Origin of the sequence: Streptomyces jumonjinensis, from assembly GCF_009600885.1 — a bacterium.
Lineage (GTDB): Bacteria > Actinomycetota > Actinomycetes > Streptomycetales > Streptomycetaceae > Streptomyces > Streptomyces jumonjinensis.
In genome coordinates, this window is sequence record NZ_VCLA01000192.1 from 136,451 (window position 1) to 188,898 (window position 52,448).

The window sequence follows — 52,448 nt, forward strand, 5'->3', positions numbered from 1 at the left end:
AACCGGCTCGGCGACCTTGCGGGTCCGAGTACGGCGCGGCTTGACCTCGGCTTCGGCCTCGGGGGCCTCGGCCACAGCAACCTCGACCGGCTCGGCGACCTTGCGGGCGCGGGTCCGACGCGGCTTGGCCTCGACCTCGGCCTCGACGACCGTGGCCACAGCGGCCTCAACCGTCTCGACAGCCGCCACCGGCTCGGCGGCCTTGCGCGTGCGGGTCCGACGCGGCTTGGTCTCCGGCGCGGGCTCCGGCTTGGCCTCCGGCTCCGGCGCGGGCTCCCGCACCGGCGTCACCACGGTCTCGGCGATCTCCACCGCCGGGGCTCCCACCCGCGTACGGCGGCGACGCCTCGGCGTGCGGGTCGCCACGGTCTCGGCGGTCTCCGACGACTCCGGAGCCACGGCCTCCGCCGACGCGCCCGCCCTGGTGCGGCGGCGCTGGCGCGGCGGCCTCGCCGCACGCGCCGGACGCTCCTCCGCGGGGGCGGGAGCCGAGGGCTTGCGGCCACGGCCGCCCGTCTCGCCCAGATCCTCCAGCTCCTCGGCCGCCAGCCCGGCACGGGTGCGCTCGGCACGCGGCAGCACACCCTTGGTGCCTGCCGGGATGCTGAGCTCCTCGAACAGATGCGGCGAGGTCGAATACGTCTCGACCGGGTCCGGGAACTTCAGGTCCAGCGCCTTGTTGATCAGCTGCCAGCGCGGGATGTCGTCCCAGTCCACCAGCGTGACCGCGGTACCCGACGCCCCCGCACGGCCGGTGCGGCCGATCCGGTGGAGATAGGTCTTCTCGTCCTCGGGCGACTGGTAATTGATGACATGGGTCACGCCCTCGACATCGATGCCGCGCGCGGCGACGTCGGTGCAGACGAGGACGTCCACCTTGCCGTTGCGGAACGCGCGCAGCGCCTGCTCGCGCGCGCCCTGCCCGAGGTCGCCGTGGACCGCCCCGGAGGCGAACCCGCGGCGCGCGAGCTGGTCGGCGATGTCCGCCGCCGTGCGCTTGGTACGGCAGAAGATCATCGCGAGTCCGCGGCCGTCCGCCTGGAGGATCCGCGAGACCATCTCCGGCTTGTCCATCGAGTGCGCGCGGTAGACGCGCTGCGTGATGTTGGCGACGGTCGCGCCCTCGTCGTCCGGCGCGGTCGCGCGGATGTGCGTGGGCTGGGACATATAGCGGCGGGCCAGTCCGATGACCGCGCCCGGCATGGTCGCCGAGAAGAGCATCGTCTGCCGCTTGGGAGGCAGCAGCTGGATGATCTTCTCGACATCCGGGAGGAAGCCCAGGTCGAGCATCTCGTCGGCCTCGTCGAGGACCAGCGCCCGCACCTTGGACAGGTCGAGCTTCTTCTGGCCCGCGAGGTCGAGCAGCCGGCCCGGGGTGCCGACGATCACGTCGACGCCCTTCCTGAGGGCCTCGACCTGCGGTTCGTACGCCCGGCCGCCGTAGATCGCCAGCACGCGCACATTACGCACCTTGCCGGCGGTCAGCAGGTCATTGGTGACCTGGGTGCAGAGCTCACGGGTGGGGACGACCACCAGCGCCTGCGGAGCGTCGGTGAGCTGGTCGGGACGGGCCCGGCCCGCCTCGACGTCCGCCGGCACCGTGACACGCTCCAGCAGCGGCAGACCGAAACCGAGCGTCTTGCCGGTGCCTGTCTTCGCCTGGCCGATCACATCGGTGCCGGAGAGCGCGACGGGGAGCGTCATCTCCTGAATGGGGAACGGGGACAGAATGCCGACGGCTTCGAGTGCCTCGGCGGTCTCATCCAGGATCCCGAGATCCCGGAAAGTGGTTTGCTGCGTAGTCAGGGTGTTGCCTCTTCTGTGAGACGCGGCGCGAGGCGAACGATGGGGGTCGTACCGCACCCGGGTAGCGGGCCGGCCGTGGATGGGCCGGATGGCGCGGGACCACTGCCTTCGCTTCGAGCGCTCTCGCCGCTGAGGGGGCCCCTCATCTGCGGTCGTACTGGTGTGTACGGTCCGCGCGGAGGGCGGTCGGTTCGGAGCCGATCGTGCAACCGACCGGGCATCCTCAAGGGGTCAGAAGGACTGAATCCCTCAGTCAAACACTGCGATCGCCTACCGAGAAACAGAAAAAGCTCCGTAGGCGCATTACCACTGTACCCCGGATTCGCGCATGTGTGTTGGGCGATTTCGTAGGAACCGTGGTGCCGAAGGGGTCCGGGCACGCCCCCGGCACGGCTGACCAGCCCCTTACGACCCGGTGCCGGCGGGCTATTGTGCGCTTCATGGAGACGCCTGACAACGCCGCTGAACCCACCGGACCCACCGGACCCGCTGAAAGCACCGAAAGCACCGAAAGCACGGAGAACGCTGGGCACACCGGGATCGCCGCCCAGGACTGGGCCACCGCCTCCGCCGAGCCCCAGTACCGGGCGGCCGTCGTGGATCTTCTGGGCGCGCTCGCCTATGGAGAGCTCGCCGCCTTCGAGCGGCTCGCCGAGGACGCCAAGCTGGCCCCGACCCTCGGTGACAAGGCCGAGCTGGCGAAGATGGCCTCCGCCGAGTTCCACCACTTCGAGCGGCTGCGCGACCGGCTCTCCGCCATCGACGCCGAGCCGACCGGCGCCATGGAGCCCTTCGCTCAGGCACTGGACGACTTCCACCGCCAGACCGCGCCGTCCGACTGGCTGGAGGGCCTGGTCAAGGCGTATGTCGGCGACTCGATCGCCAGCGATTTCTACCGTGAGGTCGCCGCCCGTCTCGACTCCGACACCCGCGCCCTGGTGCTCGCGGTGCTCGACGACACGGGGCACGGGAACTTCGCCGTCGAGAAGGTGCGCGCCGCCATCGAGGCCGACCCCCGGGTGGGCGGACGGCTCGCCCTGTGGGCGCGGCGGCTGATGGGCGAGGCGCTCTCCCAGGCCCAGCGGGTCGTGGCGGAGCGTGACGCGCTCTCCACCATGCTGGTGGGCGGGGTGGCGGACGGCTTCGACCTGGCGGCGGTCGGCGAGATGTTCACCCGGATCACCAAGGCCCACACCCAGCGCATGGCGGCACTCGGTCTCGCCGCCTGAGAGGGGTCGGTGTGAGCGGCCAGGGTGTGAGCGGGTCCTGAGACGGCCGCCCCACACCCAGCGGCAGGGGCAGCGCGCCGGAGACGGCGGCATGCCCGGCGGCGCGGAGGGCCGCTCAGAAGGGCAGCGCTCTCCGCAGCCGGTGTGCCCGCGGCCTCAGCAGCAGCGACAGCAGTACGGCTCCGATCAGCGCGGCGCCCGCCAGCGTCCCCAGCAGATGGCCGGGACCGAGCGCGGCATGGGTCACCCCCGCGCCGAAGAGCGCCCCGAGCGGTCCGGTGAGAAAGACCACGCGCCGCGCCGGGAGACGCCCGGAGAGACGGCGGTCGGCGGCCCAGGCGAAGGCGAATCCGAGCAGAACCGAGCCGAGCGCTTCCAGCAGCACCGCTGATCACCTCACGGACACGGGCAGGGGCAAGTGGGTCAAGCCCGTACTACCCGCTGACCATGGAGAACAACCCTTCGCCGCGGGTGAACCAGCGCGGGTGAACCAGGCGGAGGAGAAGCCTCCGGAGAACGGCCCAGGGCCCGTACGGAACATCTCCCGTACGGGCCCTGGGCCGTATCCGCTGCTACAGGGCTCCGAAGCCCACCCGGCGGACCGCGGGCTCACCGATCTCGACGTACGCGATCCGGTCCGACGGGACCAGAACCTTGCGGCCCTTGTCGTCCGAGAGGCTGAGCAGCTGCGTCTTGCCGGCCAGCGCATCGCCCACCGCGCGCTCGACCTCCTCGGCGGACTCCCCGCTCTCCAGAACGATCTCCCGCGGCGAATGCTGCACGCCGATCTTGACCTCCACGGCTATGTCCCTCCGAACGGTCAGTGCGTTGCGCGGTCAGCCGCGCCGTACCCAGCACACATTAGCCGGGCCGGAGCAGTGGACAGCAGCCCCGGGGCACGCCAGGAGCGAACACGCTCCCGTGTGTCAGTGCTGTTCGATGGGGAGATCGGCGCCGTGCAGCGGGAAGCCGGCGATGCCCCGCCAGGCCAGCGAGGTGAGCAGCTGCACCGCCGTGTCCCGGGGGATGCGCGACCCGCTGGCGAGCCAGTACCTGGCCACCACCTGCGAGACCCCGCCCAGACCCACGGCCAGCAGCATGGACTCCTCTTTGGAGAGCCCGGTGTCCCCGGCGATCACATCGGAGATGGCCTCCGCGCACTGGAGCGACACCCGCTCGACCCGCTCGCGCACCGCGGGCTCATTGGTCAGATCCGACTCGAAGACCAGCCGGAACGCTCCGCCCTCGTCCTCGATATAGGCGAAGTAGGCGTCCATGGTCGCCGCCACCCGCAGCTTGTTGTCGGTGGTCGACGCGAGGGCGGTCCGCACCCCTTGCAGCAGCGCCTCGCAGTGCTGGTCGAGCAGGGCGAGATACAGCTCCAGCTTGCCCGGGAAGTGCTGATAGAGCACGGGCTTGCTGACGCCGGCCCGCTCGGCGATGTCGTCCATCGCGGCCGAGTGGTAACCCTGGGCCACGAAGACCTCCTGGGCGGCGCCCAGAAGCTGGTTCCTACGGGCTCGGCGTGGCAGGCGCGTGCCCCGCGGGCGCGCCGCCTGTGTCTGCTCGATGGCTGTCACGCCGCCTCCCAAATTTCGTTCCGTGCGCGCTGTGCGCCGCGCCGCCATCGTACTTTTGGGTAACCCGGACGTGCGCGTCGCGGACGCAGAATTTCACGGACCGGACAGTCGCGGTAGCTCCCTATTCGGGGGCAAAGAGGTCACGTCACCGTCACGTCACCACACCACGTCACCACGTCACCACGTCACCGGTAGTCGTCCTCGTCGAGACCGACGACCCGCGCCTGTTCCATGGCGTCCGCCTCGTCGGCGGTGTCCGCGTCGATATGGGTCAGGGGTTCGTCGTGCTGTGGGTTCACCTCCGTGTGCTGTTCCGCGGCGTCGGCCTCGGGGACCTCGGCTTCCAGCGCCGGCTCCCCGCGCTTCGCCGCTTCAGCGTTCGGGCCGTTCTCGTCGAAGGTTTCCGGGTCGGTGGGATCGACAGCCATACGGCACCGCTTTCCCTGAAGCGTGAAGGGCATCCCTGTGCGAAGGCCGCTTCCCGATGGAGCTCCCGGAGTCGGGCGGGCCCCGGGGACCGGTGAATCCTGTGAGCCGTCTCTGAATACGGCCTCACCTTCGAGCGTAGAAGCTGATGAGGCCCCGCGCTATGCGATGTGTGACGCCGAACACACGATTCGCGGTGTGATCGTCTCGTAACATTGCCGCATGTCTTCGACCGAGCTGCCCGGCATCCGTGCCGCCACCGCCGCGACGGCCCCGAGGGTCTCCGCCGTGCGGGTCGCCGAAGGAGAGGACCTGCGCTCCGTCGCACTGCCCGGACTCACGCTCACCGTGCGCTCGCGTCCGGCGTCGCGCGCCGGACTGCCGCCCGCGCTGTACGTTCACGGGCTCGGCGGATCCTCGCAGAACTGGTCGGCGCTGATGCCGCTGCTCGCGGACGCGGTGGACGGCGAAGCGGTCGATCTGCCCGGTTTCGGGGACTCGCCGCCGCCGGACGACGGCAATTACTCGATCACCGGACACGCTCGGGCGGTCATCCGCTATCTCGACGCGGCCGGCCGCGGCCCCGTACACCTCTTCGGGAACTCCCTGGGCGGCTCGGTCGCCACCCGGGTCGCCGCCGTCCGCCCCGATCTGGTGCGTACGCTCACCCTGGTCTCGCCCGCGCTGCCCGAGATCCGGGTCCAGCGCACCGCGGTCCCCACCGGACTGCTCGCCCTGCCCGGTGTGGCCCGGCTCTTCAGCCGGGTGTCCCGGGACTGGACGGCCGAGCAGCGCACCCGGGGGGTGATGGCGCTCTGTTACGGAGATGCCTCGCGGGTGTCCGACGAAGCGGTGCGCCATGCGGTCGAGGAGATGGAGCGGCGGACCCAACTCCCTTATTTCTGGGACGCGATGGCCCGCTCGGCGCGCGGTATCGTCGACGCGTACACCCTGGGCGGCCAGCACGGACTGTGGCGGCAGGCGGAGCGGGTGCTCGCGCCGACGCTGCTGGTGTACGGCGGACGGGACCGGCTCGTCTCGTACCGCATGGCGAACAGGGCCGCGGCGGCCTTCCGCGGCTCACGGCTGCTGACCCTGCCGGAGGCGGGGCATGTGGCGATGATGGAGTACCCGGAGGCGGTCGCGCGGGCCGTCCGGGAGCTGCTCGACGACACCGGTAGGAGCTGATCGGGGCCCGTGGGACGACACAGCCGTAAAGGCCCCGCGCCCAAGGGCGCGGATGCGGACCCGGCGGCCGGCACACCGGACGAGCGCCGCGCCGCCGACACCGGGCAGCACCGCGTCCCGGGGGGCGTGAGCCGTGAGCAGCGCCTCGGGCAGGCGGCGCCCGGAGGGCACGGCGGCGGCGCGTACGGAAGCACCGCGCACGGCACGCACCAGGAAAGCGCGCAGGGTCGGACCGCGTACGACGGCGGCTCCTACGACGGGAACGCGCGGGAGCAGGCCGTGTACGACGGCAGCGCGTACGGCGGAACCGTGCAGGGGCGGGCCGCGTACGACGGCGGCTCCTGCGGCGGTGACGGCGAGTGGAGCGGATACCCCGCGCCGGCTCCGGCCGCCGGGCATCCCGTCCCGGCTCATGTACCCGGCGGCGAGCATCTCGCCACCGGAAGCGGACAGGCGCACACCCGCGGCGGCCACCCCGAGCAGCATGAGGCGGGCGGCGGCTGGGGCGATCCGGCCGCCCCGCAGGCGGCCGGCGCGGGTCAGCGGCGCGGCGCCGCGCCCCGGATACCGGGTCCGCGCGCCGAGTTCGTCGACGCGTTCGACGAACCGCGCGCGGCGGCCCCCGCGGACCCCCGCGCGCCCGGCGCCGCACCGGCCGATGATCCGTCCGGCACCGGCACGGGCACCGGCACCGGCACGGGCGACGGACGGGACGGCGCCCCGGGTGGCGGTCTCCCGGGCGGCGTTCTCCCCGGCCAGCGGGCCAGGGGCGGCTGGGGGCGTACCGCCACCGGGATCGCGGCAGCCGCCGTGACCACCGTGCTCGCCGTGGTCGTGGCCGGACAGGTCGCCGAGGACGGCGGCGCCAAGCCCGGTGCGAGCACCACCGGCCAGGACCGCCCGGACGACGACGAGTCCGCTTCCCGCTCGGACACCAGAAGCGCCCCGAAGCCCGCCGGGCAGAAGGCGCAGCAGCCGCCGACCTACGCGGAGCTGATGGCGGCCCGGTTCCCCATCGACCCCAAGATGGCCGCGGACGGCACCTTCGAGGCGGTCCCCGGCCTCGACCGGGCACCGGGGACCGGCGAAAAGATTCGCTACCGCGTCGATGTCGAGAAAGGGCTGGGACTGGACGGTGTGCTCTTCGCGCAGGCCGTGCAGCGCACCCTGAACGACGACCGCAGCTGGGCCCATGACGGGGCCATGACCTTCGAGCGCATCTCATCCGGCAAGCCGGAATTCGTCGTGACGCTCGCCAGTCCCGAAACGACGCATGACTGGTGTGATCGATCCACCCTGGACACCTCCGTCGAAAATGTCAGCTGTGACGCCGCCCTCAGCGAGCGGGTGATGATCAACGGCTTCCGCTGGGCGCAGGGCTCGGAGACCTACGGCCCCGAGAAGATGCACGCCTACCGGCAGATGCTCATCAACCACGAGGTGGGCCACCGCCTCGGTCACACGCATGTGAAGTGTGCGAAGGAGGGCGCCCTCGCCCCGGTGATGCAGCAGCAGACGAAATCCCTGAACATCGGCGGGATCGAATGCCGCCCCAACTCCTGGGCGTACCCCGGGAATTGAGCTGTTCCGCCGTCCCGTCCGGACGGTGTCCGACGCACCCGGCGCTGTCCGATAGGTGAGACGGCTGTCTCACATTCGGCCCCCGGGGCTTTGACATCACCGGCGCGGTCATACATATTGCTCGACATGCCGCACCGTCACGCCACCGTCGAACGCGCCGCCATAGAGCTGGCGCTCATCGGCGTGACCGGGCACAGCGTGTCCGACGTCCACTGTCGCTGACGCCTGCCCGAGCGCGCGCCCGGCCCCTTACCGGACCGGGAACCTTCAGACGGTGTTCACGGTATTCCCCGTAGCTCTCCTCTGATGGCCGCGCCAGGGCGTTCTGTACGTCCGCGGGCGCGGCACCCCTTTTTCTCTCCCCGTATGCGCTCGGCGCTCCCCTGCGCCGAGGAGCCGATGAGCCGCATGCGCTCTCACCGTCGCCCGTATGGACATTTCCTTCTTTCTCCGTACGACGAGAGGTGTGTCTCTGATGCGTCAACTGTCTCCCCTGTCCCCCCTGTCCCGCCGGGTGGCAGCGGCAGCCGTCAGCCTCGCCGTGGTCTCGTCCGCCGCCGCCTGCGCCGGGCCGAAGGACGGCGGCGCCGAGGGCGGCGCGGGCGGGGACGAGCCGCGCCGGGGCGGCACGCTCACCGTGCTGAACGCCGAGCCGCAGACCGACTTCGACCCGGCACGCCTCTACACCTCCGGCGGCGGCAACGTCCCCTCGCTGGTCTTCCGCACCCTGACCACCCGAAACCGCGAGGACGGCGCCGCCGGAACCGAGGTCGTCCCCGACCTCGCCACCGACACCGGCCGCCCCAACAAGGACGCCACCGTCTGGACGTACACCCTCAAAGAGGGACTGAAGTACGAGGACGGCACCCCGATCACCTCCGCCGACGTCAAGTACGGCATCGAGCGCTCCTTCGCCGCCGAGCTCTCCGGCGGCGCGCCCTATCTGCGGGACTGGCTCATCGGCGGCGACACCTACCAGGGCCCGTTCAAGGCGGGGGCCGACGGCGAGAAGGGCAAGGGGCTGGCGTCGATCGTCGTCCCCGACGACCGGACGATCGTCTTCAAGCTGCGTAAGCCGGAAGGCGAGTTCCCCTATCTCGCCACCCAGACCCAGTTCACCCCGGTGCCCAAGGACAGGGACACCGGAACCCGGTACGAGGAACGGCCGCTGTCCTCCGGCCCGTACCGCGTGGTCGAGAACGAGAACGACGGCGAGCGCCTGGTGCTGAAGCGCAATCCGCACTGGGACGAGAAGACCGACCCGGAGCGCAAGGCTTACCCCGACACCATCGACGTCCGCTCCGGCCTGGACCCCGCCGTCATCAACCAGCGGCTCTCCACCGGATCCGGAGCGGACGCCTCCGCCGTCACCACCGACACCAACCTCGGACCCGCCGAGCTCGCCCGGATCGGCGATGACAAGGAGCTCGCGGGCCGGGTCGGCACCGGGCGCTTCGGCTATGTCAACTACCTCGCCTTCAACCCGAAGGTGAAGCCCTTCGACGACATCGCGGTGCGCAAGGCGATCTCGTACGCCGTCAATCGCACCAGCGTGATCAACGCGGCGGGCGGCTCGGCGCTCGCCGAGCCCGCGACCACCTTCCTGCCCGAGCAGAAGGCGTTCGGCCACACCGCGTACGACCACTTCCCGGCCGGGAAGACCGGTGACCCGGACAAGGCCCGGCAGCTGCTGAAGAAGGCCGGGCACCAGAACCTCACCATCACCCTGACCCATTCCACCGAGCAGAACCGGCAGACCAGCCCCGAAGTCGCCACCGCCGTCCAGGAAGCGCTGAAGAAGGCCGGGATCACCGTCGAACTCCAGGGCCTGGAGAGCAATGCGTTCAACGAAAGGCGCTGGAGCGCGAAGAAGGCCCCCGGCTTCTTCCTCTCCCGCTGGGGCGCGGACTGGCCCTCCGGAGCCCCCTTCCTCGCGCCGATCTTCGACGGCCGGCAGATCGTCGAGGACGGCTCCAACTACAACCACGCGCAGCTCGACGACCCCGCCGTCAACAACGAGATAGACGAGATCAACAAGCTGACCGACCTGGACGCCGCCGCCGAGCGCTGGGGCGCGCTCGACAGGAGGATCGGCGAGCGGGCCCTGGACGTTCCGCTGTTCCACCCCGTCTACAAGCGGCTCTACGGCAAGAACGTCAAGAACGTCGTGATCAGCGACTGGACCGGCGTACTCGACATCTCGCAGGTCTCGGTCAAGTGAGCGGTCTCGGTCGAGTGAGCGGTCCCGGTCGGGTGAGCGGTCTCGGCCGGGTGAGCGGCACGCTCACCCGGCCGGCCGCGGGCGCGGCGCAGACCCCGCCCGCGGCCGGGCCACCGGTTCCTTCCTCCCCCGCCGGAGTCCTGCGCCGACTCCGGTCCCGGCCGTCGGCCGTGCTCTCGGCAGGCGTGCTCGCCGTACTGGTGCTGCTCGCCCTGGCCGCGCCCCTGCTGACGGCCCTCGCAGGTCAGGACCCCTACGCCTACCACGACGAGCTCGTGGACTCCGCGCGCGGCGGAGTGCCGATCGGCTCCTTCGGCGGGGTGAGCGCCGACCACTGGCTGGGCGTCGAGCCCGGCACCGGACGGGATCTGTTCGCCCGGCTGCTGTACGGCGCGCGGATCTCCCTGCTCGTCGCGGTCGGCGCGACCCTGGTGCAGCTCGCGATAGGCGTCGCCGTGGGCCTCGCGGCCGGACTCGGCAACCGCTTCACCGACCATCTCCTCAGCCGGGTCACCGATGTGATGACAGCGCTGCCGATGCTGGTCCTCGGCATCGCGCTCACCGCCGTCGTACCCGCCGACTTCCCGCGCCCGCTGCTGCTGATCCTGGTCATCGGCGTACTGGGCTGGGGCGGCGCCTCCCGGATCGTCCGGGCCCAGACCCTGACCCTGAAGCGGCTGGACTTCGTCGCCGCGGCGCGGCTCGGCGGGAACGGCCCCTGGCGGGTGGCCCGGCGCGAGCTGCTGCCGTCGCTGGCCGCGCCCGTGATCACCTACGCGGCGATCCTGCTGCCCGCCAACATCGTCGTCGAGGCGTCGCTCTCGTTCCTCGGCGTCGGGGTGAAGCCGCCGACGCCGTCCTGGGGCCAGATGCTGTCGAACGCGCAGACCTGGTTCCGGGCCGACCCGCTGTATGTGCTGCTCCCCGCGGGGCTGCTCCTGGTGACGGTCCTGGCGTTCACCGTCCTCGGCGACGCCGTGCGCACCGCGCTGGACCCCCGGGAGGCGAGCCGGCTCCGGGTCGGCACCCGGAAGGAAGACTCATGATCCGCTTTACGCTCCAACGGCTCGGCGGCGCGGTGCTCGTGCTGCTGGCCCTGTCCGTGCTGGTCTTCGGGCTGATCTGGCTCGCCCCCGGCGACCCGGCGAAACTGGCGTGCGGCGACCGCTGCTCCCCGGCGCAGATCGCCCAGGTGCGCGAGCGGCTGGGCCTCAACGACGCGGTGCTCACCCGGTACGCCGACTTCGTCCGGGGCATCGTCGCCGGCCGCGACTACAGCACCGGTACGGGGGTGCTTCGCTGCGACGCCCCCTGCCTCGGGCTCTCGTACCGCAGCGACCGGCAGGTCACCGAGGTGATCCTGGAGCGGCTGCCCGCCACCGCCTCGCTCGCGCTGGGCGCGATGGTGATCTGGCTGGCCGTGGGCGTGGGCGCCGGGCTGCTCTCCGCACTGCGGCGCGGCGGGGTCACCGAGCGGGCGGTGACCGTGCTGACCCTGGCCGCGACCGGGGTGCCGGTGTTCATCCTCGGGCTCCTGCTGCTCATGATCGTGTGCGCGTATCTGCGGTGGCTGCCGTTCCCGTCCTATGTGCCGCTGAGCCAGGACCCCGAGCAGTGGGCGTGGAACATGCTGCTGCCCTGGCTGACCCTCGGCCTCTTCGAGTCGGCCAAATACGCCCGGCTGACCCGTGCTTCCACCCTGGAGACGCTGGCCGAGGACCACATCCGCACCTTCCGGGCCTATGGCGTCGGCGAGCGGGCGATCGTGGGGCGGCATGCCCTGCGGGGAGCCGTGCCGCCCGTGATCGCGCTCAGCGCGCTCGACGTCGGCACGATGTTCGGCGGGGCGGTGCTCACGGAGTCCCTCTTCGGCATCCCCGGGCTCGGCAAGACGCTGATCGACGGGGTGCGGGTGATCGATCTGCCGGTGGTGACGGGCGTGGTGCTGGTGATGGGCGCCGCTGTGGTGCTGGCGAACGTGGTCGCGGATCTGCTGTACGCCGCCGCCGACCGAAGGGTGGTTCTGTCATGACGGCCGATCTGGTGGAAGTCGACGGGCTGGCGGTGGAGTTCCCCGGCGCGGGCGGTGTGCGCGCGGTGGACGGGCTGTCCTTCACCCTCGCCCCGGGCGGGGCGCTCGCCCTGGTCGGCGAGTCGGGCAGCGGGAAGAGCACGGTCGCGGGCGCGCTGCTGGGGCTGCACCGGGGGACCGGCGCGCTGACCTCGGGGACGGTGCGCGTCGGCGGTACGGATGTGGGCTCGGCGAGCGCCCGGGAGCTGCGGGCGCTGCGCGGCGCGGTGGCGGCGATGGTCTTCCAGGACCCGCTGTCGTCGCTGGATCCGTACTACGCGATCGGCGACCAGATCGCCGAGGTGTACCGGGTGCACACCCGGGCCTCGCGCCGGGCGGCCGGGGCGCGGGCCGTCGAGGTCCTGGACCGGGTCGGCATCCCGGGCGCGGCGCGGCGGGCCCGCTCCCGTCCGCATGAGTTCAGCGGGGGGATGCGGCAGCGGGCCCTGATCGCGATGGCGCTGGCGTGCGAGCCACGGCTGCTGATCGCGGACGAGCCGACGACCGCGCTGGATGTGACCGTGCAGGCGCAGATCCTGGATCTGCTGCACGAGCTGCGCGAGGAGGCGGGGATGGGGCTGCTGCTGGTCACCCACGATGTGGGGGTGGCGGCGGAGAGCGTGGACGAGGTGCTGGTGATGAAGGAGGGGAGACAGGTCGAACGGGGGCCGGTGGGGGAGGTGCTGAGGTCTCCGGCCCATCCGTATACGAAGGCGCTGCTGGCGGCGGTTCCCCGGGTGGAGGCGGGTTCCGGGGTTCCTCGGGGTTCCGGTTCCGGCGGTTCTGGGGCCGTACCGGCCCCGGCCCCGGCCCCGTCTCCGCCCCCGGCTCCGTCTTCTGGGGCGGTCCAGGGCGGTGCGCTGCTCGAAGTCTCCGGACTGCGGCGCGAGTTCGGCCGGGGCCGGGACCGGGTCGTCGCCGTCGACGGCGTCGACCTCGCCGTCCGCCCCGGGGACACCCTCGGCATCGTCGGCGAGAGCGGCAGCGGCAAGACCACCCTCGGCCGTCTTCTCGTACGCCTTCTCGACCCGACCTCGGGCCGTGTCCACTACGACGGCAGGGAGATCGGCGGCCTCTCCGAACGGGCCCTGCGCCCGTACCGGCGCGAACTCCAGATGGTGTTCCAGGACCCCGTCGCCTCCCTCAACCCCCGGCGCTCCATCGGCGAGTCGATCGCCGACCCGCTGCGCGCCGCCGGGACACTCGACGAGGCGGGCGTCCGGCGGCGGGTGCGGGAGGCGCTGGAACGGGTCGGCCTCGATCCCGACCGGTACGACGGCCACCCCCATGAGTTCAGCGGCGGCCAGCGCCAGCGCGTCGGCATCGCCCGCGCCCTGGTCGCCGAACCGAGAGTGATCGTCTGCGACGAGCCCGTCTCCGCGCTCGATGTGACCACCCAGGCCCAGATCGTGGAGCTGCTGCGCGGAGTGCAGCGCGATCTCGGACTCGCGCTCGTCTTCATCGCCCACGATCTCGCCGTCGTACGGCAGATCAGCGACCGCGTCGCCGTCATGCGGCAGGGCCGGATCGTGGAACAAGGGCCGGTCGACCAGGTGTACGGAGCACCGCGTGACCCGTATACGCGGCGACTGCTGGCCGCCGTCCCCACGCTCGATCCCGACCTCGCCCGCGCCCGGCGCACGGCGCGTAAAGAGCCGGTCCCGCTCTGACCCTCCGTGAGGGAAAGCTCCCCTAGCGCGACAGAACGCTGTTCGGGGGCGAAAGTTACGTGCATTCACCCCTTCCGGTGGCGCGACGGACAACCGTCCATCGCGCCACCGTTGCACCGGCTTACGGTCTTTGCGCTGTGAGTCGCCGTGTCAGCGGTGGCCGTCCACGGAGGAGATCGGGGGTGCACTCGGTGCGGATCGGGCTACTCACGGACAGTGGTTGTCCATATGCGATGAGTAGGACCACGCGGTGGTGCGACCGGCGCGTGCGCGGGCTTACGCGGCACGAGTTCGAAACCGTCTGCCGCGCCCCCGGCGCACGCCCTGGGGCGCATGGCCCGGCCGTCTCCGGCCCTCCCGGACTCTCAGCGGAACCGGAGAAGGCGCTCCGCCTCCGGTTCATGCCCTTGCTCTCCGTGCTCCGGCGTGGGGGCGACCCTTTCCGTCTCCGCCTCCGTGTGCCGTGCCCGGCTCCGAGCCCTGCCCCGCGCCCTGCCGTGTCCGGCGGGACGGAACCGCTGCCCGGCCCGCTGGCCAAACGCTTCTTCCGGGTTCCGCCGCCGGTCACCGGAGACATGGGAGGCGACGCCCCGGCTCCGGCCCGGGCCTCGGCCCACACCGGCTAGCCCCCGCACGACCCACCCCGGAGTGGACGTACTCCGGCAACAGCAGCCGCACTGCCCCCTCAAGCCCCCTGGGCCGCTGAGTTCCCTGAGAACCCCTGAGGAGAAGACGACATGACCCGCCAATCCCCCCTCCTGGCCCGTCGGTACAGAGGGGGCGCGCGATGAGGGTGCTGCTGCTCGGAGCCAATGGTTTCCTCGGCCGGTTCGTCGCCGACCGGCTGCTCGCCGACCCCGCCGTCCATCTCACCGCCCTCGGCCGCGGCGATGACGCCGACGTCCGCTTCGACCTCGCCGGAGGCAGCCCGGGAGCGCTCACCCGCTTTCTGAGCGCCGTCCACCCCGGCGTCGTCATCAACTGCGCCGGAGCCACCCGGGGCGGCGCCCGCGATCTCACCCGGCACAACACCGTCGCCGTGGCCACCGTCTGCGAGGCGCTGCGCCGCAGCGGCTGCGGCGCCCGGCTCGTGCAGCTCGGCTGCGCCTCCGAGTACGGGCCGTCCCAGCAGGGCTCCTCCACCGCGGAAGACGCGATTCCGAGGCCCGGCGGCCCCTACGGCGTCAGCAAGCTCGCCGCCACCGAGCTGGTGCTCGGCTCCGGTCTGGACGCCGTCGTGCTGCGGGTCTTCTCGCCGGTCGGACCCGGCACCCCCGCCGGATCCCCGCTCGGCCGGCTCGCTGAGGCGATGCGCCGCGCCATGCAGTCCGGCGACGGCGAGCTGAAGCTGAGCGGGCTGGGCGTGCAGCGTGACTTCGTCGATGTCCGCGATGTCGCACGGGCGGTGCACGCGGCGTCGCTCTCCGCCGCACAGGGCGTCGTCAACATCGGCACCGGCCGCGCCGTACGGCTCCGGGACGCCGCCGCCGTACTGGCGAGGGTCGCCGGTTACGCGGGAGCGCTCCATGAACTGGACACCCCGCCCGGCAGATCCGGCGGCCCCGGAATCGGAGCACCACGTTCCGAATCGGTGCTGGAACATCTGGCCGCGACCCCGGTCCCCTACCCCGACGGCTGCGGCAACTGGCAGCAGGCCGATGTCCGCACCGCGCGCGACCGGCTCGGCTGGCGGCCCCGGATCAACCTGGAGGAGTCCCTCGCCGATATCTGGATGGAGGCGGCGTGTCGCATCTGACCACCGCCGGCGCCCCGCGCTCCGCCCCCGAGGGCGTCTCCCCGGGCGGGGGCGGGGGCGGGGGCTGGGGAAGGCTCGGCCTCGGCGTCCCCGGCTATGCGCATCCGCTGCTCGCGCCCGCCGAATGGGCGGGGCTGACCCGGCCGGGCGCCCCGCTCCACTGGGTGGTGCTCAATGTCGCAGGCGGCCCCGGCGACCGCCCCGACCCGCACTGTCTCGCGGCGGCCGGACGGCTGAACAACGCGGGTGTACGGGTGCTCGGCCATCTCGACCTCGCCCATGGCGAGCGTCCCTTCGGCGAGGTGATCACGGACGCCCAGCGCTATCTGGAGTGGTACCGCGTCGGCGGGTTTCTGCTGGACCGGGCCCCGGTCGAGCGCGCCGCCCTGGCGGCGGTACGGCGTACGACGGCGACCCTGGAAGCGGTGCTCGAAGGCGGGTTCCTGGTCCTCGGGCACGGTTCGCACCCCTACCCCGGCTATGCGGAGGCCGCCGATCAGCTGGTGACCTTCTCCGGGCCCTGGACGGAGTACCGCTGGTCACAGGCGGCTCCGTGGACGGCGGACCATCCGCCGGAGCGATTCGCGCACTTCGTCCACGGGGTGCCGCGCACCCGCCTGGAACGAGCCATCCGCATCGCCCGCTGGCAGGGCGCCGGCACGGTCTTCTTCACGGACCGCACCGACCGGACGGACCGGCTCGGCGGAGGGACGGGCCGGATCGGCGGACGGGCCGACCGCGTCGGCGGGCCCGGCCGCCCCCTCGGCGGGCCGGACCGTCCGGAGAGTCAGAAGGTACGGATCGGTCCTTATGAGACGCTGCCCGGCTACTGGGACGAAATCGTCTCGCGGATCGGACCGGGTGTCTCGGAATGAGGAGACGCGTGGCAGTGTTACCAGGGAACAACCGTACTGACTTATCGACGCAACGGAGTCCCCGTGTCGCTGCCACCCCTGGTCGAGCCAGCTGATGAGCTCACCGTTGACGAGGTTCGCAGGTACTCCCGCCACCTGATCATCCCGGATGTCGGGATGGACGGGCAGAAGCGGCTGAAGAACGCCAAGGTGCTCTGTGTGGGCGCCGGAGGGCTGGGGTCGCCGGCCCTGATGTATCTCGCCGCGGCCGGTGTCGGCACCCTCGGCATCGTGGAGTTCGACGAGGTGGACGAGTCCAACCTCCAGCGCCAGATCATCCACAGTCAGTCCGACATCGGCCGCTCCAAGGCCGAGTCCGCCAAGGACTCGGTCCTCGGCATCAACCCGTATGTCAATGTCGTCCTGCACGAAGAGCGGCTCGAAGCCGAGAACGTGATGGACATCTTCGGTCAGTACGACCTGATCGTCGACGGGACGGACAACTTCGCCACCCGGTACCTGGTCAATGACGCGTGCGTGCTGCTGAACAAGCCGTACGTCTGGGGCTCCATCTACCGCTTCGACGGTCAGGCCTCCGTCTTCTGGTCCGAGCACGGCCCCTGCTACCGCTGCCTCTACCCGGAGCCCCCGCCGCCGGGCATGGTCCCGAGCTGCGCCGAAGGCGGCGTCCTCGGTGTGCTCTGCGCCTCCATCGGCTCCATCCAGGTCACCGAGGCGATCAAGGTGCTGGCCGGTGTCGGCGAGCCGCTGGTCGGCCGGCTGATGATCTACGACGCCCTGGAGATGCAGTACCGCCAGGTCAAGGTGCGCAAGGACCCGAACTGCGCGATCTGCGGCGAGAACCCCACCGTCACCGAGCTGATCGACTACGAGGCGTTCTGCGGCGTCGTGTCGGAGGAGGCCCAGGAGGCGGCGGCCGGTTCCACGATCACTCCCAAGCAGCTCAAGGAGTGGATCGACGACGGCGAGAACATCGAGATCATCGATGTCCGCGAGGTCAACGAGTACGAGATCGTCTCGATCCCGGGCGCGAAGCTGATCCCCAAGAACGAGTTCCTGATGGGCACGGCTCTGGAGAGCCTGCCGCAGGACAAGAAGATCGTCTTGCACTGCAAGACGGGTGTCCGCAGTGCGGAAGTCCTCGCGGTGCTGAAGTCGGCCGGATTCGCCGACGCGGTGCACGTCGGCGGCGGAGTGATCGGCTGGGTCCACCAGATCGAGCCGGACAAGCCGGTCTACTGACCCGCTGATCCCCTCTGCCGGGCCCCGGAACGCGATCGTGTTCCGGGGCCTCCGCCTTTCCCGCCCGCGTGGGGGCGCGGTGAGCCGCCGGAGTGGGTGCCGACGCCGGCCTCGGTGCGGTGACGGAGTGGGTGCCGACGCTGAGCCCGGTGCTGAGCTCGGTGCGGTGCCAGGGCACGGCAGGCAGACGGGACTTGGCAGCGGGACTTTGCAGACACGGCCTGGCTAGGAGCAGGTCTTGCCGCTCGGCGGGACCTCGCCCTTCAGCAGATAGTCGTCGATCGTCTCCGTCACACACTCCGCGGAGCCGTACGCCCCATGGGTGTCGCCTTTGTTGGTGAGCAGCACTCCGACGCCGTCGCCCAGCTCATCGGCCATCTTCCGCGCACCTTCGTACGGGGTGGCCGAGTCGCCGGTGGTGCCCACGACCAGGATCGGGGCCGCGCCCTTCGCGGAGACCTCCGGGTCGTCCCATGCCCCGGGCACCGGCCAGTCGGCGCACCAGCCCGCCAGGTCCCAGGCCAGATAGGGGCCGAAGACGGGGGAGACCTCGGTGAAGTCCGCCAGATAGCGGGACTTGACCTCGGCCGCGGTCGGCCTGCCCTTGCTGTCGGCGCAGGATATGGCGCGCTGTGAGTGATCCTGGGTGGCGTACTCGCCTTGGTCGTCGCGGTTGTTGTAGGAATCGGCGAGCGCCAGCAACTGGGTGCCTTCGCCGCTCTCCGCCTCCTTCAGCGCATCGGTGAGATACGGCCACTGCTCCTCGGAGTACAGCGCCTGGATGATTCCGGTGAGGGCGAGGGTCTCGGTGAGTTCGCGGTCCGAGTCGGTGGGCAGCGGCTCGCCGTCCGTCTTCTTCAGCAGCCGCACCACCCGGTCGGTGCCGTCCTCGGCGCCGATGTCCCGGCTCTTGAAGTAGTTCTCCAGGGCCCGCTGGAACCCCAGGGCCTGGTTGCGCGCTCCTCCGGCGAAGTCGGCGGTGGGATCGACGACGGCGTCGAGGACCAGGCGGCCGACCTTGGCGGGGAAGAGATGGGCGTAGACCGCGCCCAGCTCCGTGCCGTAGGAGAAGCCCAGATAGTGCAGCTTGTCGTCGCCGAGGACCTGGCGTATCAGATCCATGTCGCGCGCCGTGTTGGCGGTGCCGACATGGGGGAGCACGGTGCCCGACCGTTCGGCGCAGCCCGCGCCGAACGCGGCGGAGGTCTTGAGGAACGCCTTCTCCTCGGCCGCGGTGTCGGGGCTGTGGTCCATCTGGTGGGCGGCTTCGGTCTGTTCGCTGTCGCGGCAGACCACGGCGGAGCTCTCTGCGACCCCGCGCGGGTCGAAGCTGACCAGGTCATAGCGGCTGTGCAGGGTCTTGAACTGATCGCCGCCGCCGGGCAGCGCCGCGACTCCGGAGCCGCCGGGTCCGCCGAAGTTGAACAGCAGGGAGCCGATGCGCCCGGCGGAGTCCTGAGCCCGGGCGCGGACCAGGGCTATGCCGATGGTCTCGCCGGAGGGCTCGCGGTAGTCGAGCGGGGCTTTGAGGGTGGCGCACTGCCACTGCTTCCCGGGCCGCTCGGCATAGCTGCCGTATGCCTTGACCGGGGCCGCGCACCGCTTCCAGGCGAGCTTCTGCCCGGTGAGCGCGGCGGGCAGCGCTTCCCCGGCCGCGCCCTCGTCCGCTTCACCGTCCGTTTCACCGCCCGTTTCACCGGCGGGGGAGGAGGCGGGCGCCGAGCCGTTCTTCCCCTGCGAGCCCGGAGCGTCGTCCCCGTCGGAGTCCGCGCCACAGCCCACGGCCGCCCCGGCGAGCAGCACCAGCGCAGCGGCCAGAGCCCCCGCCCGTACCCTCATGGTCATCGCGTCCCCCCACAGTTCCGATGTGCTCAGCCATCCTAAGCAGCGGCACTGACAGCCGGTCGGGGGGACGCCCCGGGCCTGATGGGGGCTACTCGCAGACGGTCCCCGAAGCGGGCACCCTGCCCTCCAGCAGATAGCCGTCCACGTTCTCCCGTACGCACTTGTTGCCGCCGTTGTACGCCCCGTGGCCCTCGCCCTTGTACGTCAGCACGATGCCGACCCCTTCGCCGAGAGCGGCGGCCATCGCCTTCGTACCCTCGTAGGGCGTCGCCGGGTCTCCGGTGCTGCCGATGACGATGATGGGCGCGGCGCCGGGCGCCGAGACGTCGGGGTGGCTCCATGCGCCGGGCACCGGCCAGCCGTCGCAGCTCGTCAGTCCCCAGCCGAGGTAGTCGCCGAAGACGGGCGACGCCGCGCGGAACTCCGGCAGCTTCGCCTTGGTCTGCGCGAGCGAGTACCGGTCATTGAAGTCGGCGCAGCTGATGGCGGTGTTGGCGGCCATGCTGTTGTCGTAGTGGCCGGTCTGGTCGCGGCCGTTCATCAGATCGGCGAAGGTGAGCAGCAGCCCGCCGTTGCCGCCGTCGGCCTCGTCCAGACCCTGTTCCAGGTACTTCCAGAATTCTTTGGAGTACAGGGTCTGCGCGATGCCCGTGGTGGCCAGCGTCTGGGTCAGCTTCCGCTCGCCGATGCCCGGGATCGGCTTCTCGTCGAGCCGCTGGAGCAGATCGATGACCCAGTTCTGGACCTCCGTCACGGAGTTGCCGGGGATCAGGCATTTCTCGGCGCGCTCGACGCAGTCCCGCGCGAAGTTGGTGAAGGCGAGCTGGAAGCCTTTCGCCTGGCCGAGCGAGGACTGTTCGGCCGTCTTGGTCGGGTCCACGGAGGCGTCGAGCACGGCGCGGCCGACTTTCTCCGGGAAGAGGTGCGCGTAGACGGCGCCGAGTTCGGTGCCGTAGGAGATCCCGAAGTAGTGCAGCTTGCCGTCGCCGAGTACCTGGCGCATCAGATCCAGATCACGGGCGGCGCTGGTGGTGCCGACATGCGGGAGTTCGGTGCCGGAGTTCTTCTCGCAGGCGTCGGTGTACGACTTCTGGCTCTTCTGGAGGGCCTGTTCCTCGGCGCTGTCGTCGGGTGTCGCGTCTCTGGCGTAGAACGCGTCGAGCTCCCGGTTGCCCTCGCACTCCACGGGCACACTGCGGCCGACCCCGCGCGGATCGAAGCTCACCAGGTCGTAGCGGGTGCGCAGATCGGCGAAGTCCGGCCCGAAGCCGGGCAGCGCGGCGACTCCGGAGCCGCCGGGTCCGCCGAAGTTGAAGATCAGCGAGCCGATTCGTTTCTGCTGGTCGACCGAGTGGGCGCGGATCAGGGCCAGCTCGATGGTCTCGCCGTCGGGTTCGGCGTAGTCCAGGGGCGCGTCCATGAAGGAGCACTCCCAGGGGGTGCCGCCGGGCAGCGGGGAGGGGGTGGGGCCGCCGCCCTCGGCCTCGGAAGGAGCCGGGCACTCACGCCACTTCAGCTTCTGCGCCGCGAGCCGCTTCAGCCCGGTCTCGCCGGACGCGGTGCTCGGCACCGGATTCCGCAGCTCGCCTCTGCCCCGGGCCTGGCCGCCGCCGTCTGAGCAGCCCGCGGCCAGCAGCACGGTGAGGGAGGCGGCGAAGGCCACGGTGCGCAGGGCGGAGGAGGTGGTCGGCATGCCACCATCGTGCGCCGCCGCGGAGTGGGGTGCCCGTGCGGGGGGCCATGCGGGTGGTTGTGCGGGCGGACCGTCCGGGGTGGGGGCGCACGCCGTGCGGGGGGCGGGAGCGCGCGCACTGTCCGGGGGGCGGGGAGCGCGCGCCGTCCAAGGGAGGAGGGCGCGCGCCGTACGGGGGCGGGGGCGCGGGCCATCCGGATCCGCCCCCGTCCGGTCGCGGTCTAGAGCGCGCCCTTGCGCGTCAGATGGTTGAACATGAACCACCCCGGCAGCACCGGCAGCCAGAGCGTCAGCGTCCGGTACAGCAGCACCGCGGGCGTCGCGACCTCCTTGGGCACCCCCGCGTAGAACAGGCCCAGGATCAGCGCGCCCTCCACCGCGCCCACACCACCGGGCGTCGGAGCCGCCGACCCCAGCGCGTTGCCCGCGAGGAAGACCACGGCGAGGCTCGCGTAACTGAGCGGCTGCTCGCCGTCGTTGAACGCCCTGATCGAGGCGTCCAGACACATCACGAACACACCGGACAGCAGCAGCATCCCGCCGATGCCGGTGAGCAGCTTCCCCGGCCGCTGAAGCACATCGAGCATGCGCGGCACCACCCCGGCGAACAGCGACCGCAGCCGGGTGGCGACGAACTTCCGCAGGAACGGGATCGCGGTCACCACCAGCACCAGCACCGCGACCGTGAGCAGCCCCGCGATCACCGTTCTGGACGGGTTGAGCGAGGGGGTCTTCTCCGTACCGGTGAGATAGCCGAAGGTCAGCAGCAGCAGGATGTGCGCACCGAGGCCGAAGAGCTGCGACGCGCCCACGCTCGCCACCGCGAGCCCCGGGCGCACTCCCGCGCGCTGGAGGAACCGGGTGTTCAGCGCCACACCGCCGACCGCCGCCGGAGCGACGATCTTGACGAAGGAACCGGCGACCTGCGCCGCGACGGTCCGGAGGAAGGACACCCGCTCGGGTACGAAGCCCAGCAGGCTCATCGCCGCGGCCATATAGCTGAGCGCCGAGAACACGGCCGCCGTGGCCACCCAGCCCCAGTGCGCATGGCTGAAGTCGGTGCTGAAGTCATTGCCCGCGATGAAGGTGAGCAGGAAGTACGCGGCGACGGCTCCGGCGATCAGACTGACGAGCGTCCGGGGTCTGATCCGTTCCAGACGGACCGGCTCCACCGGCGCCTGGGGTCTGATCAGCAGCACCTGATGGCGGATCTGGGTGAGCAGATCCTCCTCGCGCGCCTCGTCCATGGCCTCGTCCATCGCGCGCTTTTCGGCCTGTTTCTCGGCGCGCTCCGACTTGCGTACGGCCTTGCGGTCGGCGGCGGATGCCTCGGCGGCCTTCGCGGAGACCTCCGCGCGGGCCCGCTTGGCGGCGGCGGAGGCTTCGAGCACCGCCTCCCGCTCCCGGTCCGCGCGCTCGCGGGCGAGCCTGCGCAGCGTGGCCCGGGTGGAACGGGTCAGGGCGATCGGCTGGAGCAGCGGCAGACAGTCGGCGACCGCGTCCGGACCGAGGATCTCGACGGCGGTCGCCACCGCGCGCTCGGCGCCCACCCGCAGCCCGATGGCGGTGAGGAGCTGGGCGATGTCCATGCGCAGCACCACATCGCCGGCGGCGATCTCGCCGCCGCGCAGATCGGTCAGGATCACCTTGCCGGAACGATCCACCAGGATCGCCTCGCCGTTCAGCCTGCGGTGCGCGATACGGCGCGACTGGAGCGCCTTCACCTGCCGCCAGGCCCCGCTCACCACGTCGTCGGTGATCTCGTCGTCGGCCATGGCGTCCAGCGAGCGCCCGCCCAGGTGCTCGTAGACCAGCATCACGGCGTCGGGGCCGAGCTCGGAGGTGGCGATCAGCTTGGGGGCGTTCGCACCCGCGGAGATCGCCGCGTACGCCAGCAGGGCCTCCTGCTCCAGCGCCTGGCGGAGCGACTGGAGCGAGCGGCGGGTGGTGATGGAGCGCAGCGTCAGCCGCCGCCAGACCCGGTAGAAGAAGCCCTGCGCCTGCTGCTCGCGGTCGACGACGGTGACATCGAGCGGAGGCCCGTCCTCCAGGGTGACCAGATAGCGGCGGCCCCGGTCGTTCTGCTCGGCCGGGCCGGGCGAGGGCCCGCCGGGCACATCCTCGGCGCGCATCGCGGTGACCGGATGGAAACCGACATGGCGCAGGCCCGCCAGCAGGGTCTGGCCGGTGGGGCGGACGTTCGGCGAGCCGACGGTGTAGAGCGTTCCGTACGCGACGGTCCAGCCGAGCAGCACGGTGAGGATGATCGAGAACGGCGTGGTGTACCCGGCGACCAGCATCGCGAACGCGTCGAGCAGCAGCACCACCCACAGCACCACGCGCCACCGGGGTCTGCGGGCCATGCCCACGGCGGTCATATACGCGATGACGGGTGCGAGATAGCCGTGGACGGGGTCGGTGAGACCGCCGTTGCTCTGGGTCTGGGTGAGCGCGTCCTGGAGGGTGCTGGGCGCGGCCCTGGCGACCCAGAGATCGGTGGCCAGGGTGACGCCGTGCGCGAGCACGGCGGCGAGCACGCCGTCGGCGATGCGGAGTCCGTCGCGTTTGATCAGCCGTTCGATGGCGAAGGCGACGGGGACGAGGAGGACGGCGATGGAGGAGACCAGGCCGGCGATCTTGACGAGCAGGTCGGGGGCCTGGCCGGTGCCCTTGCTGATGTCCTTCTCAAGACCGGCGGTGGTGCCGAGGGCGAAGGAGGCGACGGCGAGCACGACGGCGATGGCGAGGATGCCGACGAGCAGGCGCAGCAGGTCGGAGGGGCGGTGGACACGTGCGGCGAGCAGGGGTTCGTCGCCCGAGACGCGGTCGATGCTGGTGACGTCGGGGACGACGGGGCAGCTGTCATCCGAGCCGTCGTCCGAGCCGTCGTCCGAGCTGTCCGCGGCGGAGTCGGCGGCGGGGTCGGCGGCGGTGGGCCGAGGCTTCTCCGCCGGCTTCTTCTTGGTCAAGGAAGTCTTCTCGTCCGAGCCGGGGTCCTGCTCGTCGGCGCCGCCGGGCGCGCGCTTCGCGCCCGGGCCGTCTTCCGCGCCGGGGCCGTCTTCCGCGCCGGGGCCGTCTCCCGTGCGGGGGCCGTCTCCCGTGCGGGGACCGTCTCCCGTACCCGGGCTGTTCTCCGGGGCCGGACCGTTCTCCGGGTCCGGGCCGCGCCCTGAACCGGGGCCGTGTTCCGGGTACGGCTGGGACTCAGGGGTGCTCGCCGCCCTGCCAGGCTGCACGCCCCGCTCCTTCGCCGTCTCGGTCTCTTCTTGATCTCGTATCACCAGTCACCGCCCGCACGATGGTGGCATGACCGGGCGTCGGGCGGGGGAATCAGGGGGGAATGAGGGGGCCATGAGCGTTGTGCTTTTCGCCACTTCGCCCGGTGAGACCCATTTTGCACCGCTGGTCGTCGTCCACAGAACGCCTGGGGCTGTCGGTGCTGTGCGGCAGGATGGGCGGGATGGAAGAGCTTCCCGATTACGCGGAGCGGGTGCTGGAGGTCGCGGAGCTGATCCCGCCCGGACGGGTGATGACCTACGGCGATGTCGCCGAGTGGCTGGGCGAGGGCGGCCCGCGCCAGGTGGGCAGAGTGATGGCGCTGTACGGCGCGGCCGTGCCCTGGTGGCGCGTGGTCCGCTCCGATGGAGTCCTGCTGCCCGGGCACGAGCTGAGCGCCCTCGCGGAGTACCGGTCCGAGAGCACACCGCTGCGCGAGGCCCCGCGCGGCGCCGAGGGACATCTGCCGCGTCTCGATATGAAGCGGGCGCGCTGGGACGGTGAGGGCTCTCACATATGACAGCTTCGGCCAGTCGGTGGCGGGGCGGGCGTCCACAGGACCGTACGGAGTACGCACCGGATGCGGCGGTCCCGCCGCGCCCCGGCCGTGCACTGGCGTAGCGTCTTCAGCACGCGGCACGGACCGCTCCCTCAGCACCAGCGCACCCACCAGGACCGACGATCCACGTGAGCTCCTTCTCCACCACCGGGCGTACGCCGTACCAGCGACAGGTACCGCGGCGGACCCCGGGCGCGTACCGGCTGGTGCGTACGCCGCCGGGTGCCGTGGTTCACCCAGTACTGGACGCGGCGCAGCGCGCGGTGGTCGACCACAGAGCCGGTCCGCTGCTCGTGCTCGCGGGTCCGGGCACCGGAAAGACCACGACACTGGTGGAGGCCGTGGCCTCGCGGGTGGCGTCGGGAGCCGACCCCGAGCGGATTCTGGTGCTCACCTTCAGCCGCAAGGCCGCGGTGGAGCTGAGGGACCGGATGGCGCTGCGGCTGGGCGGCACCCGGGGGCCGAGGGCGACCACCTTCCACTCGTTCTGCTACGCCCTGGTCCGCGCGCACCAGGACGCCGATCTGTTCGCGGAGCCGCTGCGGCTGCTGTCGGGTCCCGAGCAGGACGTGACCGTACGGGAGCTGCTCACCGGCCAGATCGATCTGGAGGCGGAGGGGCTGGCGCGCAACCACTGGCCGGACGAGCTGCGGGCCTGTCTGACCACCCGGGGCTTCGCCGATGAGGTGCGGGCCGTGCTGGCCCGCAGCCGCGAGCTCGGGCTCGGGCCCGGGGCGCTGGACCGCTTCGCGACGCGCACCGGGCGGCCCGACTGGAAGGCGGCGGCGTCCTTCCTGGCGGAGTATCTGGACATCCTGGATATGCAGGGCGTGCTCGACTACGCGGAGCTGGTGCACCGGGCGGTGCTGCTGGCCGAGCGGACCGCGTCGCCGCTGGACTTCCCGTACGACGCGGTCTTCGTCGACGAGTACCAGGACACCGACCCCTCTCAGGTGCGGCTGCTGCGGGCGCTGGCGGGCGGGGGCCGGACCCTGGTCGCGTTCGGCGACCCGGACCAGTCGATCTACGCCTTCCGGGGCGCGGATGTGAACGGGATCCTGGACTTTCCGGACGCCTTCCGCCATCCGGACGGCAGACCGGCGGATGTGGCGGTCCTGACGACCTCCCGGCGCAGCGGGGCGGAGCTGCTGGCCGCGACCCGTCTGCTGACCCGCAGAATGCCGCTGCCCCGGCTCTCCGTGGACAAGGCGCGGGCCCATCGGGAGCTGGCGGCGACGCGCGAGGGCGGCGCGGTCGAGACGTACACCTTCCCCACGGCGTCGGCGGAGCTCGACAACGTCGCGGACATCCTGCGCCGGGCTCATCTGGAGGACGGGGTTCCGTGGCATGAGATGGCGGTGCTCGTCCGCGCGGGCAACCGCACCATACCGGCGATCCGCCGGGCGCTGACCTCGGCGGGCGTGCCCCTGGAGGTGGACGGCGCGGATGTGCCGCTGCGCCATGAGCCGGCGGTGGCGCCGCTGCTGACGGCCCTCCGCGCGGTGGCGACGGCGGCGACGGCGTTCCCTCGGCACCGGGGGCCGTTCCCGGGGGGCGAGGAGTCCGGCGCCGATTCGTCCGCACGCGCGGCGGAGGCGGGGGTCGGGTCCCTGCCGGTGGGCGAGCGGGAGGTCGGGTCCCTGCCGGTGGGCGAGCGGGAGGTCGTGTCCCTGGCCGTGGGCGAGTCCGAGCCCGTGTCCGAGCCCGTGTCCGAGCCCGTGTCCGAGCCCGTGTCCGAGCCCGTACCCGGGTCGGTGGCGGAGTCCGAGTCCGTGGGCGAGTCCGAGTCCGTGCCCCTGCCGGTGGCGGAGTCCGAGCCCGAGTCCGTATCCCCGTCCGTGGTTGAGCCCGGGCCCGTACCCCTGTCCGAGTCCGCACCGGCCGACTCCGCGCCGGAGCGTGCGGCCGTATCCGGAACCGGGGACGGCATGGCTGTTTCCGGAACCGATGGCGGCGTGGCCGTATCCGGAACCGACGGCGACGGCGACGGGCCGCCGGACGCAGGCGAGGGCTCCCGTGCCGAGGGGGCGGAGGCCGCCGGGCCCGGGTCCGGAGAGCGGGGCACCCCCTGGCTCGACACCGAGACCGCGCTCACCCTCCTCACCTCCCCCCTCGCCGGCATGGACGCCGCCGACCTCCGCCGGCTCGGGCGGGCCCTCCGCGACGAGGAGCGGGCGGCCGGGAACCGGGTGCCTCCGCCCTCCGATCAGCTCATCGCGCGCGCCCTCGCCGAGCCCGAGCGGCTCATCGCCCACGACCGTTCCTACGCCTTCGGCGCACAGCGGCTCGGCGATCTCCTCCGGGCCGCCCGTGAGCTGCTCGAACGCGGCGGCACCGCGGAAGAGGCCCTCTGGGGGCTGTGGAGCGGCACCAGCTGGCCCACCCGTCTGGAGCGGGCTGCCCTGCGCGGCGGCGCGGCCGGGCGCAACGCCGATCGCGACCTCGACGCCGTCTGCGCCCTCTTCGACACCGCCGCCCGCGCCGAGGAGCGCATCGGCGGCCGGGGCGCGCTCAACTTCATCGAGGAGATCGAGGCCCAGGACATCGCCGCCGACACCCTCTCGACCCGCGAGACCCGCCCCGAAGCCGTGCGTCTGATGACCGCGCACCGCTCCAAGGGCCTTGAATGGAGCCTTGTCGTCGTCGCCGGCGTCCAGGAGGGCCTCTGGCCCGACCTCCGCCGCCGTGGATCGCTGCTGGAGGCCGACCGCATCGGCCGCGACGGCCTCGCCGAGCCGCTCACCCCCGGCGCGCTCCTCGCCGAGGAGCGCAGGCTCTTCTACGTGGCCGCCACCCGCGCCCGTGAGCGCCTGGTCGTCACCGCCGTCAAGGCTCCCGCCGACGACGGTGACCAGCCCTCCCGTTTTCTCACCGAGCTCGGCGCGGAGCCCAAGGACGTCACCGGCCGGCCCCGCCGCCCCCTCGCCGTCGCCGCTCTCGTCGCCGAACTGCGGGCCACCACCGTCGACCCCCAGGCGTCCCCGGTACTGCGCGACGCCGCCGCCCAGCGCCTCGCCCGGCTCGCCGCGCTCACCGACGACGAGGGCATGCCCCTGGCGCCGGCCGCGCACCCCGACCAGTGGTGGGGGCTGCGCGAACCCACCCACGGCCCGGAGCCCCTGCGCGACCGGAACCAGCCCGTCGCCCTCTCCGGAAGCGCCCTGGACCAGCTCGCCAACACCTGCTCCCTCCAGTGGTTCCTGGGCCGCGAGGTCAAGGCCGACGCCCCCGCCACCGCCGCCCAGGGCTTCGGAAACGTCATCCATGTGCTCGCGGACGAGGTCGCGTCCGGCCGTACCCCGGCCGATCTCGCCGTCCTCATGGAACGTCTCGACTCCGTCTGGGACGCACTCGTCTTCGACGCCCCCTGGAAGTCGCAGCAGGAGAAGGAGCACGCCCGCGCCGCCCTGGAGCGCTTTCTGCGCTGGCATGTGATGGACCGCGGCGGCCGTGCCCCCACCGCCACCGAACGCGACTTCGACGTCACCCTTAAGGCGGGGGAGTACGCGGTACGCATCCGGGGGTCCATGGACCGCGTCGAACAGGACGCGGAGGGGCGTGCCTACGTCGTGGACTTCAAGACCGGCAAACAGGCCCCCACCCGCGAGGAGGTCGCCCACCACCCGCAGCTCGCGGTCTATCAGCTGGCCGTACGCGAGGGCGCGCTCGACGAGGCGTTCGACGGCCGCCCGCGGCCCGGCGGAGCCGAACTCGTCCATCTGCGGCAGCCCGCCCCCGTGAAGGAGGGCGGCGACACGCTCCCCAAGGTGCAGGCGCAGCAGCCGCTCGAAGGGGAGTGGATCGGCGAGCTGCTCGCCACCGCCGCGGGCCGGGTCCTGGAAGAACGTTTCACCCCGTCCACCGGGCAGCACTGCGCGAACTGCTCGTTCCGCGCTTCGTGCAGCGCGCAGCCGGAGGGACGGCACATCGTGGAGTGAGCCGTCCGCGGGCGGACCGGGTCGTCGGCCGAAGGGCAGGGGAACGCGGGCACGGACGGGAGCCGTCCGTGGGTGGGCAGGCCGAAGGGCACGGAGGCTGGGCACGGCCGGGAGCCGTCCGCGGGCGGGCCAGGCCGGGCCGGGCTGTCGGCCGAAGGGCCATGGGAGCTGTGGGCACGGCCGGGAGCTGCGGGCACCGCCGGGAGTTATCCACAGGCGGACCGGGTTGTCGGCGCCCGCCGTTACCTTTGTGGATGTGACCGCTCGTATCACCGATCCCGAGCAGCTCAAGGAGCTCCTCGGGATCCCCTTCACCCCGGAGCAGACGGCCTGCATCACCGCGCCGCCCGCCCCGCAGGTCATCGTGGCCGGAGCCGGGTCGGGGAAGACGACGGTCATGGCCGCGCGGGTGGTGTGGCTGGTGGGGACCGGTCAGGTCGCCCCCGAGCAGGTCCTCGGCCTCACCTTCACCAACAAAGCCGCGGGCGAGCTGGCCGAGCGGGTCCGCAAGGCGCTGGTCCGGGCGGGGGTGACCGACCCCGATGCGATCGACCCGGACAATCCACCCGGTGAGCCCCGGATCTCCACCTACCACGCCTTCGCCGGGCAGCTCCTCGCCGACCACGGACTGCGCATCGGTCTGGAGCCGACCGCCCGCCTCCTCGCCGACGCCACCCGCCACCAGCTCGCCGCCCGGGTGCTGCGCGAGGCCCCGGGCCCGTATCCGGCGCTGACCCGCTCCTTCTCCTCCCTGGTCAGCGATCTGCTCGCGCTGGACGCCGAGCTCTCCGAGCACCTGGTGCGCCCCGGCCTGCTCGACGACCACGACACCGACGTGCTCCGCGCGCTGGCGGAGGCCAAGCTCTCCAACGCGGATCTGCGCAAGATCCCCGAGGCGGCGTCCGCCCGCCGTGAGCTGCTCGAACTGACCAGGCGCTACCGCGAGGCCAAGCGCGTCCGCGAGCTGCTCGACTTCGGCGACCAGATAGCGCTCTCCGCCGAGCTGGCGCTCACCCGGCCCGCCGTGGGGGCGATCCTGCGGGACGAATTCCGCGTCGTCCTGCTCGATGAGTACCAGGACACCTCGGTCGCCCAGCGGCTGCTGCTCTCCGGGCTCTTCGGCCAGGGCGCCGGCCATGCCGTCACTGCGGTCGGCGACCCCTGCCAGGCCATCTACGGCTGGCGTGGCGCCTCCGTCGCCAATCTCGACGACTTCCCCGAGCACTTCCCCCATGCCGACGGCACTCCCGCCACCCGGTTCTCGCTCAGTGAGAACCGCCGCAGCGGCGGACGGCTGCTCCAGCTCGCCAATGGGCTGGCCGCCCCCCTGCGCGCCATGCACGAAGGCGTCGAGGCGCTGCGTCCCGCTCCCGGCGCCGAGCGCGACGGATCGGTGCGCATCGCCCTGCTGCCCTCCCATACGGAGGAGATCGCGTGGCTCGCCGACTCCATCGCGCACCTGGTGCGCACGGGCAAGGCTCCCGGCGAGATCGCCGTGCTCTGCCGTACGGCGGGCGACTTCGCCGAGATCCAGGGAGCGCTGGTCGCCCGGGACGTCCCGGTGGAGGTCGTGGGCCTCTCCGGGCTGCTCCATCTGCCCGAGGTCGCCGATCTGGTCGCGGTCTGCGAGGTCCTCCAGGACCCGGGGGCCAATGCCTCCCTGGTGCGGCTGCTCACCGGGCCGCGCTGGCGGATCGGCCCCAGGGATCTGGCCCTGCTGGGGCGGCGTGCCCGGCTGCTGGTCCACCGGGCCTCGGACCCGGAGGCCGACGCCGACCAGCGACTCGCAGCCGCCGTGGAGGGCACCGACCCGGCCGAGGTCATCTCGCTCGCCGACGCGCTCGACACCTTCCTCGACGGGGCCGGCGCGGAGGACGGTCTGCCGTTCTCGGCCGAGGCCCGGGTCCGCTTCGCCCATCTCGCCCGGGAGCTGCGCGACCTGCGCCGCTCCCTCTCCGACCCGCTGATGGACGTGCTGCACCGGGTGCTGTCCACGACGGGCCTCGATGTGGAGCTCTCCGCTTCGCCGCACGCCCTGGCCGCGCGCCGCCGCGAGACCCTAGGGAACTTCCTCGACGTCGCGGCCGGGTTCGCCGCTCTGGACGGCGAGGCGTCGCTGCTGGCGTTCCTCGGGTTTCTGCGCACGGCGGCGCAGTTCGAGAAGGGCCTGGACAATGCCCTGCCCGGCGGCGAGAACACCGTCAAGGTGCTGACCGCGCACAAGTCCAAGGGGCTGGAGTGGGATGTGGTGGCGGTCCCCGGTCTGACCGCCAAGCACTTTCCGAGCGAGCAGCCCCGCGAGTCCTGGACCTCGCACGCCAGGGTGCTGCCGCACGCCCTGCGCGGTGACGCGGGCACGCTCCCGGACATCGGGTCATGGGACGCGAAGGGCCTGAAGGCGTTCAAGGACGCGATGAAGGCGCATCAGCACACGGAGGAGCTCCGTCTCGGCTATGTCACCTTCACCCGTCCCCGCTCCCTGCTCCTGGGCTCGGCGCACTGGTGGGGACCGGCCCAGAAGCGCAGCCGGGGGCCGTCGTCGTTTCTGAAGGCGCTGTACGACCACTGTGCGGCGGGTTACGGCGAGATCGAGGTCTGGGCGGAGGAGCCGTCTGCGGACGCGGAGAACCCGCATCTGCTGGAGGCGGGCCCGGACCGGGTCTGGCCGCTGCCGCTGGACTCCGTCTCCCTGGACCGCCGCCGCCGGGCCCGGGACACGGTGCTGGCGCATCTGGAGCGGGAGCGGGGCCGGGCGCGGGGCGGGCTCGGGGAGCGGTCGTCCGCCCCGGAGGCGCCGCAGCCGCCGGACCTGTCAGGGTTCCCGGAGCCGATGGGGCCCTCGGCCTTCTCGGGGCCCTCGGAGTCCTCGGGGTCCGACGAGGCCCTGGAGGCCCTGGAGGCCCTGGAGGCGGCGTATGCGTCCGTGCCGCCGAGCGATCTCTTCCCCTTCGCTTTCCCGGACGAGCCGGACTATTCCGATGAGCCGCCGGATGATTTTCATGATCTGCCTCCGGAGCCGGACCTCCGTGATCTGCCTCCCGAGCCGGACCCCTTCGCGGCGGTCCCGGACGGCGACGGAGGGTCTTCGGGCCCGCTCGCGGACGGCCCGCGATCCGCTGTCGAGCTGCCCCGGCAGGGCGGCCCGTCCGGTCCGTCCGGGCTGGTCGGCCCGTCCGGCCCGGTCGGGTCCGCGCGCGGTCGGGTGCCCCTGCCCCCGGAGCCGGACCACGACGGTCCGTCGGCCGGGCGGCACGCCACCCCCGAGGACCTGCGTGCCATCGCCTCCTGGGACCGCGATCTGCTCTCCCTCGCCCGAGAGCTCCGTCACACCCGCGCCGCCAGTCATGACGTCCTTCTTCCGCCCTCCCTCACCGCGTCCCAGCTGATGCGTCTCGCCGCCGACCCCGACGGCTTCGCCAAGGACCTGGCCCGGCCCATGCCCCGGCCCCCGCAGCCAGCCGCCCGGCGGGGCACCCGGTTCCACGCCTGGGTGGAATCCCGGTTCGAGGAGGTGCCGCTGCCCCTGCTCGATCCCGATGAGCTGCCCGGCGGCGACACCACCGGCCCCGATGTGGCCGAGATCTCCGACGAGCGGGACCTCGCCGCGCTCAAGGAGGCGTTCGAGCGCACCCCGTACGCCCGCCGGACCCCCTACCGGGTCGAGACGCCCTTCCAGATCACCCTCGCGGGCCGGGTGATCAGGGGCCGTATCGACGCCGTCTACCGCACCCCCGCCCCCACCGCGGCGGCAGGCCCCTCCCACCGCTACGAGATCGTCGACTGGAAGACCAGCCGCACCCATGACGCGGACCCCGTCCAGCTCGCCGTCTACCGGCTGGCCTGGGCCGAGCAGCACGGCCTGCCCCCTGAGGAGGTGGACGCCGCGTTCGTGTTCGTACGGAGCGGCGAGGTCGTCCGTCCCCGGTCCCTGCCCGGCCGTGCCGCCCTGGAGGGCATCCTGCTGGGCGGGACGGAAGGCGATACGGTCCCCGGCGACCGTTAGGCTCAGACACATGAGCGACACCCCGGACAGCGCCGTCCGTACGTACATCCAGCAGCATCGCGCCGCCTTCCTCGACGACCTCGCGGAGTGGCTCCGCATCCCCTCCGTTTCGGCCCAGCCCGAGCACGAGGAGGATGTACGGCGCAGCGCCGACTGGCTCGCCGCCAGTCTCCGGGAGACCGGCTTCCCGGTCGCCGAGGTGTGGTCCACGCCCGGCGCGCCCGCCGTGTTCGCCGAGTGGCCGTCCGGCGACCCCGCCGCGCCCACCGTGCTGGTCTACGGGCACCATGATGTGCAGCCCGCCGCCCGCGAGGACGGCTGGCACACCGACCCCTTCGAGCCGACGTTCGTCGGGGGCAGGCTCTACGCCCGTGGCGCGGCCGACGACAAGGGGCAGGTCTTCTTCCACACCCTGGGGGTGCGGGCGCATCTGGCCGCCACCGGGCGCAGCGCGCCCGCCGTCAATCTGAAGCTGCTGATCGAGGGCGAGGAGGAGTCCGGGTCGCCGAACTTCCGGGATCTGGTCGAGGCCAACGCGGGCCGCCTCGCGGCCGACGCCGTGATCGTCTCGGACACCGGTATGTGGTCCGAGGACACCCCCACCGTCTGCACCGGAATGCGCGGGCTCGCGGACTGCGAGATCGAGCTGTACGGCCCCGATCAGGACATCCACTCCGGCTCCTTCGGCGGTGCGGTCCCCAATCCGGCCACGGTCGCGGCCCGTCTCGTCGCCGGGCTGCACGACGAGGACGAGAGGGTCACGATCCCCGGCTTCTACGACGGGATCCCCCCGCTCGGCGACGCGGAGCGCGCGCTCATCGCCGAGCTGCCGTTCGATGAGGCGGCCTGGCTGAGCACGGCCAAGTCGCACGGCACGCTCGGGGAGCGCGGCTACTCCACCCTGGAGCGGGTCTGGGCCCGCCCGACCGCCGAGGTCAACGGCATCGGCGGCGGTTACCAGGGCCCCGGCGGCAAGACGATCGTTCCTTCGTCGGCGGTTCTGAAGCTCTCGTTCCGCCTGGTCGCCGGGCAGGATCCGGACGCGATCGAGGTCGCGGTGAACCAGTGGATCGCCGAGCGCGTCCCGGCGGGCATCCGCTACGACCTCACCTTCGGGGCCTCCACCCGCCCCTGTCTGACCCCGCTGGACCACCCCGCCCTCCAGTCGGTGGTGCGCTCCATGAGCCGGGCCTTCGACGGCGCGAAGATCCGCTTCACCCGTGAGGGCGGCTCGGGACCGGCCGCCGATCTCCAGGATGTGCTGGGCACGCCCGTGCTGTTCCTCGGCATCTCCGTACCGTCCGACGGCTGGCACGCCCCCAACGAGAAGGTCGAGGTGGACCTGCTGTTCAAGGGCGTGGAGACGGCCGCCCATCTGTGGGAGGACCTCGCCGCCGCGGCCATCGGCTGATCCGCCGACCCATCGATCCATCGATCCACCGCCGATTCGCCGATCCGCCGAAACCGAGACCCGATTCACCGGGGGAGTTGGAAGTACGTGAGCACCAACGGTCATGTCACCACGGAGCGCGCCACCGGCCTCACCGCACCGCCCGTCAGCCTGACCGCACCCAGCGGGATCGACCGGGAGGCCCATCACCGCCTGGACGAGGCATGGCTGGCGGCTGCGTGGAGCCACCCCACGACCCGGGTCTTCGTGGTCAGCGGCGGGCAGGCGCTGATCGACGACACCCCCGACGGGCGGACCGAACTGGTCATGACCCCGGCCTTCGAGGCCCCGGTCACCGAGACCCACCGCTACTTCCTGGGCACCGACGAGAACGGGGTGCGCTACTTCGCGCTCCAGAAGGACACCCTGCCGGGCCGGATGGACCAGTCGGCCCGCCCGGCCGGGCTCAGGGAGGCCGGGCTGCTGCTCTCGCCGAGGGACGCCGGTCTGCTGGTGCACGCGGTCGCGCTGGAGAACTGGCAGCGGCTGCACCGCTTCTGCTCACGCTGCGGCGAGCGCACGGTGATCGCGGCGGCGGGCCATGTCCGCCGCTGCCAGGCCTGCGGCGCCGAGCACTATCCGCGCACGGACCCGGCCGTGATCATGCTGGTCACCGATGAGGACGACCGGGTACTGCTGGGCCGCCAGGTGCACTGGCCCGAGGGCCGCTTCTCGACGCTCGCGGGCTTTGTGGAGCCGGGCGAGTCCATCGAGCAGTCGGTGCGCCGCGAGGCATGGGAGGAGGCGGGGGTCACGATCGGCGAGGTCGACTACATCGCCAGCCAGCCCTGGCCCTTCCCGTCCAGCCTGATGCTCGGCTTCACCGCGCGGGCCACCTCGTCCGAGATCACCGTGGACGGCGAGGAGCTCCATGAGGCGCGCTGGTTCTCCCGGGAAGACCTGCGGGCCGCGTTCGAGTCCGGGGAGGTGCTGCCTCCCTTCGGGATCTCGATCGCGGCCCGGCTGATCGAACTCTGGTACGGCGAACCGCTCCCCAGACCGGGAAGCCCGGCCTGAGCGGCCCGCCGGGGCGCCCACGAGGGCCCGCGTGAGCGGGCCCTTCCGGCGGCACCCGCCATGAGGCGGGGTGATCAGGAGGCGAGGGCCTGCTTCACCTGGGCCAGGCTCGGGTTCGTCATGACCGACTCGCTGCCGGCGGGAGAGATCACCAGGAGCGTCGGCACGGTCTGGTTGCCGCCGTTGGCCTTCTCCACGAACGCGGCGGACTCGGGGTCCTGCTCGATGTTGATCTCGGTGTACGCGATGCCCTCGCGGTCCATCTGGCTCTTCAGCCGACGGCAGTATCCGCACCAGGTGGTGCTGTACATCGTCACAGTGCCCGACATCGTCTTCCGGCTCCTCTGCTGGTCTGCTGTCCTGTGGTCTGCTGGTCCGCGCTCCGCCGACCCGGCGGGCGCGGACATGCGTCCGCGCCCGCCGGGTGCGCTACCGCTAGAACATACGTGTCCCGGCCACCATTCCCCGCGCCCGGTACTCTCCCGCCCGCACCCGGATCCGGCGCGGACCCGCACCCGATCACCGTACGGCCCGGTACCGGTATGACTACAGCCTCCCGGCTGTGGACAACCGCCGCACCGGCCTCCGTGGACCTGGCAGCATGGCAGTGTGACAGCAGCAACGCACTCCTCTCTTTTCCCGCAGGTCCCCGAGTCGGCCGACGCGGTGCTCGACGGGCTCGACCCCGAGCAGCGCGAGGTGGCGACCGCCCTGCACGGTCCGGTGTGCGTGCTGGCGGGCGCTGGCACGGGCAAGACACGGGCGATCACCCACCGCATCGCCTACGGCGTCCGCGCGGGCATACTCCAGCCCGGCAGCGTGCTGGCCGTCACTTTCACCAACCGTGCCGCGGGTGAGATGCGCGGGCGGCTGCGGCAGCTCGGCGCGGGCGGCGTCCAGGCCCGCACCTTCCACTCCGCGGCCCTGCGCCAGCTGCAGTACTTCTGGCCGAAAGTCGTCGGCGGTGATCTGCCCCGGCTGCTGGATCGCAAGATCCAGCTGGTCGCGGAGTCGGCCGCGCGCTGCCGTATCCGGCTCGACCGCAATGAGCTGCGCGATGTCACCAGCGAGATCGAGTGGGCGAAGGTCACCCAGACCGTGCCCGCCGACTATCCGGCGGCCGTCGCCAAATCCCTGCGGGAGGCCCCGCGCGACCCGGCTGAAATCAGCCAGATCTATGGGATGTACGAGCAGCTCAAGCGCGATCGCGCGGTGATTGACTTCGAGGACGTCCTGCTGCTGACGGTCGGCATCCTCCAGGACCGCCGTGACATCGCCGACCAGATCCGCCGCCAGTACCAGCATTTCGTCGTGGACGAGTACCAGGACGTGAGCCCGCTCCAGCAGCGCCTGCTCGATCTGTGGCTCGGGGACCGCGACAGCCTCTGCGTCGTCGGCGACGCCAGCCAGACGATCTACTCCTTCACCGGAGCCACCCCCGACCATCTGCTGAACTTCCGTACCCGCCACCCCTCGGCGACCGTCGTCAAACTGGTCCGCGACTACCGCTCCACCCCCGAGGTCGTCCACCTCGCCAACGGACTGCTCAACCAGGCCCGCGGCCGGGCTGCCGAGCACCGCCTCGAACTGGTCTCCCAGCGCGACCCCGGCCCCGCGCCCTCCTATACGGAGTACCCGGACGAACCGGCGGAGGCCGAGGGCACCGCCCGCAGGATCCGCGATCTGATCGCCGCGGGCGTGCCCGCCGGAGAGATCGCCGTGCTCTACCGGATCAACGCCCAGTCGGAGGTCTACGAGCAGGCCCTCGCCGATGCGGGAGTCCCCTATCAGCTGCGCGGCGCGGAGCGCTTCTTCGAACGCCAGGAAGTGCGGGAAGCGGGCGTCGCCCTGCGCGGAGCGGCCCGCGCGGGGGGCAATGACTCTCTGCTCGACGACGCGGAGAATCTGCCTTCCCAGGTCCGCGCGGTGCTCTCCACCAAGGGCTGGACCACCGAGCCGCCCGCTGGGTCCGGAGCGGTGCGCGACCGCTGGGAGTCCCTGGCCGCGCTGGTGCGCCTCGCGGAGGACTTCGCCCGGGTCAAGCCCGAGGCCACGCTCGCCGACCTGGTGGCCGAGCTGGACGAGCGGGCCGCCGCCCAGCACGCCCCCACCGTGCAGGGGGTCACCCTCGCCTCCCTGCACGCGGCGAAGGGCCTGGAGTGGGATGCCGTCTTCCTGGTCGGGCTCACCGAGGGCATGATGCCGATCACCTATGCCAAGACCGATGAGCAGGTGGAGGAGGAGCGGCGGCTGCTCTATGTCGGCGTCACCCGCGCCCGGCTCCATCTCTCGCTGTCCTGGGCGCTCTCCCGCTCCCCGGGAGGCCGCGCCTCCCGCCGCCCCACGCGCTTTCTGAACGGGATGCGCCCGGGTTCGGCCGCCCCCGGGTCCCGGGGGGCCGCGGGAGCGGGCGGGGCCGAGCGCGGCAGCGGGCGGCGCAAGCGGCGTGGCCCGGTGCTCTGCCGGGTGTGCGGCACGACGCTGACCGACGCGGGCGAGATGAAGCTGATGCGCTGTGAGGACTGCCCGTCCGACATGGACGAGGCGCTGTACGAGCGGCTGCGCGAGTGGCGCTCGGAACAGGCGAAGGAACTGGGCCAGCCCGCCTACTGCGTGTTCACCGACAAGACCCTGATGGCGATCGCCGAGAGCGTCCCGGGCGACGCGGGCGAGCTGTCGGGCATCTCCGGTGTCGGCGGTCGCAAACTGGAGCGGTTCGGAGCCGATGTCCTCGCCATCTGCGCAGGTCAGGAGCCGGGGCAGGAGGCCGAGGAGGGGTCCGCGGAAGACTGAGACAAACTCGTCGGAAAAATAGTTTGCGCAGGCCCCGACGCTCCCCATAGGTTCTTAACCACGCGAACAGCGGCTTCTCCGAAGCCCTGTCATCGTGTTGTACTTATCCGAATACAGCGACCGGCTTCGGCCGGTCCCGAGACGCCGAGAGGAGGCGAGTCCAGTGATCAGCAACAACATCAGCTCCATCAAGCCCATCCCGATGACCGATCGCTCGATCGTCGCCTCCGCCTGCTCGCTCGGCTTCTCGGCGTCGTTCCGCGCCACCGGTCTGTCCGGTCTCCGGACCGAGACGGCTCTGCTGCCTCTGGCAGGACTTCCCGTCCCCATGGGCAATGAGCGACCGACCAAGGCACTGGAAGCAGCAGTAGCGACGGCGGAGGCGAAAGCCTATGCCTTTGCGGCAGCCAGTGCCGGAACCGTGCAGCAGACGCACCACCACCACACCAAGTGGGCCTTCCGTGGGCTCAAACCCTGGAGTGATCCAGCCTGATCTGATCAGGCTGGCGCCTTCAGGGCCGCGGAACCCCACTCGGGATCCGCGGCCCTTCTGTTTTCCCTGGACCAGGGGAGCCAGAGCGAAGGGGCCTCGGGACAGCAGCACCCGGTACCAGCCCCCCGGCACCGCCCGGGGGACCACCAACCGGCCGACCGGCCGGACCGACAAGACGAGGAAAGACACCACCGTGCAACTCGAAGCGCACGCCCCGTCCGTACCGCATTCCGAGACGATCCCCTTGCCCGCTCCCACGGAGGACCCCACCTTGACCCCGCTCACCCCACTCACCGCGCTGACCGCGCTCGATGACGCCATCGAGAACCTCGGCGTACCCGTTCCCTGCCGCTCCTACGACCCGGAGGTCTTCTTCGCCGAGTCCCCCGCGGACGTGGAGTACGCCAAGTCCCTCTGCCGCACCTGCCCGCTGATGGAGGCTTGCCTCGCGGGTGCCAAGGAGCGGCGTGAGCCGTGGGGTGTCTGGGGCGGAGAGCTCTTCGTCCAGGGCGTGGTCGTCGCCCGGAAGCGGCCCCGTGGTCGCCCGCGCAAGAACCCGGTCTCGGCATGAACGTCATCGGGACCATCGACCGCCCCCTCACGCACGATCCCCAGAAGCAGGCCCCCATGCCCACTTCCACGAGCGAGCCCTCCGGCTCCGCCACCTCAGACGTCACCACCATCGGCGCGAACGCCTCGCGTCAGAACAGGACCCGTGAGATGCAACTCATCCCAGAAGCTCTAGCCCGTGCGCATATGCATGAGCGCATGCGCGAGGCCGAGACGGAGCGCCGGGCCGTACACCTGGTCTCCGCCCGGCGGATGCAGCGCCGCGCCGAGCGTGTCTCGATGCGCGCCCGCCGTGCGCTCGCCATGGCCGTCATGAACTGACAGCAGCTGAACCCGCGGGGGCCGGTCCGAACGGACCGGCCCCCGCGGTGCGTTGTCCCCCCGCCGGGCCGCCCGGGGGGTTATCGTCACCGGGTGGATGAGCAGCAGACTCCCCGCCCGGTGCGACCGGGTGCCGAGAACGTCGTGTGTTCCCGCTGCGGCAAGGCCGCGGAGGGGATCCCGCCCACCTGGATCTGCTCCGTGGAGAACCACACCCGTCACTACTTCTGCGAGGGCTGCGCGCGGGCCAATCTCCGCGCGATCGAGAGCCGTCTCGACTCGGCCTGGTGGTGACCGCGAGGTCTGCCCCGGCCCCGCGGCGGCGGCCCGGAAGCCCGGGGCTCAGCTTCCGGCCTCGACCACCGCGTCCGCCTCCGGCTCCTCGGCGTCCTCGTACTCGTACTCGTACTCCGCCAGGAACCCTGGCACCCATGCCTCCAGTTCATCGCGCAGCCGCACCGTCGCGTTCAGCTGGCACAGCACGCCGATCGTGCTCAGCGTGACACGGTGTATCAGCAGATAGGAGGGTGGCAGATTGAGCTGCTTCCCCAGCTGGTACGCGGGGGAGCGGATGTCGGCGAGCCGGGCCGCCTGGGTGCGCATCCAGCTCCGGGTGAAGGTGAACTCCTCGACCTCCGCCGGTTCGATGATCGGAAGCAGATAGTCCAGTACCGCGTCGGGATCGAGTTCTATCTCGTCCTTGACGAAGCCCTCCTCGCACAGCAGCCCGTACACCGCCTCGGCCTGGCCCTCCAGCGTCATCCGCAGACAGTCCCCGATGGGATCGGGCAGCCCACCGGGCAGCCGGTCCACCGTCCCGAAGTCGAGTACGCCGAGCCGCCAGCCCTCGCCGTCCTCCTCGGGCAGCAGCCGGAAGTTCCCCGGGTGCGGGTCCGCGTGCAGCAGACCCGTACGAGCGGGTCCCGAGAAGAGGAACCGCGCCAGCAGCTGACCGGCCCGGTCCCGCTGCTCCTCGGTGCCGTCCGAGATCACCTCGGCCAGCGGGATCCCGTCCATCCACTCGGTCACCAGCACCTGATCCGACTGGAACACCACATCGGGCACCCGCACATCCGGATCGTCCGCGAACTCCGCCGCGTGCTCCCGCTGGGACCGTGCCTCAAGGTCGTAGTCCAGCTCCTCGGAGACCCGGTCACGGAGCTCGGTGATCAGCGGCTTGATGTCCATTCCCGGGATCAGCGGCCCCAGCAGCTTGGCGAATCGGCTGAGCTGCGTCAGATCGGAGAGCAGCGCCTCACCCGCCCCCGGATACTGCACCTTCACCGCCACCTCGCGGCCGTCGTGCCAGACCGCGCGGTGCACCTGACCGATGGACGCGGCTGCCGACGGCTTGTCCTCGAAGTTCAGGAACAGCTCCTGCCACTCATCGCCCAGGCGCTCCGTCAGCACCGCGTGGACCGTGCTGGTCGGCATCGGGGGAGCGGCGTCCTGGAGCTTGGTGAGCGCCGCACGGTAGGGCCCCGCGATCTCTTCCGGCAGTGCGGACTCGAAGACGGACAGGGCCTGTCCGAATTTCATGGCCCCGCCCTTGAGCTCACCGAGCACCCGGAAGAGCTGGTCCGCCGTGCGCTGTTGCAGCTCGCGGGCGACGATCTCCGCCGACTTCCCGCCGATCCTTTTGCCGAGCCCCCACGTGGCACGGCCGGCGAACCCCAGTGGCAGCGCGGCCAACTTGGCAGTCCGGGTGATCGCCTTCCGGGGAAGATCAGACATGAGCCCCTCCAAATCCCAGACGGCCGTGCCGCGTGTACCGTACGGCCCGTGCTCCGTTGACGCCGGTTACCCGGCCATTGTCTCGTGCGAGGGCTCCAAGCCCGAGGTGTCGTGTACCTCACTTTTCCCGGCGGAACCGCAGACGCAGCGGGGATGCGGCGCGATCCGCTCCGAGCGCCAGTCGAGCAGCGGCAGCGAGGTCTCCCAGCGGGCTCCCGCGCTGGTGGGCAACTCGCCGTCGAGGAACGACAGCGCGTGCGCCGCGGCCATTCCCGCGACCGCCGCGGCCAGCGCGGTGTCACCCGCGGGGACAGGGGCGCGACGCCCGCCCGAGCGCCACTGCGCCAGCAGCCGCGGCCATCCCGGATCGCGCTCCGTCCGGGCCAGCTCCAGGCATCCCGCGCACCCTGTGCCGCCGGGCAGCACCAGAGGCCCCACCATCCCCGTCGCCTCGATGACTCCCGCGTAGAGATGGGGCGTTCCGGTGGCGATCCAGTCCGAGGCGGGCGCCGGATCGGGGGCGTAGGCCATCAGCCCGTCGCGCGGACAGACAATGATCAGGGAGAGCCCGCCCTCCCCGGAGCCGGGCGGCTCACCGCCGGCCCGCGCCGCCGCTCCCGGTCCACCCTCCCGGGCCATGGCGCCGCCCCCGGCGACACCCTTTCCGGTGACTGCCCCTCCTGCGGCACGCCCCGCCATGGCACCGGTCGAGCGCTGGGGCGGAATCGGCGCGACCTCACGCACCCGCCGACGGGCCGCCGCCTCCCGCCGCTCACCGACCGCCTCGGGCGCCAGCCCGCCGGGCGATACATCGCCGGGCTCGACGCGGCCACCGTCCAGTACCTCGATACGCCCCACCCCCGAAGCGGACAGCAGCGCCGCCACCGCCGCACCGACCCTGCCGGCGCCCCGGATCTGGATCCGTACGGCCCGCCGGGCGGCCAGCCGCCGCATCCCCGCGCCGGGCTCCGGGTGGACCACCGAGAGCGCCGCCAGATCGGGCCGCAGCCGGTCGACGGCTCCGGCCCTGGCGCGCAGCGCCTCGGCGGCCGGTCCGCCCGCCGTGGGATCGTCCAGCAGGCCCGCCGCCGTCAGCCGCTGCACCAAGGCGTCCGAGTGCCCCTCGGGCAGCCCTATCGCCCGGGCCTCCTCGCGCAGCAGCGGCAGTCCCCGTGTCCCGTCGAGCAGTTCGAGCAGGGCCCCGGTCGCCGTGTCCACCGGGCCGAGCGTCACCGCGTGGGCGGGCGTCACTCCGAACTGGATGCTCTGCCGTTCTCGCCATGCCCGCCGCAGGGCAGGTTTCAGCATCGGATGCATATCCGCTTCCCCCGTTTGTAGGAGTACAGAGGATCTCCCCGTCGATCCGCTGCCAGAATGCACGGCCGGGCCGAGCTCTGTGAAAAGTTGTCCACAGGGTCAGAGCATTAGTCGTTCAAATGGTGCAGTCATCGGGCGGATCACGCCCGAACCGTTCCGGACGCGGGACTTCCCGTACGGTCAGCGGGTAACGTCGGGGCGTGTCCGTCGAGCCTTCCCCCAGCGTTTCCGGGGAGCATCCGCCCCACCCCTCCCGCAGATCCCGGACCAGCGCGGTCGAGGTCCGCAGAAGCGCGCGCCGCCGCAGAACGGTCTCCGCCTATCGGGAGGGAGACCGCACCATCGTCCTGATCCCGGCCCGGATGTCCGAGGCGGAGGAGCAGCGCTGGGTGGGCGTGATGCTCGACAAACTCGCCGCGCAGGAGAGCAGACGGAACCTCGGCGACGGTGAACTGACCGAGCGCGCCGAGCGGTTGTCCGCCCAGTATTTCGAGGGCCGGGCGCGGCCGGCGTCCGTGCGATGGGTGACCAACCAGAACACCCGCTGGGGCTCCTGCACCCCCGCAGAGGGAAGCATCCGGCTCTCGCACCGGCTTCAAGGCATGCCCGAGTACGTCGTCGACTATGTACTCGTCCACGAGCTGGCGCATCTCCTCGTGCCCGGCCACGGACCGGGTTTCTGGCGGCTGCTGGAGGCATACCCCCGTACCGAGCGGGCCCGGGGTTATCTGGAGGGGGTCGTCGCCGCGGACCGGCTGCGGCACCTGCCCGGCACGGACAGTGAATGAATCGGATCGGTCGTGTGCGTCCGCGCCGCTCTTATTGATCGCCGTGTATCAAATGTGTCCCAGCGGCTGTTGAGGGCTTGGCTCAATGTAGTGGTCAACGGTTAGCCTGGCGCGACGTATTCATGTTCTGGGATGGGGGACGGACGTACGCATGGCCAGGGAATTCCAACGTGGCCACAAGGCCAGGATCAGCGATCTCACCGCGGGAACGGATCTGTACGTAGGCGTCCAGATCGCGTCCCCGGGGCTGACCTTCGACATCAGCTGCTTCGGTCTCGACGCCGATGAGCGGCTTTCGGACGACCGGTACTTCGTCTTCTTCAATCAGCCGAAGTCACCGGAGGAGTCCCTTCAGCTCCTTGGCGCACAGGCCGGTGACACCGAGTCGTTCCGGGTCACCCTCGACCGTCTGCCGGCGCATGTCCACCGGCTCTCGTTCACCGCGGCCATCGACGGCGCGGGACAGATGTCGCAGATCGGCCCGGGGTACATCCGTATCGTCGCGGGGGGCGAGGAGGTCGCCCGCTATCCCTTCACCGGCTCGGAGTTCACCACCGAACGCGCGGTGATGCTCGGCGACTTCTATCTGAAGGACGTGTGGCGCTTCGCAGCCATCGGCCAGGGTTTCGACGGCGGACTCGAAGCGCTGCTGAAGAACTTCGGCGGCGAGGTCGCCGAAGAACAGCAGGCGGCCCAGCAGCCGATGGGAGCCGCACCGGCGTTCGCGCCGCCCGCCCAGGCCGCGGTGCCTCCGGCCTTCGGCGTCCCGCCCCAGGCTTCCCAGACACCCCAGATACCTCACGCACCTCAACCCGCGCCTTCGTTCGGCACCCCCGCCGCCTCGCCCCCTGCACCCCCGCAGACACCCCCATCCGCCTACCCGCCGCCGCAGCGGAACCCGCAGATCCATACGGCGCACACCATCGCCGCGCCGGTGTTCCCGCCCGGCGGCGCGGTGCCGCCGCCTCCTCCCGGGGACGGCCTGCCGCCGCAGCCTCCGCAGTTCGGACAGGCACCGGGCCAGACCATGCCGCTAGCCCCGCCCGCACCGTTCGGAGCGCAGCCCTCCGCACCGTACGGACAGCCCCAGGGCGTCCCCGCGGCCGGCGCGGGGCTTCAGGCCGCCCTCCAGCCCTATCGCGAGACCCCCACGGGCCAGCGCTGGACCCCGCAGAATCAGCAGCTCATGCGGGTCGAACTCGGCATAGGCGGCTCCGCGGTCCTCGCCCGCCAGGGCAGCATGGTGATGTACCAGGGCAGAGTCGACTTCAGCCACAAGAGCGCCGGCTACGTCGGCCGGAAGCTCGGCGACGCCACCGGCCAGGAGATGCAGCTGATGCGCTGCTCCGGCCGTGGCCAGGTCTTCCTCGCGGAGGACGCCGCCCAGCTGCACCCCATCGAACTCCAGGGCGACGGCATCTGTGTCTCCGCGGAGAACGTCCTCGCGTTCGACGAGACGCTCCAGTACGAGATCCGCCGTATCGAAGGCCATGGCATCCCCGGCGGCGCGCTGTTCACCATACAGCTCACCGGCACCGGCACCGTCGTCGTCAAGACCCGGGGCACTCCGGTCGTCCTGCCGGTCACACCCACCACCTTCGCCGACGCCAACGCCGTCGTCGCCTGGTCGTCCGCGTCCCAGGTGATCCTCTCCAGCCAGGTCCGGCTGCGCCGCAACGCCTACCCCGGGCACAGCGGGGAGACGGTCAACCTCCAGTTCCGGGGCGCACCCGGCAACTTCATCGTCGTTCAGCCGTACGAGGTCTGAGGGAGCCCGGATAATGAATCAGCAGCTCGCGGGCTACGCCCCGACCCCGGTCGTGGCCCGGATGGAGAACCATGGCCGCACCATGCTGAAGGTCGCCATGGCCACCGGCCAGGACCTGTTCGCCCGGACCGGCTCGATCGTGTCCTACGAGGGCTTCATCCAGTACGAGCCGAACCCGCCCGCCGCCCGCCAGGCCGCGGCCCAGTGGGTGAGCGGCGAGGGCTCCCCCGTCATGAAGTGCTCCGGCGACGGACTGCTCTATCTCGCGGACTACGGCGCCGACGTGGTCGTCATCCATCTCGACGACGACGCCATCTCGGTCAACGGCACCAATGTCCTCGCCTTCGACGCCCATCTCCAGTGGGGCGTCGAAAGGGTCAAGGGGCTCGCCAAACTGGCGGGCCAGGGCCTGTGGAACGTGGAGATCTCCGGCACCGGCTGGGTCGCGCTGACCTCACGCGGCACCCCGGTCGTCGTGGACTGCGGCAAGGGCGAGGACGAGACCTACGTCGACCCGGACGCCCTGGTCGCCTGGTCGCCGAAGCTCAAGGTCAAGGGCAAACGCAGCTTCAAGGCCTCCTCGCTCATCGGGCGGGGCAGCGGGGAGGCGTATCAGATGGCCTTCTCGGGCCAGGGCATCGTCGTCGTACAGCCGAGCGAGGACAGCACCGACCGTCTGCGGATCCGGGGCTGAGGGGAGCGAGAACACACCATGCAGAGCCCGCTTTTCCAGCATGTGGAACTACAGTCGCATGAACGCTATGCCGTGCAGAACCCGCAGCTCCTCAGGGTCGCGCTCACCGGCCATGACGATGTGCTCGCCCGTAAGGGGGCGATGGTCGCCTATCAGGGGCTGGTCGACTTCGACGGTGAGTACGAGTCGTCCGGCCGCCGGCGCGACCGGGCCGCCACCGGCGAGGGCCTGGAGCTGATGCGCTGCTCCGGCCAGGGCACCGTCTACCTCGCCAATCTCGCGCAGTACGTGCATGTCGTGGACGTCGACCGGGACGGTCTGACCGTCGACAGCGACTACGTCCTCGCGCTGGACTCGTCGCTGCACACCGAGGTCATCGCGGTGGACAGCCAGTACGGGATCTCCGGATCCGGGAAGTACCAGCTCAATGTCGTCGGCCAGGGCAAGATCGCGCTGATGACCTCGGGGATGCCGCTGATGATGTCGGTCACCCCCGACACCTACGTCAATGTCGACGCCGACGCGATCATCGCCTGGTCCACCCCGCTGCGGGTCCAGATGCAGGCCCAGACCCATTCCTCGAACATTCTGCGACGGCGCGGCAACACCGGGGAGGGCTGGGAGCTCAACTTCCTCGGGCGGGGCTTCGCCCTCGTACAGCCCAGCGAGGTCATGCCGCCGCAGAACGCACAGATCGGCGAGGGGCTGCGCGGACAGTACGGGAACGGTGGTCAGAACCGGAACAACGTCTGGTCCTGACTCCCTGGACGGGATACAAGCGGTAAGGGGCGACCTCCAGGGAGGCCGCCCCTTACCGCTTGTCAGTACTTGTCACTGCTGCCGGTGCTGTAGGCGCCTACAGCACCGCGCGGGTGCGCTCCAGCAGCCGTACGACCGAGGTGTCGGCGACCTCCGGCACCTCGTCATACGCGAACCAGCGCAGATCCAGCGACTCGTCGCTGATCTCCGCCACCGCCCCGGCCGGAGCCAGCGCCGCGTACTGCACATCCAGATGCCAATGGCACGGAGCCGGGATCGGATGCCGGTCCAGCCGCACCGGGCGGCCGGCCCCCAGCAGCGTCAGGCCCTGGATGCCCGATTCCTCAGTGGCCTCGCGCAGCGCGGCACCGGAGAGCGTCGTATCGCCCGGCTCGCAGTGGCCGCCCATCTGAAGCCACATGCCGAGCTTTCGGTGCAGGGTCAGCAGCACCCGTCCGCGCTCCGGGTCGATCACCAGAGCGCTGGCCGTGACATGCCCGGCCGTACAGGACTTCCACATGCCGTCGGCATGGTCGAGGAGATGATCCAGATACAGCTGCCGCAGCTCCTCCTGGTCCGTCTCGCAGTCCTTCAGCACCAGAACGGCGTCATCGTGCAGGCTCACCGGCCGGCGCCGTCCTTGCCGTCCTCGCCGTCCTTGCCGTCCACGGCACCCTTGCCCTCGCCGTCGTCGTTCCCCGGGGCCTCGCCCTCGGAGCCCGCGCCAGCGCCCTTGGACGCGGCCTCGCCGAGCATCTTGTCCAGCTCCGAGAAATCGAGGTGCTCACGGTGGACGAAGCCGTCCGGGTCGTCCAGATCGGTGGCCGTCGGCAGCATGTCCGGGTGCTCCCAGAGCGCGTCGCGTCCGTCCACACCGCGCGCGTCGGTGAGCGAGGCCCAGAGCCGGGACGCGTCCCGCAGCCTGCGCGGGCGCAGCTGGAGACCGATCAGCGTCGCGAAGGTCTGCTCGGCGGGACCGCCGGACGCCCGCCGCCTGCGCAGGGTCTCCCGCAGGGCCCCGGCCGAGGTCAGCCGGGTCGAGGCGGCCTCATGGACCACCGCGTCCACCCAGCCCTCGACCAGCGCGAGCGCCGTCTCCAGCCGGGCCAGCGCCGCCTTCTGCTGCGGAGTGTCCTCCGGCTGGAACATGCCCTGCTGAAGAGCTTCCTGGAGCTGCTCGGGGTGCGACGGGTCGAACTGTCCGACCACGTCCTCCAGCTTGGTCGTGTCGACCTTGATCCCCCGGGCATAGCCCTCGACCGCGCCGAAGAGATGCGAGCGCAGCCACGGCACATGGGCGAAGAGCCGCTGATGGGCCGACTCGCGCAGGGCCAGATAGAGCCGGACCTCCTCCTTCGGCACACCGAGGTCCTTGCCCAGCGCCTCGATGTTCAACGGAAGGAGCGCGGCCTTGCCCGCGGGACCGAGCGGCAGGCCGATGTCGGTCGAGCCGACCACCTCGCCCGCCAGCACTCCCACGGCCTGGCCGATCTGCTGGCCGAACATCGCCCCGCCCATGGAGCGCATCATGCCGATCAGCGGGCCGGCCATGGCCTGCATCTCCTCGGGCAGCACACTGCCCATGGCGATGCCGACCCGCTCGGCGACCGGGTCCGCGAGCTGCCGCCACGCGGGCAGGGTCTCCTCGACCCACTCCGCACGGCTCCAGGCCACCGCGGTGGTCGCGCCGGACGGCAGCGAGGTCACCCCGTCCAGCCAGAGGTCCGCCAGCCGCAGGGCCTCCTCGACCGCGGTGCGCTCGGCGGGGCCCACGCTCTCGTCCTTGGTGCCGTCCGCGGTGCCCTGCGAGACCGTCTGGCGGGCGATCTGCTTGGCCATGTCCCAGTTCACCGGGCCGCCCTCATAGCTCAGCATCTGGCCCAGCTGCTGGAAGGCGGCGCCCAGGTCATTGGGGTTCAGCGAACCGAACATGGCGGCGAAGGGATTGTCCGCGCCGCCGTCCCCGAGGCCGAATCCGAAGGGATTCGCCGGGGAGGGACCGCCGGCGCCGTGGCCACCGCCGGCGGGATCCTTCTTCTTGCCCTCGTCGCCGTTCTCCGGCTCCTCCGGCGGAAGGCCGAATCCGAATGGGGTGTCACTCACGGGTTTCCTCGGCTCGTAGGGCCGCCGGCTTCTGACCGACGGCGAATGCCCGACAACACTCCCAGCGTAGACACCCCGGCCCGCATCCGGGCTCGGTGCTCCGCCGACTCGTGGCCTGGGGCAGGATGGACGCCACCTGGTACGTACGCGTCATGCGCTCACGTACTGAAGACAACCGCTGGAGACGCCTGGTGAGTTCCCCAGATCCGCAGGTTCGCGGAGCGCGAAACCGCTCAACCCCGTCGTCCGGCGACGGGCCGCAAGGACGCGGCCCCGTGGTCGCGGTCACGGGCGCCGCCACCGGCACCGGCGAGCTGCTCGCCCGGCGGCTGGCCGCGTCCGACGAGGTCAAGCAGGTGATCGCGATCGACGAGCGCCGGGGCGAGGTCTCCGAGGCGCAGTGGCACATTCTCGACGTCCGCGACCCGGCGATCGCCGAGAAACTGCGCGGAGTCGATGTGGTGGTGCATCTGGCGCTCGATCTCGACCTGGAGAGCGACGACGCGGCCCGTACCGCGTACAACGTACGGGGGACGCAGACCGTACTCACCGCGGCGGCGGCAGCCGGTGTGCGCCGGGTGGTTCTGTGCACCTCCGCCATGGTCTACGGGGCGCTGCCCGAGAACGACATCCCGCTCTCGGAGGACGCCGAGCTGCGCGCCACAGCCGAGGCCACCGGTGTCGGTGATCTGCTGGAGATCGAGCGTCTCGGCCGCCGGGCCCCGCGCGCCCACCCGGGGCTCAATGTGACGGTGGTAAGGCCCGCCATCCTGGTGGGCGGCACTGACACCGCGCTCACCCGCTACTTCGAGTCACCACGGCTTCTGGTGGTCGCCGGATCGCGTCCGACCTGGCAGTTCTGCCATGTCGACGACCTGGTGAGCGCTCTGGAGTACGCGGCCCTGGAGAAGGTCGAGGGCGAGCTCGCCGTGGGCTGCGACGGCTGGCTGGAGCAGGAGGAGATCGAGGAGCTCAGCGGCATCAGACGGATGGAGCTGCCCTCCGCCGTGGCCCTGGGGGCCGCCGCCAGGCTCCATCGCATCGGTCTCACCCCGTCTCCGGCCGGGGATCTCGCCTACACCATGCATCCCTGGGTGGTGAGCGTCAGCCGTCTCCATGACGCGGGCTGGCGACCGCGCTGGACGAACGAGGGGGTGCTCGCCGCGCTGCTCGAAGAGGTGGAGGGCCGCCATACCGTCGCGGGCCGCCGGCTGGGCCGCAAGGACGCCACCGCGGCGGGCGCGGCGGGCGCCACGGTCGCCCTGCTCGGCACGGCCGCGCTGGTACGCCGGGCCCGCAAGGCACGCCGACGGCTGTAGCCCCGGCCGGTCGGGTCTCCCGGGGCCCCGGGACCCGGGAGCGCTGGGGGACCTGACGTGCGAGGCGTACGAGCCGTACTGGGCGTACGAGGCCCTCTGCCCACTGTCAGTGGCATACGGCACGATGGGGTCATGGGCAACCGATACGACCATCCGGGTGAGCAGACGGCTCAGGATCCGATCCGTCTGCTCGCCGTCCGTGACGCTCCGCTCTCCGTCGACGAGATCCTCGCGGCCGTGGGCGACGACGCCGCGGGCGGCACCGCGCTCTTCGTCGGCACCGTGCGCGATCACGACGGCGGCGTCGATGTGGCGTCCCTCGGTTACTCCTGTCATCCGACCGCGGAGGCGGAGATGCGCCGAATAGCCGAAGGCGTCGCCGCGAAGTTCCCGGTGCGGGCGCTGGCGGCCGTCCACCGAGTGGGGGATCTGAGGGTGGGGGACCTGGCGGTCGTGGCAGCGGTGGCGTGCGCCCATCGGGGTGAGGCCTTCGACGCCTGCCGGCAGCTGATCGACGACCTCAAGCGCGAGGTCCCGATCTGGAAGCACCAGACCTTCGCCGACGGAACAGAGGAGTGGGTGGGCGCGTAGCGCCTCGTTGGGGGGCGGTGGTCGGGTGACAGAGGGGTGGGTGGCGCGTAGTGCCTCGTTGGGGGGCGGTGGTCGGGCGACGGGTGGGCGGGTGGGCGCGTAGCGCCTCGTTGGGGGGTGGTGGTCGGGTACCGGCTCGCACCGTCGTTCGGGGGATGGGGGGTGGCTGAAACCCGTATGGGAGCCAAGCGCCCGATTTGCGTAACCGCCCCCCTGCCGTGAGCGTTGAACTGGCAGATGGCTAATCTGCTGATCACTCAGTTGCGTTCGCTCATGGGGTAGGGAGGTCGCGATGGCAGCGCTCGCCTGGTTGTTGATTCCGCTTTTCGCCGTTGTCGGTGCTGCGATATGGGGCGGCTGGGCCGCACGGAACCGGACGACCGGGGATGTGGCCGAGCTGGCCGGATACGCGCGGTTTCGCGACGCGATGGAGAAGACCGGTTCCGGTAACAGCCCCACCGAGTAGCGGCCCCGCCGACGTGATCTGATGCCGTCGGCCGGCCCTCCCGCGCGGCGGCCGAGCGGTCCCCGTACGGTCCGGCCCGGACAGTGCGTTGACAGCTCCGTCCCGTACTGTCGTTCCATGCCACGCCGCACCGCGACGATGCTCGCCTCCACCCTGATTTTCATCGCGCTGCTCTGTGCCGGGGTACTGATCCCCGTTCCCTACTCCGAGATGTCTCCCGGGCCCACGTTCAACACTCTCGGCAAGGCCCGGAACGAGCCGGTTCTGGAGATCTCCGGACGCAAGACCTACCCGACCACCGGTCATCTCAATATGACAACGGTCCGGGTCACCGGCGCGGAGTACCGGATGAACCTCGTCGAGACCGTCTACGGCTGGCTGGCGCACGACAATGTGGTCGTGCCGCACGACACTCTCTACCCGGACGGGAAGACCGAGGAGGAGTCGACACAGGAGAACGCCGAGGAGTTCACCCAGTCGCAGGAAAGCGCGAAAGTGGCCGCGCTGAAGCAGCTGAAGATCCCCGTGCGGTCCCAGGTCGTCGTCTCCGCCGTCCTCAAGGACAGTCCGGCCGAGGACCGGCTGCACGCCGGTGATGTGATCCGGGCCGTGGACGGGGAGCCGGTGAAGGAGCCCGGGGACGTGGTCGAGCTGGTCACCCGGCACAAGCCCGGCGAGGACGTCGTCTTCACCATCGTTCCGGCGAAGGAGGCCGTGGCCGCGGAGAAGGCGGACCGGGAGCCCACCGCCACCGAGAAGGTGACCGTCACCACCGCCCGCTCCGCCGACGGCAAGAAGGCGATCGTCGGCATCGAGGCCGGGACCGACCACGCCTTCCCGTTCACCATCGACATCAATCTCGCCGATGTGGGAGGCCCGAGCGCCGGCCTGATGTTCGCGCTGGGCATTGTGGACAAACTCACTCCGGGCGATCTGACCGGCGGCGCGTTCGTGGCGGGCACCGGCACGATCGACGACGCGGGGAAGGTCGGTCCGATCGGCGGTATCGAGATGAAGCTCGTGGGGGCGCGCGAGGCGGGCGCGGAGTACTTTCTGACCCCGAGCGACAACTGCGCGGCGGCGGCGTCGGACATCCCCGAGGGGCTGACCCTGGTGAAGGTGGACACCATCGCCGACGCGACCGCATCGCTCAAGAAGATCGACTCGGGGGACACGGCCGGGCTCCCGAGCTGCTCGTCGAGCTGAGCCCAAGCCCGAGCCCAAGCCCTAGCCCGAGCTGAGCGGTCGGCCCGAGCGGTCGGCCCGAGCCTCAGCCGAGGACTGCGATCCGGGATGCAGGGCCGCC

42 protein-coding genes are annotated in these 52,448 nt (G+C 71.5%); 29 read left to right on the plus strand and 13 right to left on the minus strand.

Translation table 11 applies throughout. The features are described 5' to 3' along the window. The coding region (locus FF041_RS31335; protein WP_153526043.1) for a DEAD/DEAH box helicase at positions 1-1,704 on the minus strand (1,704 nt) is incomplete at its 3' end. A 542-nt stretch (positions 1,705-2,246) separates the two neighbouring features. On the opposite strand from FF041_RS31335, the gene FF041_RS31340 reads away from it, so the two are divergent. After that, entirely contained in the window at positions 2,247-3,035 is a 789-nt protein-coding gene (locus FF041_RS31340; RefSeq protein WP_153525899.1) for a ferritin-like fold-containing protein, read from the plus strand. Positions 3,036-3,150: 115 nt separating this feature from the next. Here FF041_RS31340 and FF041_RS31345 read toward each other — a convergent pair whose 3' ends face one another. The 4 genes from FF041_RS31345 to FF041_RS31360 form a co-directional block, all read right to left on the minus strand. Further along, positions 3,151-3,420 (minus strand): hypothetical protein, encoded by a 270-nt coding sequence (locus FF041_RS31345; RefSeq protein WP_323393240.1) that lies wholly within the window; start codon positions 3,418-3,420, stop codon positions 3,151-3,153. A 187-nt stretch (positions 3,421-3,607) separates the two neighbouring features. Continuing rightward, positions 3,608-3,835: a DUF3107 domain-containing protein gene (locus FF041_RS31350; protein ID WP_323371293.1), complete on the minus strand. Its 228-nt coding sequence runs from the start codon at positions 3,833-3,835 to the stop codon at positions 3,608-3,610. Positions 3,836-3,961: 126 nt separating this feature from the next. After that, on the minus strand, positions 3,962-4,615 hold the full coding sequence (locus FF041_RS31355; RefSeq protein WP_323371294.1) for a TetR/AcrR family transcriptional regulator: 654 nt from the start codon (positions 4,613-4,615) through the stop codon (positions 3,962-3,964). A gap of 185 nt (positions 4,616-4,800) precedes the next feature. Beyond that, positions 4,801-5,043 (minus strand): hypothetical protein, encoded by a 243-nt coding sequence (locus FF041_RS31360; RefSeq protein ID WP_153481998.1) that lies wholly within the window; start codon positions 5,041-5,043, stop codon positions 4,801-4,803. Between the two features lie 220 nt (positions 5,044-5,263). Between FF041_RS31360 and FF041_RS31365 the strand changes: the two genes are divergently transcribed. From FF041_RS31365 to moeZ, 10 genes are all read left to right on the plus strand, one after another. Next, on the plus strand, positions 5,264-6,229 hold the full coding sequence (locus tag FF041_RS31365; protein WP_153525900.1) for an alpha/beta fold hydrolase: 966 nt from the start codon (positions 5,264-5,266) through the stop codon (positions 6,227-6,229). Positions 6,230-6,238: 9 nt separating this feature from the next. Further along, positions 6,239-7,810, plus strand: coding sequence for a DUF3152 domain-containing protein (locus tag FF041_RS31370; RefSeq protein WP_323393242.1), 1,572 nt, complete (start codon positions 6,239-6,241; stop codon positions 7,808-7,810). Between the two features lie 126 nt (positions 7,811-7,936). Further along, positions 7,937-8,032, plus strand: coding sequence for an Ms4533A family Cys-rich leader peptide (locus tag FF041_RS40455; RefSeq protein ID WP_323371296.1), 96 nt, complete (start codon positions 7,937-7,939; stop codon positions 8,030-8,032). 253 nt (positions 8,033-8,285) lie between these two features. Beyond that, positions 8,286-10,031, plus strand: a complete 1,746-nt coding sequence (locus FF041_RS31375; RefSeq protein ID WP_153525901.1) for an ABC transporter substrate-binding protein — start codon at positions 8,286-8,288, stop codon at positions 10,029-10,031. 50 nt (positions 10,032-10,081) lie between these two features. After that, the gene (locus tag FF041_RS31380; protein WP_407698214.1) at positions 10,082-11,077 is read left to right on the plus strand and encodes an ABC transporter permease; all 996 of its coding nucleotides are present in this window, start codon (positions 10,082-10,084) and stop codon (positions 11,075-11,077) included. After that, positions 11,074-12,063 (plus strand): ABC transporter permease, encoded by a 990-nt coding sequence (locus FF041_RS31385; protein WP_153482003.1) that lies wholly within the window; start codon positions 11,074-11,076, stop codon positions 12,061-12,063. The genes FF041_RS31380 and FF041_RS31385 overlap by 4 nt, the downstream gene beginning before the upstream one ends. Beyond that, positions 12,060-13,772, plus strand: coding sequence for a dipeptide ABC transporter ATP-binding protein (locus FF041_RS31390; RefSeq protein WP_153525902.1), 1,713 nt, complete (start codon positions 12,060-12,062; stop codon positions 13,770-13,772). Before FF041_RS31385 ends, FF041_RS31390 begins: the two co-directional genes overlap by 4 nt. A 787-nt stretch (positions 13,773-14,559) precedes the next feature. After that, positions 14,560-15,528, plus strand: a complete 969-nt coding sequence (locus FF041_RS31395) for an NAD-dependent epimerase/dehydratase family protein (RefSeq protein ID WP_153482005.1) — start codon at positions 14,560-14,562, stop codon at positions 15,526-15,528. Further along, entirely contained in the window at positions 15,516-16,403 is an 888-nt protein-coding gene (locus FF041_RS31400) for a spherulation-specific family 4 protein (RefSeq protein ID WP_323393243.1), read from the plus strand. Before FF041_RS31395 ends, FF041_RS31400 begins: the two co-directional genes overlap by 13 nt. Before the next feature lie 63 nt (positions 16,404-16,466). Beyond that, positions 16,467-17,645, plus strand: a complete 1,179-nt coding sequence (gene moeZ / locus FF041_RS31405) for an adenylyltransferase/sulfurtransferase MoeZ (protein ID WP_323393245.1) — start codon at positions 16,467-16,469, stop codon at positions 17,643-17,645. A 225-nt stretch (positions 17,646-17,870) separates the two neighbouring features. Here moeZ and FF041_RS31410 read toward each other — a convergent pair whose 3' ends face one another. The 3 genes from FF041_RS31410 to FF041_RS31420 all read right to left on the minus strand — a co-directional run bounded on the left by FF041_RS31410 (position 17,871) and on the right by FF041_RS31420 (position 24,419). Next, positions 17,871-19,490 carry an alpha/beta hydrolase gene (locus tag FF041_RS31410; protein WP_153525904.1) on the minus strand — a complete coding sequence of 540 codons (1,620 nt, stop codon included), beginning with the start codon at positions 19,488-19,490 and terminating at the stop codon, positions 17,871-17,873. An 88-nt stretch (positions 19,491-19,578) separates the two neighbouring features. Continuing rightward, positions 19,579-21,183 (minus strand): alpha/beta hydrolase, encoded by a 1,605-nt coding sequence (locus FF041_RS31415; RefSeq protein WP_153525905.1) that lies wholly within the window; start codon positions 21,181-21,183, stop codon positions 19,579-19,581. A gap of 221 nt (positions 21,184-21,404) precedes the next feature. Continuing rightward, entirely contained in the window at positions 21,405-24,419 is a 3,015-nt protein-coding gene (locus tag FF041_RS31420) for a lysylphosphatidylglycerol synthase domain-containing protein (protein WP_323393247.1), read from the minus strand. A 215-nt stretch (positions 24,420-24,634) separates the two neighbouring features. Here FF041_RS31420 and FF041_RS31425 point away from each other — a divergent pair, with 215 nt between their 5' ends. The 5 genes from FF041_RS31425 (at position 24,635) to nudC (ending at position 35,426) form a co-directional block, all read left to right on the plus strand. Continuing rightward, positions 24,635-24,979, plus strand: a complete 345-nt coding sequence (locus FF041_RS31425) for an MGMT family protein (RefSeq protein WP_153526048.1) — start codon at positions 24,635-24,637, stop codon at positions 24,977-24,979. Positions 24,980-25,146: 167 nt separating this feature from the next. Next, entirely contained in the window at positions 25,147-28,956 is a 3,810-nt protein-coding gene (locus FF041_RS31430) for a UvrD-helicase domain-containing protein (RefSeq protein WP_323393249.1), read from the plus strand. 256 nt (positions 28,957-29,212) lie between these two features. Continuing rightward, positions 29,213-32,959, plus strand: a complete 3,747-nt coding sequence (locus FF041_RS31435) for a UvrD-helicase domain-containing protein (RefSeq protein ID WP_323393251.1) — start codon at positions 29,213-29,215, stop codon at positions 32,957-32,959. A gap of 10 nt (positions 32,960-32,969) precedes the next feature. Then, a complete protein-coding gene (locus tag FF041_RS31440; RefSeq protein ID WP_153525907.1) occupies positions 32,970-34,370 on the plus strand; it encodes a dipeptidase in 1,401 nt (466 codons plus the stop codon). A gap of 87 nt (positions 34,371-34,457) precedes the next feature. Continuing rightward, positions 34,458-35,426 carry an NAD(+) diphosphatase gene (gene nudC, locus FF041_RS31445; protein WP_323371302.1) on the plus strand — a complete coding sequence of 323 codons (969 nt, stop codon included), beginning with the start codon at positions 34,458-34,460 and terminating at the stop codon, positions 35,424-35,426. A gap of 74 nt (positions 35,427-35,500) precedes the next feature. Here nudC and FF041_RS31450 read toward each other — a convergent pair whose 3' ends face one another. Then, positions 35,501-35,755 carry a mycoredoxin gene (locus FF041_RS31450; RefSeq protein ID WP_153482014.1) on the minus strand — a complete coding sequence of 85 codons (255 nt, stop codon included), beginning with the start codon at positions 35,753-35,755 and terminating at the stop codon, positions 35,501-35,503. 280 nt (positions 35,756-36,035) lie between these two features. Between FF041_RS31450 and FF041_RS31455 the strand changes: the two genes are divergently transcribed. From FF041_RS31455 to FF041_RS31475, 5 genes are all read left to right on the plus strand, one after another. Next, complete coding sequence (locus tag FF041_RS31455; protein WP_323393253.1) at positions 36,036-38,219, plus strand: ATP-dependent DNA helicase UvrD2; 2,184 nt, start codon at positions 36,036-36,038, stop codon at positions 38,217-38,219. 163 nt (positions 38,220-38,382) lie between these two features. After that, positions 38,383-38,712: a hypothetical protein gene (locus FF041_RS31460; protein WP_323371304.1), complete on the plus strand. Its 330-nt coding sequence runs from the start codon at positions 38,383-38,385 to the stop codon at positions 38,710-38,712. A gap of 193 nt (positions 38,713-38,905) precedes the next feature. After that, complete coding sequence (locus tag FF041_RS31465; RefSeq protein ID WP_323371305.1) at positions 38,906-39,283, plus strand: WhiB family transcriptional regulator; 378 nt, start codon at positions 38,906-38,908, stop codon at positions 39,281-39,283. Then, a complete protein-coding gene (locus FF041_RS31470) occupies positions 39,280-39,603 on the plus strand; it encodes a hypothetical protein (protein ID WP_153482015.1) in 324 nt (107 codons plus the stop codon). The genes FF041_RS31465 and FF041_RS31470 overlap by 4 nt, the downstream gene beginning before the upstream one ends. A 93-nt stretch (positions 39,604-39,696) precedes the next feature. Then, entirely contained in the window at positions 39,697-39,897 is a 201-nt protein-coding gene (locus FF041_RS31475; protein WP_153482017.1) for a hypothetical protein, read from the plus strand. Positions 39,898-39,945: 48 nt separating this feature from the next. Here the strand turns inward: FF041_RS31475 and FF041_RS31480 are convergent, their stop codons facing one another. Beyond that, a complete protein-coding gene (locus FF041_RS31480) occupies positions 39,946-41,337 on the minus strand; it encodes an ABC1 kinase family protein (RefSeq protein WP_153525908.1) in 1,392 nt (463 codons plus the stop codon). Positions 41,338-41,403: 66 nt separating this feature from the next. After that, complete coding sequence (locus tag FF041_RS31485) at positions 41,404-42,654, minus strand: TOMM precursor leader peptide-binding protein (RefSeq protein WP_153525909.1); 1,251 nt, start codon at positions 42,652-42,654, stop codon at positions 41,404-41,406. Positions 42,655-42,854: 200 nt separating this feature from the next. Here FF041_RS31485 and FF041_RS31490 point away from each other — a divergent pair, with 200 nt between their 5' ends. The 4 genes from FF041_RS31490 (at position 42,855) to FF041_RS31505 (ending at position 46,663) form a co-directional block, all read left to right on the plus strand. Next, positions 42,855-43,442 carry a M48 metallopeptidase family protein gene (locus tag FF041_RS31490; RefSeq protein WP_323371306.1) on the plus strand — a complete coding sequence of 196 codons (588 nt, stop codon included), beginning with the start codon at positions 42,855-42,857 and terminating at the stop codon, positions 43,440-43,442. Between the two features lie 151 nt (positions 43,443-43,593). Beyond that, the gene (locus tag FF041_RS31495; RefSeq protein WP_153525910.1) at positions 43,594-45,210 is read left to right on the plus strand and encodes a TerD family protein; all 1,617 of its coding nucleotides are present in this window, start codon (positions 43,594-43,596) and stop codon (positions 45,208-45,210) included. Between the two features lie 13 nt (positions 45,211-45,223). Next, complete coding sequence (locus FF041_RS31500; protein ID WP_153525911.1) at positions 45,224-45,904, plus strand: AIM24 family protein; 681 nt, start codon at positions 45,224-45,226, stop codon at positions 45,902-45,904. Positions 45,905-45,922: 18 nt separating this feature from the next. Next, positions 45,923-46,663 carry an AIM24 family protein gene (locus FF041_RS31505; RefSeq protein WP_153525912.1) on the plus strand — a complete coding sequence of 247 codons (741 nt, stop codon included), beginning with the start codon at positions 45,923-45,925 and terminating at the stop codon, positions 46,661-46,663. Between the two features lie 97 nt (positions 46,664-46,760). Here the strand turns inward: FF041_RS31505 and FF041_RS31510 are convergent, their stop codons facing one another. Both FF041_RS31510 and FF041_RS31515 read right to left on the minus strand, forming a co-directional pair. Further along, a complete protein-coding gene (locus tag FF041_RS31510) occupies positions 46,761-47,288 on the minus strand; it encodes an NUDIX hydrolase (RefSeq protein WP_323393255.1) in 528 nt (175 codons plus the stop codon). Then, positions 47,285-48,766 carry a zinc-dependent metalloprotease gene (locus tag FF041_RS31515; RefSeq protein WP_323393257.1) on the minus strand — a complete coding sequence of 494 codons (1,482 nt, stop codon included), beginning with the start codon at positions 48,764-48,766 and terminating at the stop codon, positions 47,285-47,287. Before FF041_RS31515 ends, FF041_RS31510 begins: the two co-directional genes overlap by 4 nt. 191 nt (positions 48,767-48,957) lie before the next feature. Between FF041_RS31515 and FF041_RS31520 the strand changes: the two genes are divergently transcribed. From FF041_RS31520 to FF041_RS31530, 4 genes are all read left to right on the plus strand, one after another. Beyond that, on the plus strand, positions 48,958-50,085 hold the full coding sequence (locus FF041_RS31520; protein WP_323393258.1) for an SDR family oxidoreductase: 1,128 nt from the start codon (positions 48,958-48,960) through the stop codon (positions 50,083-50,085). Positions 50,086-50,217: 132 nt separating this feature from the next. Then, positions 50,218-50,676 carry a molybdenum cofactor biosynthesis protein MoaE gene (locus tag FF041_RS31525; protein ID WP_153525914.1) on the plus strand — a complete coding sequence of 153 codons (459 nt, stop codon included), beginning with the start codon at positions 50,218-50,220 and terminating at the stop codon, positions 50,674-50,676. A gap of 292 nt (positions 50,677-50,968) precedes the next feature. Next, entirely contained in the window at positions 50,969-51,142 is a 174-nt protein-coding gene (locus FF041_RS38290) for a hypothetical protein (RefSeq protein WP_194292252.1), read from the plus strand. 117 nt (positions 51,143-51,259) lie between these two features. Then, positions 51,260-52,348 carry a YlbL family protein gene (locus FF041_RS31530; RefSeq protein ID WP_153525915.1) on the plus strand — a complete coding sequence of 363 codons (1,089 nt, stop codon included), beginning with the start codon at positions 51,260-51,262 and terminating at the stop codon, positions 52,346-52,348. Positions 52,349-52,448: the final 100 nt, after the last annotated feature.

What these genes read in the sequence shown, in the direction of transcription:
- FF041_RS31340 (WP_153525899.1), top strand. Translation starts at nt 2,247, where the DNA reads ATGGAGACGCCTGACAACGCCGCTGAACCCACCGGACCCACCGGACCC.
- FF041_RS31360 (WP_153481998.1), bottom strand. Translation starts at nt 5,043, where the DNA reads ATGGCTGTCGATCCCACCGACCCGGAAACCTTCGACGAGAACGGCCCG.
- FF041_RS31365 (WP_153525900.1), top strand. Translation starts at nt 5,264, where the DNA reads ATGTCTTCGACCGAGCTGCCCGGCATCCGTGCCGCCACCGCCGCGACG.
- FF041_RS40455 (WP_323371296.1), top strand. Translation starts at nt 7,937, where the DNA reads ATGCCGCACCGTCACGCCACCGTCGAACGCGCCGCCATAGAGCTGGCG.
- FF041_RS31375 (WP_153525901.1), top strand. Translation starts at nt 8,286, where the DNA reads ATGCGTCAACTGTCTCCCCTGTCCCCCCTGTCCCGCCGGGTGGCAGCG.
- FF041_RS31385 (WP_153482003.1), top strand. Translation starts at nt 11,074, where the DNA reads ATGATCCGCTTTACGCTCCAACGGCTCGGCGGCGCGGTGCTCGTGCTG.
- FF041_RS31390 (WP_153525902.1), top strand. Translation starts at nt 12,060, where the DNA reads ATGACGGCCGATCTGGTGGAAGTCGACGGGCTGGCGGTGGAGTTCCCC.
- FF041_RS31395 (WP_153482005.1), top strand. Translation starts at nt 14,560, where the DNA reads ATGAGGGTGCTGCTGCTCGGAGCCAATGGTTTCCTCGGCCGGTTCGTC.
- FF041_RS31410 (WP_153525904.1), bottom strand. Translation starts at nt 19,490, where the DNA reads ATGACCATGAGGGTACGGGCGGGGGCTCTGGCCGCTGCGCTGGTGCTG.
- FF041_RS31415 (WP_153525905.1), bottom strand. Translation starts at nt 21,183, where the DNA reads ATGCCGACCACCTCCTCCGCCCTGCGCACCGTGGCCTTCGCCGCCTCC.
- FF041_RS31425 (WP_153526048.1), top strand. Translation starts at nt 24,635, where the DNA reads ATGGGCGGGATGGAAGAGCTTCCCGATTACGCGGAGCGGGTGCTGGAG.
- FF041_RS31440 (WP_153525907.1), top strand. Translation starts at nt 32,970, where the DNA reads ATGAGCGACACCCCGGACAGCGCCGTCCGTACGTACATCCAGCAGCAT.
- FF041_RS31450 (WP_153482014.1), bottom strand. Translation starts at nt 35,755, where the DNA reads ATGTCGGGCACTGTGACGATGTACAGCACCACCTGGTGCGGATACTGC.
- FF041_RS31470 (WP_153482015.1), top strand. Translation starts at nt 39,280, where the DNA reads ATGAACGTCATCGGGACCATCGACCGCCCCCTCACGCACGATCCCCAG.
- FF041_RS31480 (WP_153525908.1), bottom strand. Translation starts at nt 41,337, where the DNA reads ATGTCTGATCTTCCCCGGAAGGCGATCACCCGGACTGCCAAGTTGGCC.
- FF041_RS31485 (WP_153525909.1), bottom strand. Translation starts at nt 42,654, where the DNA reads ATGCATCCGATGCTGAAACCTGCCCTGCGGCGGGCATGGCGAGAACGG.
- FF041_RS31495 (WP_153525910.1), top strand. Translation starts at nt 43,594, where the DNA reads ATGGCCAGGGAATTCCAACGTGGCCACAAGGCCAGGATCAGCGATCTC.
- FF041_RS31500 (WP_153525911.1), top strand. Translation starts at nt 45,224, where the DNA reads ATGAATCAGCAGCTCGCGGGCTACGCCCCGACCCCGGTCGTGGCCCGG.
- FF041_RS31505 (WP_153525912.1), top strand. Translation starts at nt 45,923, where the DNA reads ATGCAGAGCCCGCTTTTCCAGCATGTGGAACTACAGTCGCATGAACGC.
- FF041_RS31525 (WP_153525914.1), top strand. Translation starts at nt 50,218, where the DNA reads ATGGGCAACCGATACGACCATCCGGGTGAGCAGACGGCTCAGGATCCG.
- FF041_RS38290 (WP_194292252.1), top strand. Translation starts at nt 50,969, where the DNA reads ATGGCAGCGCTCGCCTGGTTGTTGATTCCGCTTTTCGCCGTTGTCGGT.
- FF041_RS31530 (WP_153525915.1), top strand. Translation starts at nt 51,260, where the DNA reads ATGCCACGCCGCACCGCGACGATGCTCGCCTCCACCCTGATTTTCATC.